General features: G+C 58.9%; 40 protein-coding genes and 2 pseudogenes (2 of these 42 cut by a window edge). 37 read left to right on the top strand and 5 right to left on the bottom strand.

Annotated elements, in window-relative coordinates:
• The 14 genes and pseudogenes from SJQ66_RS09370 to SJQ66_RS09305 form a co-directional block, all read left to right on the top strand.
• On the top strand, positions 1–748 hold the final stretch of the coding sequence (locus SJQ66_RS09370; RefSeq protein ID WP_407691487.1) for an ABC transporter substrate-binding protein. It extends 812 nt beyond the left edge of the window; 748 of the gene's 1,560 nt are visible here — the last part of the coding sequence; its start codon lies beyond the left edge, outside the window; it ends in the stop codon at positions 746–748.
• Between the two features lie 91 nt (positions 749–839).
• Positions 840–1,871 (top strand): ABC transporter permease, encoded by a 1,032-nt coding sequence (locus SJQ66_RS09365; protein WP_024903935.1) that lies wholly within the window; start codon positions 840–842, stop codon positions 1,869–1,871.
• A 293-nt stretch (positions 1,872–2,164) separates the two neighbouring features.
• Positions 2,165–3,004 (top strand): ABC transporter permease, encoded by an 840-nt coding sequence (locus SJQ66_RS09360; protein ID WP_253464514.1) that lies wholly within the window; start codon positions 2,165–2,167, stop codon positions 3,002–3,004.
• Positions 3,005–3,077: 73 nt separating this feature from the next.
• Positions 3,078–4,814, top strand: a complete 1,737-nt coding sequence (locus SJQ66_RS09355) for an ABC transporter ATP-binding protein (RefSeq protein ID WP_253464481.1) — start codon at positions 3,078–3,080, stop codon at positions 4,812–4,814.
• A 35-nt stretch (positions 4,815–4,849) separates the two neighbouring features.
• Positions 4,850–5,862 (top strand): annotated as a pseudogene (locus SJQ66_RS09350) (aldo/keto reductase).
• The gene (locus SJQ66_RS09345; RefSeq protein ID WP_320533976.1) at positions 5,859–7,064 is read left to right on the top strand and encodes an ABC transporter substrate-binding protein; all 1,206 of its coding nucleotides are present in this window, start codon (positions 5,859–5,861) and stop codon (positions 7,062–7,064) included. The pseudogene SJQ66_RS09350 and the gene SJQ66_RS09345 overlap by 4 nt, the downstream one beginning before the upstream one ends.
• A gap of 129 nt (positions 7,065–7,193) precedes the next feature.
• A complete protein-coding gene (locus SJQ66_RS09340) occupies positions 7,194–8,525 on the top strand; it encodes an acyl-CoA dehydrogenase family protein (RefSeq protein ID WP_024903939.1) in 1,332 nt (443 codons plus the stop codon).
• On the top strand, positions 8,526–9,836 hold the full coding sequence (locus SJQ66_RS09335) for an NtaA/DmoA family FMN-dependent monooxygenase (RefSeq protein WP_024903940.1): 1,311 nt from the start codon (positions 8,526–8,528) through the stop codon (positions 9,834–9,836).
• A gap of 295 nt (positions 9,837–10,131) precedes the next feature.
• A complete protein-coding gene (locus SJQ66_RS09330) occupies positions 10,132–11,127 on the top strand; it encodes an ABC transporter substrate-binding protein (RefSeq protein ID WP_024903941.1) in 996 nt (331 codons plus the stop codon).
• Between the two features lies 1 nt (position 11,128).
• Positions 11,129–12,037: an ABC transporter ATP-binding protein gene (locus tag SJQ66_RS09325; protein ID WP_253464485.1), complete on the top strand. Its 909-nt coding sequence runs from the start codon at positions 11,129–11,131 to the stop codon at positions 12,035–12,037.
• Positions 12,024–12,962 (top strand): ABC transporter permease, encoded by a 939-nt coding sequence (locus SJQ66_RS09320; protein ID WP_253464487.1) that lies wholly within the window; start codon positions 12,024–12,026, stop codon positions 12,960–12,962. Before SJQ66_RS09325 ends, SJQ66_RS09320 begins: the two co-directional genes overlap by 14 nt.
• A 161-nt stretch (positions 12,963–13,123) precedes the next feature.
• On the top strand, positions 13,124–14,500 hold the full coding sequence (locus SJQ66_RS09315) for an LLM class flavin-dependent oxidoreductase (protein WP_024903944.1): 1,377 nt from the start codon (positions 13,124–13,126) through the stop codon (positions 14,498–14,500).
• A 74-nt stretch (positions 14,501–14,574) separates the two neighbouring features.
• Positions 14,575–15,474, top strand: coding sequence for a hypothetical protein (locus tag SJQ66_RS09310; protein ID WP_024903945.1), 900 nt, complete (start codon positions 14,575–14,577; stop codon positions 15,472–15,474).
• A 57-nt stretch (positions 15,475–15,531) separates the two neighbouring features.
• Positions 15,532–16,743: an acyl-CoA dehydrogenase family protein gene (locus SJQ66_RS09305; protein ID WP_024903946.1), complete on the top strand. Its 1,212-nt coding sequence runs from the start codon at positions 15,532–15,534 to the stop codon at positions 16,741–16,743.
• Between the two features lie 73 nt (positions 16,744–16,816).
• Here the strand turns inward: SJQ66_RS09305 and SJQ66_RS09300 are convergent, their stop codons facing one another.
• Entirely contained in the window at positions 16,817–18,418 is a 1,602-nt protein-coding gene (locus tag SJQ66_RS09300; RefSeq protein ID WP_052738269.1) for an ABC transporter substrate-binding protein, read from the bottom strand.
• Positions 18,419–18,834: 416 nt separating this feature from the next.
• Between SJQ66_RS09300 and SJQ66_RS09295 the strand changes: the two genes are divergently transcribed.
• From SJQ66_RS09295 to SJQ66_RS09280, 4 genes are all read left to right on the top strand, one after another.
• A complete protein-coding gene (locus SJQ66_RS09295) occupies positions 18,835–19,182 on the top strand; it encodes a DUF3088 domain-containing protein (RefSeq protein WP_024903948.1) in 348 nt (115 codons plus the stop codon).
• A 213-nt stretch (positions 19,183–19,395) separates the two neighbouring features.
• Positions 19,396–20,466, top strand: coding sequence for an LLM class flavin-dependent oxidoreductase (locus SJQ66_RS09290; RefSeq protein ID WP_320533975.1), 1,071 nt, complete (start codon positions 19,396–19,398; stop codon positions 20,464–20,466).
• A gap of 128 nt (positions 20,467–20,594) precedes the next feature.
• A complete protein-coding gene (locus SJQ66_RS09285; protein ID WP_320533974.1) occupies positions 20,595–21,413 on the top strand; it encodes a phosphate/phosphite/phosphonate ABC transporter substrate-binding protein in 819 nt (272 codons plus the stop codon).
• A 159-nt stretch (positions 21,414–21,572) separates the two neighbouring features.
• Positions 21,573–22,595, top strand: coding sequence for a fatty acid desaturase (locus tag SJQ66_RS09280; RefSeq protein WP_320533973.1), 1,023 nt, complete (start codon positions 21,573–21,575; stop codon positions 22,593–22,595).
• Positions 22,596–22,650: 55 nt separating this feature from the next.
• On the opposite strand, the gene SJQ66_RS09275 is transcribed toward SJQ66_RS09280, so the two are convergent.
• Positions 22,651–23,361 (bottom strand): extensin-like domain-containing protein, encoded by a 711-nt coding sequence (locus tag SJQ66_RS09275; RefSeq protein ID WP_320533972.1) that lies wholly within the window; start codon positions 23,359–23,361, stop codon positions 22,651–22,653.
• 117 nt (positions 23,362–23,478) lie between these two features.
• Positions 23,479–24,108, bottom strand: coding sequence for an FMN-binding negative transcriptional regulator (locus SJQ66_RS09270; protein WP_046152826.1), 630 nt, complete (start codon positions 24,106–24,108; stop codon positions 23,479–23,481).
• A 129-nt stretch (positions 24,109–24,237) separates the two neighbouring features.
• On the opposite strand from SJQ66_RS09270, the pseudogene SJQ66_RS09265 reads away from it, so the two are divergent.
• The 7 genes and pseudogenes from SJQ66_RS09265 (at position 24,238) to SJQ66_RS09235 (ending at position 34,138) form a co-directional block, all read left to right on the top strand.
• Positions 24,238–25,580: pseudogene (locus SJQ66_RS09265) on the top strand (aminotransferase-like domain-containing protein).
• 223 nt (positions 25,581–25,803) lie between these two features.
• Complete coding sequence (gene kdpF, locus SJQ66_RS09260; protein ID WP_024903956.1) at positions 25,804–25,899, top strand: K(+)-transporting ATPase subunit F; 96 nt, start codon at positions 25,804–25,806, stop codon at positions 25,897–25,899.
• Positions 25,896–27,704, top strand: coding sequence for a potassium-transporting ATPase subunit KdpA (gene kdpA, locus SJQ66_RS09255; RefSeq protein WP_024903957.1), 1,809 nt, complete (start codon positions 25,896–25,898; stop codon positions 27,702–27,704). Before kdpF ends, kdpA begins: the two co-directional genes overlap by 4 nt.
• A gap of 102 nt (positions 27,705–27,806) precedes the next feature.
• Positions 27,807–29,879 (top strand): potassium-transporting ATPase subunit KdpB, encoded by a 2,073-nt coding sequence (kdpB, locus tag SJQ66_RS09250; protein WP_320534183.1) that lies wholly within the window; start codon positions 27,807–27,809, stop codon positions 29,877–29,879.
• 77 nt (positions 29,880–29,956) lie between these two features.
• Positions 29,957–30,604 (top strand): potassium-transporting ATPase subunit KdpC, encoded by a 648-nt coding sequence (gene kdpC, locus SJQ66_RS09245; RefSeq protein WP_024903959.1) that lies wholly within the window; start codon positions 29,957–29,959, stop codon positions 30,602–30,604.
• Positions 30,601–33,435: a DUF4118 domain-containing protein gene (locus SJQ66_RS09240; RefSeq protein ID WP_024903960.1), complete on the top strand. Its 2,835-nt coding sequence runs from the start codon at positions 30,601–30,603 to the stop codon at positions 33,433–33,435. The genes kdpC and SJQ66_RS09240 overlap by 4 nt, the downstream gene beginning before the upstream one ends.
• Positions 33,428–34,138 (top strand): response regulator, encoded by a 711-nt coding sequence (locus SJQ66_RS09235; RefSeq protein WP_024903961.1) that lies wholly within the window; start codon positions 33,428–33,430, stop codon positions 34,136–34,138. Before SJQ66_RS09240 ends, SJQ66_RS09235 begins: the two co-directional genes overlap by 8 nt.
• Positions 34,139–34,194: 56 nt before the next feature.
• Here SJQ66_RS09235 and SJQ66_RS09230 read toward each other — a convergent pair whose 3' ends face one another.
• Positions 34,195–34,755 carry a DJ-1/PfpI/YhbO family deglycase/protease gene (locus SJQ66_RS09230; protein ID WP_024903962.1) on the bottom strand — a complete coding sequence of 187 codons (561 nt, stop codon included), beginning with the start codon at positions 34,753–34,755 and terminating at the stop codon, positions 34,195–34,197.
• Positions 34,756–35,299: 544 nt separating this feature from the next.
• Between SJQ66_RS09230 and SJQ66_RS09225 the strand changes: the two genes are divergently transcribed.
• A complete protein-coding gene (locus tag SJQ66_RS09225) occupies positions 35,300–36,709 on the top strand; it encodes an MFS transporter (protein ID WP_024903963.1) in 1,410 nt (469 codons plus the stop codon).
• A gap of 289 nt (positions 36,710–36,998) precedes the next feature.
• Entirely contained in the window at positions 36,999–37,196 is a 198-nt protein-coding gene (locus SJQ66_RS09220; protein WP_024903964.1) for a hypothetical protein, read from the top strand.
• Between the two features lie 135 nt (positions 37,197–37,331).
• Here SJQ66_RS09220 and SJQ66_RS09215 read toward each other — a convergent pair whose 3' ends face one another.
• Positions 37,332–38,273: a cation diffusion facilitator family transporter gene (locus SJQ66_RS09215; RefSeq protein WP_320533971.1), complete on the bottom strand. Its 942-nt coding sequence runs from the start codon at positions 38,271–38,273 to the stop codon at positions 37,332–37,334.
• Positions 38,274–38,511: 238 nt separating this feature from the next.
• Between SJQ66_RS09215 and SJQ66_RS09210 the strand changes: the two genes are divergently transcribed.
• The 10 genes from SJQ66_RS09210 to SJQ66_RS09165 form a co-directional block, all read left to right on the top strand.
• Positions 38,512–39,228 (top strand): 4'-phosphopantetheinyl transferase family protein, encoded by a 717-nt coding sequence (locus SJQ66_RS09210; RefSeq protein ID WP_024903966.1) that lies wholly within the window; start codon positions 38,512–38,514, stop codon positions 39,226–39,228.
• Positions 39,229–39,556: 328 nt separating this feature from the next.
• Positions 39,557–39,793 (top strand): MbtH family protein, encoded by a 237-nt coding sequence (locus SJQ66_RS09205; RefSeq protein ID WP_320533970.1) that lies wholly within the window; start codon positions 39,557–39,559, stop codon positions 39,791–39,793.
• Positions 39,790–40,599 (top strand): thioesterase II family protein, encoded by an 810-nt coding sequence (locus SJQ66_RS09200; protein WP_024903968.1) that lies wholly within the window; start codon positions 39,790–39,792, stop codon positions 40,597–40,599. The genes SJQ66_RS09205 and SJQ66_RS09200 overlap by 4 nt, the downstream gene beginning before the upstream one ends.
• A 121-nt stretch (positions 40,600–40,720) precedes the next feature.
• On the top strand, positions 40,721–41,749 hold the full coding sequence (locus SJQ66_RS09195; RefSeq protein ID WP_051504497.1) for a TauD/TfdA family dioxygenase: 1,029 nt from the start codon (positions 40,721–40,723) through the stop codon (positions 41,747–41,749).
• A 55-nt stretch (positions 41,750–41,804) separates the two neighbouring features.
• On the top strand, positions 41,805–43,391 hold the full coding sequence (locus SJQ66_RS09190) for a cupin domain-containing protein (protein ID WP_046152779.1): 1,587 nt from the start codon (positions 41,805–41,807) through the stop codon (positions 43,389–43,391).
• A gap of 5 nt (positions 43,392–43,396) precedes the next feature.
• The gene (locus tag SJQ66_RS09185; protein ID WP_081764978.1) at positions 43,397–44,389 is read left to right on the top strand and encodes a YqcI/YcgG family protein; all 993 of its coding nucleotides are present in this window, start codon (positions 43,397–43,399) and stop codon (positions 44,387–44,389) included.
• A 51-nt stretch (positions 44,390–44,440) separates the two neighbouring features.
• Entirely contained in the window at positions 44,441–46,219 is a 1,779-nt protein-coding gene (locus tag SJQ66_RS09180) for a cyclic peptide export ABC transporter (RefSeq protein ID WP_320533969.1), read from the top strand.
• A gap of 32 nt (positions 46,220–46,251) precedes the next feature.
• Positions 46,252–47,103, top strand: a complete 852-nt coding sequence (locus SJQ66_RS09175; protein ID WP_024903973.1) for an ATP-binding cassette domain-containing protein — start codon at positions 46,252–46,254, stop codon at positions 47,101–47,103.
• 198 nt (positions 47,104–47,301) lie between these two features.
• On the top strand, positions 47,302–51,507 hold the full coding sequence (locus tag SJQ66_RS09170; RefSeq protein ID WP_320533968.1) for an AMP-binding protein: 4,206 nt from the start codon (positions 47,302–47,304) through the stop codon (positions 51,505–51,507).
• A gap of 36 nt (positions 51,508–51,543) precedes the next feature.
• Positions 51,544–57,671, top strand: the beginning of a protein-coding gene (locus SJQ66_RS09165; protein WP_320533967.1) for a non-ribosomal peptide synthetase. The gene runs 12,910 nt beyond the window's last position; only the first 6,128 of its 19,038 coding nucleotides appear in the window; its start codon is at positions 51,544–51,546; its stop codon lies off the right edge, out of view.

Genomic DNA, 57,671 nt, shown 5'->3' with positions numbered 1-57,671 from the left:
GTTGGAATTCAGCTTGGATAACCGCTATTTGAAGCGGCTGGCTGTTCGCCAGGCAATCGCGTCCGCGTTGGACAGGGCGCTCATCGCTAAAGTGGTCTACTACGGTTACGCCACACCGGACGCAAGCCCGTTGGCCCCCCGCAACCGTTACTACGACCCGTCGCCGTCACCCTATCCTTTCGATATCAATAAAGCAAATGCGTTATTGGACAAGGAAGGATTTCCGAGGGGGCCGGATGGTGTGCGCTTCCGGCTTATCGTTGATGCATTGCCCATTGGCGATCAACCTGGGCGTACCGCCGCCTATGTTCGATCCGCGTTGGCGCGCATTGGCATCGCCTTGACAATCCGTAACGAGGATCTGCCGGCCTACTTGAAGCGCATTTATACCAGCCACGATTTTGATATGGCGGTGAATGGCATGAGTAATTTGTTCGACCCCGTAGCGGGCGTTGCACGTCTTTATGTCACGTCGAATTATCGTCAGGGCGTGCCTTTTACGAACGGTTCCCACTACAGTAGCCCGGAGGTGGATAAACTGTTCGCGGATGCCGCCGTGGAAACCGACGAGACGAAACGTCGAGCGCTGTTCAAGTCGATACAACAGGCAATCGAGCACGACCTGCCTGACGTCAATCTGATTGCCCCCGATTATGCAACGGTCTATGCAAAAACCGTTCACGACGTCAATCGCGGGGCCGACGGCTTGAACGAAGGTTTTGCCAACGCCTGGCTGCAAAAGCCGTGATATCCATATCGCAATCCATTGGTAGCCGTTCGCAGGAAAGCGATCTACAGTAATCCGCTGGAATTCCCGAATGTGATTGACAGGAACGACCATGGCTTCAACGATTCCAGCGGTACCAGGCGAGAGATCCCGCGGGTCAGGATATCGTCGCTGGCAGCGTGGGCTTGCTCGTATAGTCGCGCGTGCTTTACCGACGACCCTTGGTGTTGTCGTCTTAAACTTTGTCCTAATGCAGTTGATCCCGGGCGACGCAGCCGATGTGCTGGCGGGAGAGTCGGGCTCCGCGACCGCCGAAACAATGGTGCAGATACGCCATCACTTCGGCCTTGATCGGACGTTGTTCGAACAGTTCATTGCCTATCTGAATAATCTCGCGCACTTCAGCCTGGGCGTATCCCCTCGGTTTAATACTCCAGTGATGTCGCTGATACTTTCGCGGTTGCCGGATACCCTGTTTTTGATGCTCTTTGCGTTGGGTTTTGCTTTGATTGCGGGCATTGCGTTGGGAGCCACGATGGCGGCATGGCAAGGCCGGTGGCTTGACCGGATGCTATCGGTGTTTGCGTTGCTGCTTTATTCAACGCCGGGTTTCTGGGTAGCGTTGGTGTCCATCGTCGTGTTCTCTGTTCATCTTGGCTGGTTGCCCAGTGAAGGTGCAACGACGCTGGGACAGACGCTGAACGGGTTTGAAGATTTTTGGGACAGGCTACGTCATGTGTTGTTGCCTGCTGCAACGCTCGGCAGCTTCTATGTCGCGATTTATGCACGTCTGACACGTGCGGCGATGCTGGAAGTCCAGCGTCAGGACTATATTCGCACGGCACAGGCAAAGGGTCTGCATCCCTGGGTCGTTACGGTGCGCCACGTCTTGCGCAACGCTCTGATTCCAATCACCACGGTCGCAGGCATGCATATTGGCGGGCTGCTTGGTGGCGCGGTGGTCACGGAGACGGTATTCAGTTGGCCGGGTCTGGGCCGTCTGGCCCTGGATGCCGTGCAGGGGCGTGACTATTCCGTCCTGCTCGGTGTGATGCTGTTGTCGTCATTGCTTGTTGTCGTGGCCAATGTTCTGACCGATTTGCTGCAGGTATGGCTCGATCCCCGAGTGGAGAACCGCCGATGACCCAAAAAACGGACGATGCACAACGCTATGCCCCCGTCGGACAAACGCGGTATGACGCGGGGCAGGATGTCCGACAGTCGGCGTACGGATCGGCACCTCGTTCGTGTGACGACGTTCCAACCCTCGGCCATGGACACGCCTCGGCGCGATGGGGAACGCAACTTCGATCCTCGGTATTTGGCGCGTTCCTCAGCGGAACCGCCTATCCGGACGCAAGCGCTTCGGACAACCACGGTGTCGAGGGCGGTGCCAGCGCGTACCAAAGGGTCCCGAAACGGGCGTCGCATCGACTTCTGGCGGATTCGGCGTGGGGCCGATTGGCACGGAATCCACTGGCTGTCGTGGGTGCGGTCATCCTGCTGGCGATGGTCGTGATGGCGTTTAGCGCGAATGTCTGGTTTCCGGGCGATCCACTGGACATGGTGGCTGCGCCGTTAATCCCGCCTTTTACAGATGCGCATTACTGGCTCGGCACGGATTCCCTCGGCCGTGATGTTGCGGCAGGCATCGTGCATGGCAGCCAGGCGTCGTTGTGGATTGGTGCAACCGCCGCAGTGATCGGCGTTTGCATCGGTACGTTGATTGGTGCGGCGGCGGGATACTTTGGCGGATGGGTTGATGACGTATTGGTGCGGATCACCGAGATATTCCAGACTACGCCGGCCTTCCTCTTCGTTATCGTGATCGTCACGATCACATCGCCGTCGATGCAGACGATATCGCTCGCGATTGGCGTGACGTCCTGGCCGACCGTCGCGCGGTTGGTGCGCGCCGAGTTCCGTTCTTTGGCACATAGCGAATTTGTCGCGGCGGCGAAAGGACTTGGTTTCACGCCGGTGCGAATCATTTTTCGAGAGATCCTGCCGAATGCATTGCCACCGATTATCGTTACCGCGTCGGTGATGGTAGCGAGCGCCATTTTGATGGAGTCCGCGCTGTCATTTTTGGGGCAAGGCGATCCAAACCGTGTCAGTTGGGGAACAATGATCGGCACCGGACGTGAGATGCTACGCACCGCGCCTTCGTTGACGATTTTGCCCGGCACTGCGTTGGTCTTGGCCATCCTTGCCTTGAACCTCCTTGGTGATGGTTTGAATGAAGCCTTCAATCCGCGCCTGCGCGAGCGGCGATAAGAATGGCGGCGGCGTGATGTCGTCATGGTTCGAATAACTGCTGGCAATACGCATCGGTCGAGGGCACACTGCCATGAGCAATATCTTGGAATTGCGCGCGTTGAATGTCGATTATGGTCGGCGCGACGCGCGGAACGATGTCGGGCATCGCGTCGTGTCGGATTTCGATCTCGCCGTTGCGCCGGGAGAAACCGTGGCATTGGTAGGTGAATCCGGTTGCGGCAAATCCACCACGGCATTGGCCATCATGGGATTGTTGGCCAATAATGCGACCGTATCCGGGAAAATTCTGCTAGACGGCAAAGACTTGTTGTCGTTGTCGCCGGCCGCGCGGCGCGATGTCAGTGGGCGAGATGTTTCGATGATTTTTCAAGAGCCGATGACGTCTCTGAATCCGGTAATGACCGTGGGTGACCAGATTGCGGAAGTGCTGCATCGCCACCGGCGCTTGTCGTCGCGTGCCGCGCGTGCGCATACAATCAGCCTGCTGGGACGAGTGAAAATACCGAATCCAGAGCAACGAGTCGATGATTTCCCTCATCGGCTTTCTGGCGGGCAGCGCCAGCGCGTAATGATCGCGATGGCTATCGCCTGCCAACCCAAGGTGTTGATTGCCGATGAGCCGACAACTGCGCTCGATGTCACGATTCAGGCCGAGATACTGGCGTTGCTTGCCGAACTGGCCCGCAACATGCAAATGGCGCTGTTGCTTATCACGCATGATCTTGGGGTTGTCGCGCAATATGCGGATCGGGTTGCCGTGATGTACGGCGGCCGTAAGCTTGAAGAGGGGCGTGTGGATACCCTCTTCGGCAAGGACACCGAGGCAATGCATCCTTATACGCGTGGACTAAGGGGTGCGTCTTTGACATTTGATCATGCTGTGCATTATCGGCAGGAGCGCCTTGCCGAGATTCGGGTGGAATCCACTCTTAGCGGCAAAGCACCGACGTTCCGCTTTACCTTGCATAAAAGAGATCTTCGAACGCCTGACAACAGCGCGGCAATGGCGCGCGCCGTATCCCCATCGGATAAAAAGGTCCGCGCACCGATGTTGCGGCTAACGGATCTTCACACGCATTACGGACAACGCGGGCAACTGGTGAAAGCCGTCAATGGTGTGTCGTTTGATATCGCGCCTGGGGAGACCGTCGGATTAGTGGGCGAGTCCGGCTGTGGCAAGTCGACATTAAGCCGCACCGTGATGAAGCTGATCGCACCGACCGCAGGCGACATTGAACTCGATGGACAACGCATCACCCATCTGGGTGAGCGTGCCATGCGGCCGCTGCGCCGCAAGGTACAGATGATTTTCCAAGATCCGTTTGCGTCGCTGAATCCGCGTCATGATGTGCAAGGCATTCTCGATGCCGCGTTGAAAGCGCACCATATCCGCGACCGTGACGAACGCCATGCGCGAATCGTCGATGTCATGCGCCGAGTCGATTTGCCGTTGGATGCGTTGCGCCGCTATCCCTATGAGTTCTCTGGTGGGCAGCGTCAACGTATCGGCATTGCGCGTGCGCTCGTACTCCAACCGGCGTTGGTCATTTGCGATGAGCCGGTTTCCGCCCTTGACGTCTCCGTGCGGGCGCAGGTTTTGAACCTGTTGGTCGAATTGAAGCAGGAGCTGGGCTTGTCCTATCTCTTTATTTCTCATGATCTGGCGGTGGTGCGTTATATCGCCGACCGGGTCTTGGTAATGCATGGTGGCCAGATCGTCGAGGAAGGGGACCATCAGTCGTTGTGGGATAACCCGCGGCATCCTTATACGCAGTCGCTGATCGCGGCGGTGCCGCGTGCCGCCTGATCAGATTATCTGTTACACGTTTCCAGGAGTTGCGCATGTCATATCGAAATCTCGGGCGTTCGGGAGTCAAGGTATCCCCGTTATCATTAGGCACGATGATGTTTGGCGGTCAAACCGACGAGGCCACGGCGCGCCGTATTGTCGACAAGGCGTTTGAACAGAAGGTCAATTTCATCGATACAGCGGACGGGTATAACGGGGGGGCATCCGAAGAAGTAGTAGGTCGCTTGATCGCCGATCAACGAAATAAGTGGGTGCTTGCAACCAAGTATGTCAACGCGCGAGGCGATGGTCCAAATGATCAAGGTGCGTCTCGAAAATATACGATTCAGGCAGTGGAGGCGAGCCTCCGTCGATTGAAGACTGACTATATCGATTTGCTGTATCTGCACCGCGAGGATCACACCACGCCTGTCGCCGAGACCCTTCGCGCGATCGACGATCTGATTCGCGCTGGCAAAATCCGCTACTACGGTTTGTCCAACCATCGCGCCTGGAAGATTGCCGAATTCAGCCGGACCGCGGATGCGTTGAATATCGATCGCCCCGTTGCAAGCCAACCGTTATACAACCTGGCGAATCGCCAGGCCGAGCAGGAACAGCTCGAAGCGGCGGCGTATTACGGGCTTGGTGTGGTCTCGTATAGTCCGCTGGCTCGTGGCGTGTTGACGGCCAAGTACACGCCGGGGAAAAGCCGGGCGCGGATACGCGTGCCGGAAGGCAGGATCGTCGGCTGCACCAGACGGAGTGGCGTCCTGAAAACCTGACATTGGCGCAGGCAGTCAAGGCGCATGCGGAAGCCCGGGGGCTGACACCCGGACAATTTGCGCTGGCGTGGGTGCTTAATAACGCCTTGGTGACATCGGCGATCACTGGTCCGCGGACCGAAGCCCAGTGGGATGACTATCAACCCGCGCTGGCGTATCGTTTCACCGCGGAGGACGAAGCCTTTGTAGATGGTCTTGTCACGCCCGGGCACCCATCCACGCCGGGTTACAACGACCCTGGCCACCCGTTTTTTGGCAGACATCCACGACACGAGAAATGACTGCTTCCATCTCGGAAATTATTCGCGAGCAGCCGGATGCGTCGGCGCTCGACGATAGGTCGGCCGCGCGGTCCGGTAACGTGTTCGTGTCGCCTGCATCGCCCACCGCGCCTGTCGATCGTCTTTGGTACACGCGCTGTCCGGCCCCGACCCCGTTTGGCGTGGTAATCCAGCAAGGCGGATTGGCGCAGGCGTTCGCCGCCGACGGTATCCATTGGGAAGCACTGCAGGACGCCTCGGATCCCGTCGTTCGACGCTCGCATTACACGCATTCGCAGCCGCATTCGTTTCGACAGGGTGGCAATATCCCAGCGTTGTGGGCACGTGCCAATGGTGCACTGACACGCGTAATTGGTTTGTCCTGGGTAGATGAATTTCAAGGCATCATCGCCTTGCCTTCGAGCATGATCCGTCACGTGTCGGATCTTCGTGGACGTCGACTTGGGCTGCCGCATAACCCACGCACCGATATTGTCGATTTCCATCGCGCTACCGCGCTGCGGGGTTATGACAGCTTGCTTGATGTCGCGGGGCTGACTTTGCGCGATGTCGCTTTGGTACCGTTGGCACACACGCCCACCAGTCTGGCGGAGGCGCGTGCGACTGCCGACAATGGGCTTGCGATGAGGATGGCGACCGAGCGACCCCACGAGTTTGCGCGTGAAGTCGCAGCCCTGCTTAGCGGTGAAGTAGAGGCGGTCTTTGTCAAGGGCGCACCTGGATTGGAAGCGGTGAATATCGCGGGAGCGCGGATCATCGTCGAGATCGAGCAACACTCGGATCGACTTCGCCACGCGAATAATGGGACACCGCGTCCACTCACGGTGGATACGGCCCTGTTGACACGCCGGCCGGATCTGGTGGCGAAAGCATTGGGTGCGGCGGTAAGCGCTGGCGAGTGGGCATTGGCGCATCCGGACCAGGCGCGTGCGTATATCGCCCGTGAGGTTCGCGCGGCCGAGCATTGGGTGGCCCCGGCGTATCCGCGCGGCAGTCACACCCAATTGACGATTGGTCTGGACCCGCAGCATATCGCTGCCTTGGATAATTTCAAGGCGTTTCTCGTCAAGCACGGGTTCTTATCGCAAGACTTCGAATTGTCCGCGTGGATTGATGCGTCCGTTTTCGATCGCCTTACGCATGAGCGAGTGGTGCCTGGCGTTGATCAGCCTATTGGAAAGTCCTCGCCGACGCCTGCTTAGGGTCTTGACGGTGGACTCGCCGCCATTCGGCGTCATATTCAAATCAGATTTGGTTGTTTGTCTGCCCTTTGCATTGGCGCGATAGTCGCTGCATCGCAAACGGTAAGGTTCAAGCAGGGAGCAAGCGTAATGCCAGCAGTCGACACAGGGTGGGGCAATGGTCCAAGTGCGCGTTATGAAACATTGATTGCGCCTTTTCGGCCGATTTTCGATGATATTCGGCAACGATCCGTCGAGCGTGAACGAACGCACACATTACTGCATGACGAAATACAAGCATTGCGCCACGCGGGCTTTACGCGCTTTCGGTTGCCAAAGGCGTACGGCGGTTTTGATGCAACATTGCCGGAATTTTTCGCCGCCGCGGTCGAACTGGGACGGGCCGATCCGAACGTGATCAATGCATTACGCTCGCATTTTGGCTTTACAGAAGAAGTGTTGGATAGCGCTGATGGCACATGGCGCGACACGTGGCTCGATCGCCTTGGGGCGGGCGAGCTTTCCGGGAGCGGTTTTTCCGAGACAGGAGAAAATCCGCTTGGTACGCTGTCGACGCAATTGCGTCGACGAGGCGATAAATGGGTCTTGAACGGCGAAAAGTACTACACCAGTGGTTCCTTGTATGCGGACTGGATCAATCTTAGCGCCTCTGATGAAACGGGTACGATACGAGGCGTGCTGGTACCAACCCGTGCACCCGGCGTGGAAATTCTGGATGACTGGGAGGGCTTTGGCCAGCAGTTGACGGCGAGCGGAACCGCGCTGTTTCACGATGTCGCAATCGACGATGCCTTGGTAAAGCCGCATGCCGAGCGGTTCCGCTTTGCCGGAGCATGGTTCCAACTGATTCATATCGCGACACTAGCCGGTATCGGTCAGGCGGCGGCGACCGACCTGTCGTCGGCAGTGGCCGCAAGAAAGCGTGTGTACGCGGGGCGTACCAACTTCAATCGCCCGAGCGAAGACCCGCAAATTCTTCAAATCGTCGGTCGTATTCGAAGTGCCAGCTACGTGTCCACAAGCGCCGTGTTGAAGGCAGCGGAAGCGCTGCAACGTGTTGTCGACCTGCGCGCTACCGCGATTGCCGAAACAGAGATATCGTCTGGCGATGCACCATTGACCGATCCGGCACGTCTTGCATGGGAGGCCGCACGCACGCAGGCAAACGTCGTGGCGGACGTTGAGGTCAGTCAGACAGTAACGGTTGTGACCGATCTGATTCTATCGTCGACCACACATCTGTTCGATGCCTTGGGGGCGTCGGCAACAAAGCGTAGTACGGGACTCGATCGTCATTGGCGTAATGCACGCACCATCGCGTCTCATAATCCGCGTGTCTATCACGATCGGATCGTTGGTGACTACGCTGTCAACGGCGCGCCACCGCCGATCAAGGGCGGGATTGGCGTGGTGGCATCTGGGCAGTCGCTGGCGTCGCGTTCCGACAAGGAGTTCGCCTGAATGAGCACGCGTCAGTTGCATTTAAATTTTGGCATAAACAGTACGGGCTATTTCCCGAATTCCTGGCGTCATCGAGAGGGAAATCCTGGCGATTTCATCGACATCGCGTATTACCTTCGCCTTGCACGCACCGCCCACCGGGCCCGCTTCGATGCCCTGTTCCTTTCCGATCACCCGGCACTAATGCTCGACTCGAAGGATAGACCACTGCATTCGCTCGACCCGCTCATTCTGTTGACGGCGCTGGCGGCGCATGTGCCGGATATTGGTCTTGTGGCAACCGCTTCGTCCACCTACAACGCACCCTATAATCTTGCCCGTCGGGCGATGACGTTGGATCTCGTCTCGGGTGGCCGGCTGGGTTTGAACATCGTGTCGTCGTTCAAGCAAGAAGTGGCGGCAAATTTCGGTGCGGCGCCGCTGCCGGTACGGGCCGTGCGCTATGCACGTGCGGACGCGTTTCTCGACGTGTTGAAGCAGTTATGGGGTAGTTGGAATTTGCCTGCAGGATTCACGTCGACCGAATCGGCGTTATGGCCGGCCGACAGCGCGCGGCCCATCCACTACCGTGATGCGCATTTTTCGGTGGATGGGCCGCTCAATGTACCGTGCAGCGCGCAAGGGCAACCCGTTATCGCGCAGGCAGGCGCATCGAAGGGCGGCATTGCACTGGCCGCGAAGCATGCAGAACTTGTGTATTGCGCACTGTTGTCAAAGCAGGCCGCCGCTCATTTTTCGGAGGCGATACGTGGTGCGGCGGTGGCGCATGGGCGACGCGCCACCGATGTGCGGATTACACCCGGTGTCGTGCCCATCATCGCACCGACGCGAGAGGCCGCTTTGCGGCGTCACGAACGCCTGACGGATACCGGTTCGGAGGCGGGTCTGCTGCACCGTTTCGCACGCGATGCCGGACTTGATCCTGATACACTTGATCCCGATGCGGTGTTGTCACCGACATTATTTGCAACGGCGGAGAACCAACGCCAGCCACAGGGCTTCACGCAAAGTGTGATTGACTTGCTGACGTATGAAAAGTTGACCGCCCGGCAGGCAATCAGACGCTATGAACAAGGGCATCGCCTGGTTCTTGGTAGTCCGGATGAGGTGGCCGATCAATTGATCGACTGGTGGGATAGCGGTGTGGTGGACGGCTATACGGTTCAGGTGCCCGCGCTACCGGACGACCTTGATCTTTTTGCCGACAAGGTCATTCCCATCCTGCAGAAACGTGGTGTGTTTCGCACGGATTACCAGGAAGCAACATTGCGCGAGCGCTTTGGTCTTCCTACTCCATTGCCACCCTACTGACGTTGGCATTTCACAACGGTCTTGGAGGCGTTGCCCATGGGAAACGCTGATCGATATATGAAAAAGAGATAAACGAAGCACTCGACGTTCGTTGACGTCGCTTGACGCCGATCAGAAGATATCGTCGCGTCATGTATCTGCTCGGGAGCAGCGACTCACGTCGTGTCGTCGTTCCACGATACATCGTACCGCGCTTCAATCGATCAGCTATTCCCTAATGAGATTTCCTTTGTTCCGTCATTCCGCGCACCACTTCGTACATGCTTCCTTTATCCGCGGCATCGCTTCTTGCCGTATGGCCTGCCTTTCCGTCGCTGCGGCGCTGAGCATGGGTGTGGTATCGCAGACCGCGCACGCAGAGGGGACAATTCGCATTGCGCAACAGTTCGGCATTGTCTATTTGTTGCTGGATGTGGCGCGCGATCAAGGCTTTATTGAAAAAGAGGGCGCCAAGCTGGGATTGCAGATCAAGCCGGAATGGCGCGCCTTGTCCGGAGGCGCCGCGCTGAATGATGCGCTGCTGTCAGGGTCCGTTGATATCGCCGGTGCTGGCGTTGGTCCTCTGTTGACGGTTTGGGATCGGACAAAGGGTAAGCAGAACGTCAAGGCCGTGGCGTCGCTGGGAAATTTTCCGTATTACTTGATTTCCAACAATCCAAAAGTCAAGACGATCGCCGACTTTACCGAGAAGGACCGGATTGCCGTTCCTGCGGTGACGGTCTCGGTGCAGTCCCGGGTATTGCAATTTGCGGCGGCCAAGCAGTGGGGAGACGCGCAATATAATCGCCTGGATAAATACACGCAGGCATTGCCGCACCCTGATGCAGCCGCGGCCGTTATATCGGGGAAAACGGAAATCGATAGTCACTTTGCCACGCCTCCTTTCCAGGAGCAGGAACTGGCCGGAAACCCCAATGCGCACATTGTCTTGAATTCCTACAACGTGCTGGGTGGCCCTAGTTCGGCGACCGTGCTCTATACCACGGAGAAATTCAAGCAAGAGAATCCTAAGACCTATCACGCCTTTGTTGCGGCTCTGAACGATGCCGCGGAATTGATCCGCCAGCGCCCGGAGGAGGCCGCCGACAGCTATCTGCGCGTCAATCATTCGAAGATCGATCGAGCATTGCTGCTGAAGATCGTCAAGAACCCGGAAGTGACATTCAAACTGACGCCGGAGAATACGCTGCCGCTGGCGCAATTCATGCACCGAGTAGGTGCGATCAAGAACGAGCCCGCATCGTGGCGGGACTACTTCTTCGCTGATCCTTTAATCGCGAGCGGAAGTTGATATGGCGTCTTCAAGCGCACACAGTCATTGGCTAAAGGACACGCATGGCGCCGAGACTCGGCCGGAGCGCAAGAAAGCCTCAACAGCAGCCGAAACGCAAAGGGGAATCGAGACGGGTAGCAGTGTATTGTTGCGGGTATCTGACGTCGATCTGGAATATAAGACATCCGAGCGAATCGTGAAGGCGACGCATCGGGTCTCCTTTGATGTTCACGAGGCCGATCGCTTCGTGTTGCTCGGCCCTTCCGGCTGTGGCAAATCGACCTTGTTGAAGGCTGTTGCAGGCTTCATCGCACCAACAGCCGGCCGTATCACGCTTGACGAAAAAACGATTACGGGTCCAGGCCCTGATCGGATCGTCGTATTCCAGGAATTCGATCAATTGCCGCCGTGGAAGACGGTGATTGAGAATATCGCCTTCCCGCTACGCGCAGCGAAAGGGATCGGACGGCGCGAGGCGCTTGAGCAGGCCGCACATTTTCTTGACAAGGTCGGATTGAGCGCGTTCGCGAATGCATATCCGCATACGTTGTCAGGCGGTATGAAGCAGCGCGTCGCCATTGCGCGCGCATTGGCAATGCAACCGCGCGTATTGTTGATGGACGAACCGTTTGCAGCGCTCGACGCCTTAACCCGCAGGAAGATGCAAGAGGAGTTGTTACGCTTATGGGAGGACGCACCATTCACGCTGCTGTTCGTTACCCACGCGATTGATGAAGCCTTGATCGTCGGCAGTCGCATCCTGCTGCTGAGTCCTCATCCAGGGCGCGTACGCGGCGAGCTGAACAGCCATCAATACGATCACCGGAATGCGGCGGGGCGTGCCTTCCAGGACGCCAGCGCGCGTATTCACGGTTTGCTGTTTCCTGAAAACGCGAATTACGAGGGGGCGACGCATGTCGGCGGATGACATTTTGCGCGCGCGGCAGAACACTGGACTGCCACCGCTTCGCGCCGAGTATGAGATAGTAATATCACCCTTCGATGACGGCGAACGGCGCCCGTCCGCAGATGTACCCCTCTCAGGACCATCGGTCAGCGCGATTCTGAGGGCGGTCTCGCGCAAGTTCAATACGACGTGGCTCCGAAAAACGCTGATTGGTCTCGTGTTGCTTGCGCTATGGCAAGTACTTGCGCTGTCGATGAACAATGCGCTTTTGCTGCCGACGGCGACGGATACCTTGCTGGCATTCGTACAAGGCATTGCGTCCGGGGAACTGCTGACCAAGGCGGGAAACTCATTATCGATGTTATTGAAGGGCTATGTGCTGGGCGTATTCAGTGCCTTGGTCTTGACCTCGCTGGCGGTATCCACGCGGATAGGGCGCGACCTGCTCAGTCTGCTTACGGCCATGTTCAATCCGCTGCCATCCATTGCTTTGTTGCCGATTGCATTATTGTGGTTTGGCCTAGGGGAAAACAGCATCCTGTTTGTCCTCGTGCATGCAGTATTGTGGCCGCTTGCACTTAGTACATTTTCCGGCTTTCAGTCAGTGTCTCCGACGCTTCGGATGACGGGTCGAAATTATGGATTACGTGGCATCCGTCTGGTGCTTTTTGTTCTGGTGCCCGCCGCGATGCCGGCGATTCTTTCCGGTTTGCGCGTTGGCTGGGCATTCGCCTGGCGGACGGCCATTGCGGCCGAGCTGGTTTTTGGCACGAGTTCAGGCAGTGGCGGATTGGGATGGTATATCTTCGAAAATCGCAACGAGCTCTACACAGACCGTGTCTTCGCAGGATTGATCGCGGTGGTGGTGATCGGTTTGATAATTGAACATGTGGTATTTGATACCCTGGAACGCCTGACGGTACGCCGTTGGGGCATGCATGGCTGACACTCTGCGCTCATGCGTGCAGCGGAATGTGCCAAGGCATCCCCGGCGTATCTCTGCTGCTGAACATAGCTGAAATGGTTCTTTGACGATGTCGCGCCTCGCTGACCAGAATAGAGGGATAGCGTTTCTTCTATGACGGACTACCTTCACCGGGAGTGTTTATGCGTCGCGACAACGGCCCAGAGCGGCAGCTTCATCTCAATATAAACATTCTGCACTCCGGTTTCGTCCCATCGGCCTGGCGTCTTCCTGACGCTGACCCTTCTGCATTCTTCGATATTTCACATTTCGTGCGTATCGCACGCCTTGCCGAAGCGGCCAAGTTGGATGGCGTTTTCCTCGCGGACAACGCCGCCGTGGTGGAACAGATCGACTTCCGCCCGCTGCTGGCGCTTGAACCGACGATGGTGTTGACGGCCATCGCGGCGGCGACGTCACATATTGGTTTGATTGGTACCGTATCGACCAGTTACAACGAGCCATATAACGTTGCCCGCCGGTTTGCGACGCTCGATCACATTAGCGCTGGCCGGGCCGGATGGAATATCGTTACCACGGCCGATGCGGCGTCGGCACGCAATTTTGGGAAAGCCGAAGTCGCAGCGCACGAACAGCGTTACGCCAGGGCAAGGGAATTCACCGATGTCGTCAAGAAGCTATGGGATTCGTGGGACGATAACGCTTTCATAGGTGATAAGATCGCTGGGGCATTCGTTGATATCGACAAGGTACACTCCATCAGGCATCAAGGCGACTTCTTCGACGTGGCAGGGCCATTGAATGTTCCGCGGTCACCGCAGGGTCATCCCGTTTTAATCCAGGCGGGGGGATCGGTTGATGGTCAAACGCTCGCCGCACGGCATGCCGAAGCGGTGTTTTCCGCATCGCAATCGTTGGAGGAATCGCAGGCATATCGGCGTGCTTTGCACGAGCGCGCCCAAGGCTTTGGTCGTGGTCCGGAAGCGGTGAAAGTGCTTGCAGGACTGACAACGATTATCGGCTCGACGCAAGCCGAGGCCATCGCGCGACGCAATGCGCTTGTCGACCTCATTCCGTGGGAATACAGCCTGAAGCGACTGGCAGGAACGCTTGGGGTGGATGTCGGGCGGCTGAAACTGGATGAGCGTCTGCCTGAAAGCCTGCCTGTTCCCAACGGCGGAAACGGCAACCACACATTCTTCCATGCGACGATCGCACACGCGCGCCGCCATGATCTTACCGTGCGGGAACTGATTTATGGATTGGCGGGCGGGGGTGGGCATCGTGTGGTTGTCGGTACGCCTGAGCAGGTTGCCGACGATATAGAAACATGGTTCCGTGAAAAGGCGGCCGACGGCTTCAATCTGATGCCTGATGCGTTGCCGGACGGTTTCGAGATATTCGTCGAGCAGGTCGTACCCATCCTGCAGCGGCGTGGATTGTTTCGCAAAGAATACGAAGGACGTACCCTGCGAGACCATCTCGGTCTCGCGCGTCCCGAGGATGGTTCGCGCGTCCGGCGTGAATCGGAAGCGGTGGCGGTTCGAAGTGCTGCGTGAAGGCACCGGCGTCAAAGTCGTGCCGGAACGATGCAGCGCGACGGGGTAAGCGAGTGAAAACAGGTGGCATACGGATGGAACTGACCATCGACGACAGCAATATCGGCGTGGCGCCGGGCGGCGGCGAGGGCGCGTCGTTGCGTCATCGTGTCGCGATGCACCCGACGCTAGGCATCAAATGCCGCTTTGACGCGCAGGGACGCGCCTACGCAGAAATAGCGGGTAAACGGATTGGCAGCCTTACCTCTGAAATTTGGGAGATACCCGGTCCATTGCCTGATGCAGGCGGGTCGACGGCGCGTGAGAAGGGTGCCCTCGCGCCACATCCCACCGGGATTTCGCGTATCGCGCAGCGCGCATATCATGGCGCAATGGGCCCCGCGGCGGCGCGGCCCATTCTTTCGTCGCGACCATCGTCGTTGATGAATGATGTCGCAACACAGGCATTGCCTGGCGTACTCGATGACCTCGATGATTCGTCTTTGATCGACGCGGACCGTATTCTAAGAGCGGTGCACGCGGTGAACTTCTTTTCTGCGGGACAGAGTTCGCTGCTATTCTTGCCGGTTCACGATCGGCTGCTGAAGAGCATTCGTTATGATCATGGTAAGCATTTCGCGCAATTGCTGGTTTCGCTTGGCTTGAGCCCCGCGCGCGTTGTTATCGAAATACCCCCGGCGTCCTCGGCGCACAAGACGTTCCTCGCATATTTGCTGCGCAGCTATCGATCGTATGGCTTCAAGGTCGCGGCGTATCTGGAAGATGCCGGAAAAGTGCTGTCGATCGATTCCAGCGCCATGCCGGATTTCGTCGTCGCGCATGCTGCCACCGCATTGCGGGATGGCGTGGTTCGGCCACTCGTTCGCTTTGGCGGAATGACGAGGGTCCGTATCGTCTTCGCCGCCGTCGCGAATGACGACGAAAGGGATCGTCTTACCGCGATGGGTGCAACGTATATCGAAAATCGCCTGTGACACATGCCATTCGGCGCGTGATCGACCGGATTATCAATCAGAAAATGGGATCGAGACATGAATATACGGCTGAACTCCGCTGCGCAACGTGCGACGGTGCTGAGTGCGGTACCCGCATTGGCCAAGGAGATTGGTCGCAACGCGGCAGAGCGTGAGCTTGCACGCATTCTCCCCTATGACGGCTTTGCACTATTCAGAGAGTCGGGCTTGGGGCGCTTGCGGATACCGGCCGAGTACGGTGGCCTAGGCGGGAGTCTTGAGGACTTGTTCGAGATCGTTATGACCCTTGCGGCCGAAGAATCCAACGTCGCGCATGCATTGCGGACGCATTTTGATACAACAGAATGGTTATATGTATCCGCCCCTGCGCCCTTTCTGGAGCGCCAGATCGATCGTATCGTCGGCGGTGCGTTGTTCGGTGGCGGATCGACCGAACGCGGCACGGCGAAACCTGGGCAAGTCACGACGCAGTTGGTGCGGGATGGGACGCATTTTCGTTTGAGTGGCAAGAAGTACTACACCACGGGAACGGCTTTCTCGGACTTTGTCCGCTTCAACGTATTGGACGAGAATGGTACAGCCGCGAGCGTCATTCTGCCTCGGGACCGCGACGGTATCGAAGTCGTCGATGATTGGGATGGTATGGGGCAGCGGATGACGGCCAGCGGTACCACCGTTCTGACGAACGTGATCGTCTATCCGGAAGAAGTGTGGGCGCGTGGATATACCACGCTTGCCGGACGGCACGGGGGAGCGCTGCGGCAGTTGCATCTTGTTGCTACCGCTGCGGGCATCGTGCGCCGAATCGTTTCCGATGCGGAGGACTACGTGTTGCATCATGGGCGCGCCGCCTTGCACAGCGCTGCGGCGTTGGCGCGGGAAGACGCTTTTATCCAGCAAGTCATCGGGGAGCTAGGCGCGCATCGGCACGCGATCGACGCCCTGGTCCGAGAAAATGCCCGTGCGCTGGGTGTGTCGGCCGAGGCCATCAGACACAATGCGCCTGATGCCGAAGCGTTAGTGCTGCAAAGTGCGCTTGCTACGGCCCGTACACAATTGATTGTCAGCAAGCTGGCGCTGCATGCCGGCGAGCGGTTGTTCGAAGCGGGTGGGGCATCGGCCACATCCCGTATCTACAATTTCGACCGCCATTGGCGTAATCTCAGAACGTTGTTCAGTCACAACCCGCTGTCGCATAAAGCGCGTGTATTAGGTGACTATGCGCTGAACGGAACAACCACGCATTTGATCGAAGGGCGAGTTTTCTGAGGTATCAGGTTGTGGTAAGGCAAGATCGGAATTGCGCTATAGGCGCTACCGTTACCGACGAGTGCCCTGGTATTTACGTTGATGTCACGAACACGTCAGCGAGATTGCCATTGAGGCCATCCGCCGTCACGGTGTGATGATGGACGCGTCTGTTGTACACCGTGATCTGTTTTAATGTGATCAGGTCGTAAATGGGCAAGTCGGCACCTACCTTTTGTTGGAATGCCTTGAACAAAGCAATCCGTTTTATCGCGTCAGGTTCGGTTGCCGCCGCCTCGAGCAACCGATCGACCTCGGGATCAGTATAGTGCGTCGCATTGGAGAATGGCACGCCCTTGCGAAAGTTCTTCGACCAGTAGAGGCGCTGCACACCTACGCTGGGGTCGAAGGTATTGCCGAGAAAGTTCGCATCCAGATCGAAGTCCCTATCCGTGTATATGCGTTTTACATAGGTGGCGAAGTCCTGTGAACGAACAGTGGCGTCGATACCGATGCCACGCAACGCCTGACGTAGATAGGCGGCGAGTTGCCTGAAAGATGGGTCGTAGGGGTTGTAGTCGATCGTCAGCGCGAATCGTGTTCCGCCGCGCAGCGGATACCCGCTTTCGTCAAGGAGTTTTGCGGCCTTCTCGCGATCGAAGGGATAGGTAGGGACAGTCGGGTCGTAGTATTGGCTCAGCAAGGGGCTGATGGGAGACGGCGAAGATATGCCGAAGCCAAAGAACACACTGCGCAGGATCGTCTCACGATCTATTGCATGGGCGATGGCGTGGCGCACTCTTACATCTTTGAGGTAGGGATTGTCCAGATTGAATTGAAGTTGCGTCTGTGCTGCGTTATAGCTATAGCCACGTGTTTCGACGGCAAGGCGTGCAAGGCTTTTCAGTCGTGCGACGTCGGGCAAAGGTACGGGATTTTCACCGGCAATATCCAGCTCGCCGGTTTCCAGGGCCGCCGCGCGTGCTGATGGATCACTGATGAAACGCAGGATCAATTCATCCAGATACGGTTTGGGAGCGTCCCAATAATGCGGATTACGCACCAGACGCACGTGGCTGCCGCGAATCCATTCCTTGAACAGATAGGGGCCGGTTCCGATGGGTTTCACATTATTGGGATTCGATAACGGATCGCCATCGCTATAAAGGTGCGACGGGAGGATGGGTGATTCCTGTGCCGCCAGCGCGTAGATAAGATAGGGTGCCGGCTTCGACAGTCGAATGATCGCGGTGTGCAAATCGGGTGTGTCCACTGAGGTGACATTGGCGAATGTCGTGCTACCACGCGGATGATACTGCTTTAGTAACTGTACGGAGCGTCTGACGTCGTTGGCGACGAATGGCTTGCCGTCGTGCCAAGAGACGCCTTCACGCAAGTGAAAGGTGTAAGTCAACCCGTCGTCGCTGATGTTCCAGGCGCGCGCGAGTTGCGGCTGTGGTTTGACATCGAAGTCATAGCTGAGCAAGCCTTCGGTGATTTTTGGCGATGCCTTTTCTTCCGCGCCGGCTGACGTCGCGAAGCTGACCAAGGCGTTCGGCTCTGGATTGACAAGCAGAGCGAGGCGGCCGCCATACACCGGCTTGATGGTGTCGGAGGTGCCGACGGGGGCTGCTAGCGTGCGGGCGGCGGTGCTGCCAAAGGCGATGCCCAAGCAGGAAGCAACAATGCCGTGCAACGCGGTACGACGAGATGGATAGTCGATCGTGCGTGGTGCAAGACTGCTTCCGTTTTTTGCGTGCTGCAAGACGAGATCCCGCCTTGCTGATGTCTTTCCTGAACACATGACTTTGCCTTATTGGGAAATCCGTTGGAAAACGTGCCTTCCTGGCTGACTGAGTAGATCAAAATGGATATGCGGAGTGAAAGCGTAGCAGTCTGTATTTGAAGTGCTAAATATTGATTTTCGATAAGTACAGCGATGGTGTTCTGTTGTATCGCGCTAACGTTTGATTGAAAGAGAGCGTGTCGCATCTATCGGGCTGCAGTGCTTTAACGCGATATCCAAATTCCGAATCATTCGTTGTGTCAAGCCAGACTGCCTGACTACGCTTCGAAGGTGCCGCCATGGCACATCCAACGATGGAGGAATACATGACTAAACGTGACACGCTGTTTTTGCTGGAGGCCGGCTTCAGCGATCCGCAATACCCGGGAGAACGTTTCCTGTGTCCTGACGGCGCTGCGATAGAAGGACTATTGGCGTCCGATCGTGCGCGCGCGGCGCGTCTCGACATTATTCGGGTGCCGTTTCCAAAACCACGCGAAACGGTTGTCGCCGCGCTGGACGCAGAGCATCAAGGTGTCCCCCTCCTCATTCTGGGTGATGAACAGGCCACGCCTGACGATGCCAAGTCATTGCGCGGTCGGAGATATGTGGATGATCCAAACCGAATCCTGTCTCTGCTCGCCGAGCGGCATGGTTTTCCCAAATTACATTGACTTGAAATGTAGGTGACGGAAGGTATTTTCTTGGCGACGCTGAGGTTGTGCGCAATGTGTCACGTCACGGGTACGTGAACTGGCCTGCGATGGCGCCCTGGGTTCGCACGTCTGCATTATGCAAAATAGGCATAAGAGCATGTCAAATGCTTGGTTCGCGCGGGATAGCGTCCGCGGTATGCTGGACGCTCTCTTTTATGGATGGCGTTGCATATGGGCCACGACTCGGAATTTCTGTGGTATATCCCAAATCAGTCGGTGGCCGGCCATCGTGGTGACAAGGTAGTCGCTGACCATAACAGTTTGGCGACACTGACCACACAGGCGAAAGCGCTCGAGGAATACGGCTGGAAAGGTGCACTGCTTGGTGCCGGCTGGGGCCGTCCGGATACTTTTACCGTGGCTACGGCCCTGGCCGCGCGCACGCGGACGTTCGAGCCGTTGATTGCTGTTCGGCCCGGCTATTGGCAGCCGGCCCAATTAGCGACTGCCGTTGCAACGCTCGACAATCTGATCGACGGTCGGGTTCGTCTCAATATCGTGTCGGGGAAAGACGATCTTGCGGCGTATGGCGATCGGGAAGGCGATCACGGGCAGCGTTACGCCCGCACTCGCGAATTCATGCAACTGATCCGGCGCTTGTGGACCGAAGAAAATGTGACCTTCAACGGGGAATACTTCCAGGTTACAGCGTCAACCTTGTCGCCACGGATTCAGCCGCGAGGGGAGCGGCGGCATCCAACGCTGTACTTCGGTGGTGCGTCAAGCGCTGCGGAAGAGGTCGCCGCAACCGAGGCCGATGTACAGTTGTTCTGGGGAGAGCCGCTGGCTGATATCGCAGAGCGCATCGACCGCCTGAAAAAACGTAGCGAGATAGCGGGACGAACGTTGCCACCGTTGAAATTCGGCTTGCGCGTCACCACGCTGATCCGCAATACATCAGAGCAGGCCTGGGCCGACGCCGAAGCCAGGGTGGCGACGATGGCGCGCGGCGACGGCGGACAGTGGCATGATCACAGACACACATTGGCCGTAGGGCAAAAACGTCTGCTGGACTTGCAGTCACGTGGTGATGTATTGGATGATAATCTCTACACCAGCCCTGGCAAATACGGCGGCGGTGGCGCTGGCACGACCTGGTTGGTCGGGTCGGCCGAGGAAGTGGCACGGTCACTGCGCAAGTACGAGGCCCTGGGCATTTCCCATTTCATCCTTTCCGATACCCCCTATCTGCAGGAAATTGAACGACAGGGCAGGCAATTGTTACCCCTGCTCCGCGATTAAAGATGTTTTTTACGCCCCGGGGGAGCAGTGAAACCAGACTGATGACCCCGCGGATGCTCATGCGGGATGGGCGAGAGAACGTATACTGTTGGCATCATCATGGATGCCTTGTCGGTGCGAATGCCTGAATGAATTGGATTGTTGCCTTGCCGATGTACAACGTCACGACGTTACTGGATCAACAGTGGCGGGCACTATTACGTGATGTCATCATGCAATTGCGGGCAATGGGTATCAAGGACGCCATTACAGTGCATGATACCCCGGGGCCTGATATCGCTGCATTATGGCAGCGTCCCGATCTGTTGTTATCACAGACGTGCGGCTATCCACTGATGTTTCAGTTAAAGGAAAAGGTACAGGTTGTTGCGGCACCGGTGTTCGATGTAGAGGGATGTGATGGACCGTCCTATCGAAGTGCGATCGTCGTCTCGGATAACGCTTACGCATCAGGTGCCACGGAACTGGCGGCCTGCCGGGGCTTGCGTGCTGCTTATAATACGATGGACTCGCACAGCGGCATGAATGCGTTTCGCGACCGCGTGGCGCCACTTGCGAAAGATGGCCGATTTTTTGCATCGGTGGTTGAGACAGGGTCGCACATCGCCTCCCTTCAGGCGGTCGCGCAAGGGCATGTCGACATTGCCGCGATCGATTGCGTGACGCTGGCCTACGCGCGTGACGCATTCCTGTTCGTCAGGCAACGAACCCACTGCATTGATCTGACGGTCCCTGCGCCCAGTCTACCGTTTATCGCGTCGCCTTACGTGGACGGTACGCTGCTGGCGCAACTGCGAGTGGCGCTCGCCACAGCGATCACCCTCGACGACGGGCGTGCGCGTGCACTGCGTTTAACGGGCATCGCGCCCATGAATCGTGCGGCGTATCACGCCATTGTTTCCGCGGAATCCAGGGCAATCGCGGCCGGCTACCCATCACTATCTTAGCCGAGGACGTCCGACGGCATTGGCACGTCTAGGTCGGCGGATTTTCGCATTTTCCAGCGGGTATAGCAGCCTGCGTGATATCGATACAAGCATTTTTCGCTTCCCGGTCGAGGTTCATGGGAATTAGGATGGCCAGTGGGAAACGAGGTGGGTGAATTGATGAATAGGAATACAAATCATAAAGAAAGCGGGGAAGCCGAAAACGGCACGCACGCCACCGCTTTCTTTGATGCGGAACATGCGCGTGCGATATGCCGCCTGCAGGAGCGCTTCATTGCCCGATCCGAATGGCCGACGTGGGCAGTATGTGTGAGTGTCTATGGAATGTGGATCGGCACGCTGGTGTTGTTGCATTTGCAGTGGTTGAGTTTGTTGCTAGCCACACCTTTGCTTGTTTTTTCAGCGGCATGGTATATGTCATTGCAACATGAGTTGTTGCATGGCCATCCAACGCGATCCTGGCAATTTAATAAGTTTTTGGGTTATGCGCCATTGGCGGTGTGGTATCCCTATACGCTTTACCGCGACTTGCACATACGGCATCACCGGGATGCAGACTTGACAGTTCCGGGGCTGGACCCTGAGACTAATTATGTGGATGCGGCCAGATGGCAAGGCATGTCGCGGATGGCGCGGCAACTCTGGAAAATTCAGCGTACGTTCATTGGCCGGATGATTGTAGGACCGCCGTTAGCGGTGGCTCGAACTTATGCAGATGCGGCGAATGCGCTAGCGCATGGCGAATGGCACTATCTAAGAATGTGGTGCACGCATGGCCTGTTGTTGTTCGCGATGCTGGCGGGGATGCGGCATTGGGCTGGCGTTCCGGTATGGTACTACCTCATTGCTGTGTCATGGCCGGCATTGTCGCTGTCAATGATTCGGTCATTCTATGAGCACCGCGCGGCGGAGGTTGTTGGGGAGCGTACCGCAATCAATGAGGCGGGATGGCCGATGCGTCTGCTTTACCTGAACAACAACTACCATCTCGTGCATCACGATTTGCCGGGGCTGCCATGGTATCTGCTGGCAGCGGCTTATCGCCTGCGATCCATTGATTACATACAGAAAAACGGCGGTTTCCGGGTCGCGGGCGGATACAGGACATTGCTGAGAAAATTTGCTTTCCGGGAGCCCGACGCGGCGGTACATCCCATCGCCATTCGTGTGTCACGTCGTTGAGCGTCGATATTCAGGGGAGCGCGCCGTCCTTCGCAATGCGCTTTGCCGATCGTGCTCAACGGCAGGTGTGGTAGGGACCCATGTCGAGATGCAAATGCGTGTGATGAAGGGCGTTGTAATCAGGCCCCAGGACGACGTGGAAATAGCGGCAGGCGCCGTCTCGTGCCTGTTTCAAAAGCATTCCTCGCGGCGTGTCGCGATGCCAATCATCAGCGATTGATATGCGTTGTCCGTTGCTGAGGACAAACGCTTCTATGTCGATTGCGTTTGCATGGGCATGCTCACTAAGAGTGCCCTGTGATGCATGATTGATATTGCGGCAGGCGAAGGTACCAACATGATCAATGCGGGTGACGCGAGCGTGCTGTAGCGCAGCCGCAGGCTGCCAGGCGTGTCGCTCCGCCATGGCAAGACTTAGCGCCAGTGGGCAGCTCGCAAGGAAACGCTGGTTGACGGCGGCGTCGGAGAGTCGCGAGACGCGCACCGCGTCATGGACAGCGCAGCCATTTACAGAAGTGGTATCGGCTACCGCCTCAAACGTCATTCCGGATGTTGCAAGGGCGGCCATGCACCGCGCCGGATCATGCGTTGCTTGCCAGAATTTCCATGTCGTCAACGGCCCCGGTGCCGCCGCGACGTTAAGCGGCACGAACGGGTTGAATCGCTCCGACACGGGGATCTGACCTTGCTTGATCATCCACGCCGCGCCAAGCCCGCCAAGCAAGACAGTCAACAATAGCCATGCGACGGCTCGGCCAAGGGTCATGTCGTCTCCGGTGATGTCAGGGCGCCTGCGTAGGCGTGCTCGCGCGCTTTACTAGCATTCCCCATACCCGTGTGCTGTGTTATTGGGGCACTTTAACGGCGCTTGCCAGCGTTAACGTTATTTCTTTGCAGCGAGTGCCGACATCGCGGCGCCCACTTCATGCTGGCCTCGCGCGATCAATGCGTCACTGGCACCTCGAATATCGGCTGCATCCTTGTTCTGCCCCAATTTGCGTTTGCCCACGAGCCGGGTAATTTCGATTTCCACACCAACGATCGCCTTCAACATCGTATTCAAATAGTCCGACGGAGCATCGCCCATTTTCCACGGCACCGCCTCGCCCGCCTCATGCGTTCGGGTCAACCGTGCGACGACGCCACGTACAAACGCCTCGTCGTCTCGAATTCGGATCCGGCCATGCGCATGCACCACTGTGTAATTCCAGGTGGGTACCTGACGATGATGTTCATGCTTGCTAGGGTACCAGGACGGCGATATATACGCGTCGCCGGCGTGAAAGATCACCATGACGTTGTCGTCATTGGTGCATGTTTGCCAGAGGGGATTGGCACGTGCAATGTGGGCGTGCAGCGTGCCGAATGCGCCATCCGCGCTTAATTCGAATGGCAGATGATTGGCATCGAATCCTTGCGCATCCCGTGTCACGAGCGTGCCTAACGGATGTTCGACCATCAACGCGTGCAGCACCTGGGTGTCGGTTTCGAGAAACGCGGATGGAATGTACATGATGGACTCGTTCGTGGCGGGGCAGTGAAGGGACAACCGGAAAGCGGTCCGATGGTGTTTCGTCGATTATCCCAAGGAAATGGTTTATTCTGTAGATCCATTTTTGATACAAATGAATAGACCACTATCATGCCGCGCACGGCGAGTAATGTCGACTTACCATGGTTGCCAGTACTGGATCGCGGTGCCGGAAATCTCGCTCGCCAACTGTCGCAGGTTTTTCGAGATGCCATCCAGCGAGGGGATTTGCGAGTGGGCGAGGCGGTACCTTCGACCCGGCTGCTGGCAGCGGTGCTGCAAACCGCTCGTGGAACAGTGGTGGAGGCCTACGCGCAATTGATCGCGGAGGGCTTTCTTGAGTCGAAAAGCGGTGCGGGCACGCGTGTGGCGATTGCCTTCACCGACATACAACCCGCGCAAGTACGTGATCGCAATGCTTCGGAACAGCAGCGTGTCGACTTGCCGAGAGCCGTATTGCCGCCTCATGCTGCACGCTTTGCGCGAATCGCCGCCGAATTCCGCGCGCTGCCGGCGGTGCCCTTCGCGGGTATCCATACCATTCGGATCGGCCATGCCCGGAGACGCTTGGCGGCGGCTTGGTAATCGCGTGCGTGCAACGGGCCCCGGTGCGCCCGCGGGATATGGAGAGGCACAGGGGGTGTTACCGTTGCGCGAAGCCATTGCGACTATGTCCGCAAGTCACGATCGGTTCAATGTCAGGCGAGCCAGGTTATCGTAACGAGCGGCACGCAGCAGGGCTTGTATCTGACGAGTCAGGTGTTACTCACGCGGGGAGATGCAGTCTGGGTCGAGAATCCCTCCTATCGCGGTGTGACAGCAATGCTGGAAAGCACTGGCTACGGAGAGACAATGATTCGCGTGCCTGTGGACGCAGATGGCATTGACGTCGAAGCAGGCATTCGCATGGCTGTACACGCGCGTGCTGCTTACATTACACCGTCGCACCAATATCCGATGGGGATGCCGTTGAGCATGGCGAGGCGCAACGCCCTGCTGGCCTGGGCTCGTCGAGAAAATGCCTGGATCGTCATCCACCCGAGGCCGACCAGTATGTGCTGGCGGCCTACATGCAGGAGGGGCATCTGGAGCGGCATATCCGAAAAGTCCGCAATGTATATGCCGCCTATCGCAAGGCTTTGCTGACGGCACTGGATGCACTATTGCCGACCGCGTATGCGTGGGTTGCGCCAGGAGATCAGGGCATGCACCTCGTGCTCTGGCTGGCAGCAAACCTGGACGATCGCGCGATTGCCCTCGCCGCTGCTGATGTCGGAGTTGCTGTCCGCGCGGTGTCCCCGACATTCGCGCCCGGAACGGGTCGTCCGGGATTAATTTTGGGATTTGGTGGCTTCACGGTTGCCCAGATGTGGACGGCCGCAGAGCGACTTGCCAGCGTGATTCTTTCTGCAAAACCCGCCCGCGGGCGAATGTTCGCGTGCCTGTTTAATTGAAGCTCGCCTGAGCAACAAAGAATTTATAGTTTCTTTATACCGGTCGTTACTTTCTTTGCAGGTTCTTTATGGCCCTTTAGATAGTCTTCGTCTTGACCCAATCCCCATGAGGAAGGAATCAAATGGACGTTGTCTATCTGGCCGGCATGCTCGGCTTGTGCGCGCTCTGCGCGGTGCTGATCCAAGGGTGTACCCGCTTGCATCGCCCGCCCGGAGGCCGCCCATGAGCGCCTGGAGTGTGTGGACGGCCGGCGCCGCATCGGTGCTGCTTTTTGTGTACCTGGTGTACGCGCTTATCCGGGCGGAGGATCTGGAATGAATGCCAATAATCTGGGCCAGGCAACCGTGCTCATCGTGTTGCTATTGGTGTTGGCCTTCCCAGTAGGACGTTATATCGCGTCCGTCATGGATGGATCGTCATTCGTCGTGCGGCGCATCGGACGACCGGTCGAGCGATTGTTATACAAGCTCGCCGGCGTCGACCCCGGCAGCGAGATGTCGTGGAAGCGGTACGCACTCTGCCTGCTGGTATTCAGCGGTGCCGGCACCTTGCTGTTGTATGCGATCCTGCGATTACAACAATGGCTTCCGCTCAATCCGCAGGGCATGGCCAATATGACGCCGGATGCGGCATTCAATACGGCGATCAGCTTTGTCACCAATACGAACTGGCAGGAATACGGCGGCGAAAGCACGCTGGGCTATTTTGCGCAAATGGTGGGTCTTACCGTGCAGAATTTCCTGTCGGCGGCCACCGGGATTGCCGTTGCAATCGCGCTGATCCGCGGCTTCGCACGCCATACGACAAGCACGATCGGCAATTTCTGGGTAGACCTGACGCGCATCACGTTGTATATCCTTGCGCCGATCGCTATCGTATTCGCGGTCTTTCTCACCGGGCAGGGCGTTATTCAAACGTTTTCGCCCTATCGCGACGTGGCCACCTTACAAACCACGACGTACCAAACGCCTAAGCTCGACGCAGCGGGTAGCCCCGTTAAAAATGCAAAAGGCGAGCCGGTCATGGTTGACGGGACAGCCGACAAGCAAACCTTGGCGTTAGGTCCGGTGGCATCGCAGGAAGCGATCAAAATGCTGGGCACGAACGGCGGCGGTTTTTTCAATGCCAACTCCGCACATCCATTCGAGAACCCCACGCCGCTGAGCAATTTCATGCAGGTGCTCGTGATGCTGTTGATACCTGCGGCGTTGTGCGTGACATTTGGTCGTATGGTAGGTGACAAGCGACAAGGACGCGCTTTGCTCGCCGCTATGACGATTGCATTCGTGTTGGCCGTGGGGGTCGAGCTGACGTCGGAGCAGGCTGGTAATCCTGCCTTTGCTGCGTTGCATGTGGATCAGGCTGCCACGGCAATGCAGTCCGGAGGTAATGCCGAGGGTAAGGAAACGCGCTTCGGCATTGCGCAGACGGGCATATTTACCGTCGCGACCACGGCCGCATCCGCCGGTGCCACCGATGCCACGCATGATTCGTTGACACCCATTGGCGGCCTGGTTCCCATGCTGTTGATGCAATTGGGCGAAATGATCTTCGGGGGAGTAGGGGCGGGCCTTTACAGCATGATCATCTTCGCGGTCCTTGCCGTGTTCGTTGCTGGCCTGATGATCGGGCGCACGCCGGAATATCTCGGAAAGAAGATCGAGTCATATGAAATGAAAATGGTGGCGATCACCGTATTGCTTACCCCGTTTCTGGTACTGGTCGGCACGTCCATCGCGGTCCTGGCCGATGCGGGCGTTGCCGGCATCCTCAATCCAGGACCGCATGGCTTCTCTGAAATTCTCTATGCCTTCACGTCCGCATCGAACAACAATGGCAGCGCATTTGCCGGGCTGACGGTGAACACGCCGTTTTACAACGTATTGCTCGGCATCGCCATGTGGCTGGGGCGCTTTGTCTGGATCATACCGGTGCTCGCAATGGCTGGCGCGCTGGCCGCGAAGAAGCGACTTGCACAAACCGCAGGTACCTTGCCGACGCACGGGCCGTTATTTGTGGTGCTGATATTGGGCACGATCGTGTTGGTTGGTGCGCTGACCTACGTTCCTGCGCTCGCGCTTGGACCCGTAGTTGAGCAGTTGATCATGCTCGCCCCCCACTAAGCGCTTCCCTTTAAAGATAACGTCATGAATTCTCCGTTGAATAAGGCGCCAACGCAGACGCCTTCGGCCTTGTCGCCTACGTCGCGCTCCGCCTCCCGCTCGATGTTTGATCCGGCGTTGTTGAAGCCCGCTTGCATTGACGCGTTCAAGAAACTTTCGCCCCGCACACAACTGCGCAACCCGGTCATGTTTTGCGTCTACGTGGGTAGCGTTTTGACGACTGTCCTGTGGATCGCGGCGTTGGTGGGACGTCCCGCATCATCCGATTCGGCGGGTTTTATCCTCGCCATCGCACTGTGGCTATGGTTCACCGTGCTTTTCGCGAATTTTGCCGAAGCCCTTGCCGAGGGGCGTTCGAAAGCGCAGGCCGCATCGCTTCGAGAAGCTAAGCGCGATGTATTGGCGAAGAAGCTCGTCGATCCAGCACGTCATGACGCGTTCGAGTTGATCAATGCATCTTCTTTGCGCAAGGGTGATCTTGTGGTCATCCAGGCGGGCGATACCATTCCCGCGGATGGCGAAGTAATCGATGGGGTTGCCGCCGTCGACGAATCCGCCATCACTGGCGAGTCGGCGCCGGTGATTCGTGAGTCAGGGGGCGATTTCACCGCCGTTACAGGCGGCACCCGAGTATTGTCGGACTGGATCGTTGCGCGGGTGAGTGTCAATCCAGGCGAAGCGTTTCTGGACCGCATGATCGCGATGGTCGAGGGAGCCAAACGGCAAAAAACACCAAACGAGATCGCGCTGACCATTCTGTTGGTGGCGTTGACCCTGGTCTTGTTATTCGCTACCGCCACGCTGTTGCCATTCTCGATATTCTCGGTTTCCGTCATGAAAGCGGGACATGTCGTGTCGATTACGGCCTTGGTCGCGTTGCTGGTGTGTTTGATTCCAACGACCATCGGAGGCTTGATGTCCGCGATCGGCGTGGCCGGCATGAGTCGCATGCTGCAGGCCAACGTGATTGCCACATCAGGTCGTGCGGTTGAAGCGGCGGGCGATGTCGATGTGTTGTTGCTGGACAAGACGGGAACGATTACGTTGGGCAACCGTCAGGCGTCGGCTTTCGTTCCCGCGCCGAATCGGACGGAAGCCGAACTTGCCGATGGCGCGCAACTTGCGTCGCTGGCGGACGAGACGCCTGAAGGGCGCAGCATTGTCGTATTGGCAAAGCAGCGCTTCAATTTACGCGAGCGTGATATGGCTGCCTTGCAGGCAACCTTTATTCCGTTCAGTGCGCAGACGAGGATGAGCGGTGTGGATCTTCCAGACCGTGCATTGCGAAAGGGCGCGGCAACAGCCATTCGACGGTATGTAGAGGAAAGCGGGGGTGACTTCCCTGCCGCGGTGCAACATGCGGTGGACGACGTATCACGTCGTGGCAGTACCCCGCTTGTTGTGGCGCAACGTCGCCTCGACGGCGACGCGCCTGCTGGAGTCGTCGGCGTTGTCGAACTCAAGGATATCGTGAAAGGGGGGATCAAAGAGCGTTTTGCGGAATTGCGCAAGATGGGCATCAAGACGGTCATGATCACCGGGGACAATCGGTTGACCGCCGGGGCGATTGCCGCCGAAGCGGGAGTCGATGACTTTCTGGCCGAAGCCACGCCGGAAGCCAAGCTGGCCATGATCCGATCGCATCAAGCGGAAGGCCGACTGGTCGCCATGACAGGCGACGGCACAAATGATGCCCCGGCACTTGCCCAGGCCGATGTCGCGGTGGCGATGAATACCGGGACGCAGGCCGCGAAGGAGTCGGGGAATATGGTCGATCTGGACTCGAACCCGACAAAACTGATTGAAATCGTCGAAATCGGCAAGCAGATGTTGATGACGCGCGGCGCGCTGACAACCTTTTCGATTGCCAATGACGTCGCCAAGTATTTTGCCATCATTCCAGCGGCGTTTGCGACTACGTATCCCCAATTGCGGGTCCTCGATGTCATGCATCTCAGTTCGCCATCGTCGGCAATTCTGTCGGCAGTGATCTTCAACGCCCTGATTATCGTGTTTCTGATTCCATTGGCATTACGCGGTGTGCGATATCGCGCACTTGGGGCAGCAGCGCTGCTGCGGCGCAATCTGCTGATCTATGGTCTGGGAGGGCTGCTCTTGCCGTTTCCGTGCATCAAGCTCGTGGACATGCTTTTGACTGCGTGCGGTTGGGCTTGAAACGTACTTGTTATTTATCGGCGGGCGGCTTTCCATCGCGTCACGTCAGTCACTCATGAACTGAGATAGCATTCCAGATGAACAACGTTCTTCGCCCATCGCTCGTTTTGCTTGTTGCTTTCACGGTTGTCACAGGGGTTGTGTATCCCGCCGTGGTGACTGGTATCGCACAAGGCGTGTTCCCGAAAGAGGCCAACGGCAGCCTTGTTTATCATGATGGCAAACCGGTGGGGTCCGCGCTGATCGGGCAGCAATTCGATGCGCCGCGATACTTTTGGGGCCGCCTTTCCGCTACGGTTCCGAATCCCTATAATGCCGCGGCATCGTCCGGATCCAATCTCGGACCGACGAATCCTGCGTTGATCGACGAGGTAAAAGGGCGGATTGCCGCCTTGCGCGATGCCGACCCGACGAACGCGGCACTGATTCCGGTCGACCTCGTCACCTCCTCGGCCAGTGGGTTGGACCCGGAAATCAGCCCTGCCGCGGCCGATTATCAGGCCGATCGCGTTGCCAGGGCACGAGGCGTTCCCGTGGATGCAATTCGTGCGAAAATCAAGCAATATACCGTCGATCGGCAGTGGGGCGTGTTCGGCGAACCCCGGGTCAATGTGCTGCTTTTGAACCTGGCCCTGGACGATGCATTGCCGGGCAGTCACGCTGATCCTAGCAATGCGGCGCCCAATCCGGCCCAGGCGCCATCCATCTCGCAATCCGCATCGTGACAGAAAGGCCTGATCCAGACGAATTGTTGAGTCGCATCCAACGCGACGAAGCCCGACAGCAGCGTGGCAAACTGAAGATTTTTTTTGGGGCTTCGGCCGGCGTTGGAAAGACCTACGCCATGCTTCAGGCGGCGCATCGTCTGGCCGATGAAGGGCTCGACGTCGTGGCCGGTGTCGTCGAGACGCACGGAAGACGCGAGACCATTGCCTTATTGTCCGGATTGGAGGTCTTGCCGGCGGCGTACTTCGAACAGCGGGGTCGGCGCCTCGCGGAATTCGACCTGGATGCTGCCCTCGCGCGACGCCCAGCCCTGATCCTGATCGATGAGTTGGCACATTCCAATGTCGCCGGCGCGCGCCATGCGAAACGTTGGCAGGACGTTCAGGAATTGCTGGATGCGGGAATTGACGTCTACACGACTGTCAATGTCCAGCACCTGGAAACATTGAACGATATCGTTGGCCAGATCACCGGGATACGTGTCTGGGAAACCGTGCCGGACAGGATCTTCGATCTGGCGGACGAAGTGACGCTGGTGGACTTGCCACCCGAGGAGTTGTTGGAGCGCTTGCGCGACGGCAAGGTCTACATGCCGGCGCAGGCCGAGCGAGCCATCGAGAACTTCTTTCGAAAAGGCAATCTCATTGCGTTGCGGGAATTGGCATTGCGCCGGACGGCTGACCGTGTGGACGCGCAAATGCGCGAGTACCGCGCCGACCAATCTATTGAACGGTTATGGCGGGCGCGAGAACGATTGATCGTGTGCGTGGGTCCTGGTCCGGACAGTGCTGCCATGGTACGAACCGCATCGAGACTGGCAAGCAGCCTCAAGGCCGATTGGCTGGCGGTGTACGTCGACACACCGCGCTTGCATCGGCTTGCCGACGTCGAGCGCAAGCCGACTTTCGAGGCGCTGAAGCTGGCAGGTGAGTTGGGTGCCGAAACGGTTGTGCTTGATGGTGCTAATGCGGCTGAATCATTGGCTGCTTACGCATTGATGCGCAATGTCTCAAAAGTGTTGGTGGGTAAATCATCTCGCGGCCGCTTGCGCGCGTTATTGCAACCGCCTTTCGCCGCCTGCCTCGCGCAGGCCGCCCCACAGGTCGAGCTGACGTTGATCGCACCCTCATCCGACGTTCGGCATGCGGATAAGCGCGCGAGGCGACCATTGCTGCGACGTGGCGAGTCGTCAGGAGACCCCCGCTCGCCATTGTCGGCCTACGTGATTGCGACGATCATCGCGGCAGCGATCACGGCCGTCGTGACTTTGTCGCTATCGCAGGCAAACTTGTCCAATCTGGTGATGCTGTATTTGCTCGGCGTTGTCTTTGCGGCAGTAAAGCTAGGTCGGGGGCCGGGCGCCTATTTGTCCTTCCTCAGCGTCTTCCTGTTTGATTTCTTTTGTGTCGATCCGCGCTTTTCTTTTGCAATCGCCGATACACAGTATTTACTGACCTTTGTCGTGATGCTGACGACTTCTTTGACGATCAGTCATTTGACGTCGAGTCTGCGCCGACAGGCGCGTGCCGCGTCCGCGCGAGAGCGCCGCACGGCGGCGATGTATGCGATGGTCAAGGAACTGGGGGCGGCGCTGACGGAAGGCCAGATTATCGAGATTGCGACGCGTCATACCCACGAGGTATTCGGCGCGCGTGTGGCGGTCCTCCTTCCTGATAGTGAAGACCAGGTCCGGCAAAAAATCGATCATCCGGACCCGATGACGGCATTACCGGAGGAATCGCTTGCGATCGATGTCGCGCAATGGGTATACGATCGGCAGCAGCCTGCCGGCGCCGGCACGAATACACTGCCCGCCAGCACGGCCTACTATTTGCCGCTAAAGGCGCCGATGCGCACGCGCGGTGTAATGGCGTTGGTCAGTAACCGGAACACGCAATGGGCTTCTCCCGAACAGAACCGGTTGCTGGAAACGTTTGCCTCTCAGATAGCGCTGGCATTGGAGCGCGTGCACTACGTGGAGATCGCGCAGGACGCCCTGGTATCCATGGAATCGGAGCGACTGCGGAATTCCTTGTTGGCGACCATTTCTCATGATCTTCGCACACCGTTGACGGCGATCCTTGGTTTGGCCGCCACGTTGGCGGCACAGCTTCGCGAATCGACGTCATCCCGCAATGACCAGGGGATCGATCTGGCGAATACGATTCACGGCGAAGCGCAGCACATGGTCAGCCTGGTCAGTAATCTTTTGGATATGGCCAGGTTGCAAGGGGGCGTAAAGCTGGATTTGCAATGGCTGATGTTGGAGGAAGCGGTGGGCGCGGCGCTTGCGTTGTGCCGCAGAATATTGGATGGTCGTCCCGTGACGGTGACCATCGCGCCCGATGTGCCGATGATTCGACTCGATGCGGTGCTGATGGAGCGTGTGTTCGTCAACCTTTTTGAGAATGTCTGCAAGTACGCAACGCCGGGTACGACGATTGGTATCGTCGGGACGGTGGTGCATGATGGTGCGCGCCGCTTCGTCAAGGTGGCGGTGAACGATATCGGTCCGGGTCTCGTGCCTGGCACCGAGGGCAAGATATTTGATAAATTCACGCGAGGCGTCAAGGAGTCGGCAACGCGCGGGGTCGGATTAGGACTGGCAATCTGCCGCGCGATCGTCGAAGCACACGGAGGCCAGATGCAGGCACGCAACCGGATAAGTGCTACGGGCGAACGCATCGGCGCAAGCTTCTCGCTGACATTGCCGGCGGACGTGCAGCCGCCGGCTATCGAGGAAATGGGGGAGGACGACATGCGTGATGAGGAATGCTCCGGACGTTTGATCGCCGCAGATGCGAAACGAGGGGATGGAGAGCATGAGTAAGCTGGCCGTGTCGGTAGTACTGATAGAGGATGAAAAGCAGATTCGGCGTTTCGTTCGGACCGAGTTGGAAAATCGGGGTATCACCGTGTACGAAGCAGTCACCGGCAAGGAAGGGATTGTCGCGGCCCAGACACGCAAGCCGGATCTTTTGATCATCGACCTTGGCTTGCCGGATATGGATGGCCTGGAGGTTATCCGCAAGGTGCGTGCATGGAGCGATATGCCGCTGATCATCTTGTCCGCGCGCAGTCATGAAGCGGAAAAAGTCGCGGGTTTCGAAGCAGGGGCCGATGATTACCTTACAAAGCCTTTTGGGACAGGCGAGCTGATTGCGCGCATTCATGCGTTGTTGTGGCGAACCAATCGCGGCCACGTTATTGGCGAGGGAAGTTCATCGGAGATTCGGTTTGGTGATGTCAAAGTCGATCTGGACGCGCGCACCGTCATGCTTGGCGATGAGCATGTACGTCTTACGCCGGTCGAATTCCGGCTCCTGTCTTGTCTGATCCGCAATGCCGGTCGCGTCATGACACACCGTCAGTTATTGACGGATGTGTGGGGGCCCGCACACCAGCAGGACACGCAGTACCTGCGAGTGTATATGGGCAACCTCCGGCAAAAGCTCGAGCGTGAACCAGCGCAGCCCGCGCACCTGGTCACGGAAACCGGTGTGGGATATCGGCTGATGGGCGTGCAACGATAGTCATGCAGGCATGTCCGGCGATGTGAACTCGCGGGACATGCCATCTCGTTTTTCCATTAGGCGGCGAGTTCCTCAGCAATCGCGCCAGAGAATGCATCCAGGTCATGGGGATTCCGTGACGTAATCAATGTCCAGCCGTTTGCAGGACACCGCATGACGTTTTTATCCACCCAGTCTAGCGCACCCGCATTCAACAGATCGGTCTTGACGCTCTGATAGGACGTCAGTGTCTTCCCCTTCACGACGCCTGCATCGACGAGCACCCATGGGCCATGGCATATCGCGGCAATGGGTTTCGATGCCTTGACGAAGGCCTGTACCAAATGTTGCGCGGCTTCGTTCACGCGAAGCTGGTCCGCATTGACTGTACCGCCTGGCACGACCAGTACGTCGAAATCTTTTGCGGAAACGTTGGCGAGTTTGACGGTGGACTGGACGACGGCGTCCTTTTCCGTATCATGCAGGACCGTCTGCACTGCTCCGCCATCGATCGATGCGTGGATGATCGTGCCGCCGTCCGCGGCCAGCGCTTTCAACGGCTCCAGTAGTTCATCGCGTTCGACGCCAGCGTTTGAGGTGATCAACAGCACTTTTTTACCAGTCAAACGGGTATTCATATGTTTTCTCCAGTCTTGCTTCACGACGAAGGTCGTAACAGGTGCAGCAAGAAGCGGTCCTCGCCAGCAGGAAGGCGATCCCGGTCATGATTCATCTCATGGGGACAGAGGCAAGGGCATGACCGGGAGGCGGCGCTACACGAATGTGCCTGATCCGATCCTGGAAAATACCCTTGAACATCATGGCGGTTATTGCTAAGTCACTGAAAAAAATGATTTTATGGCGTACGACAGGTGTGCGCGGCGTTCGCAGGCTTGCGATACGCTCGTTCTCGTTAAAGAAGAACCAGGGCGAGGAAATGCTGGACGAACTCAGGCCACTCAGTATGACCAGCGATACTGGGGCATGGTTTTGCGCAAAGCCCGTTCAATATCGGCGTGGCGTGCCACCCGCAATTCTCGAAGCATGGCTACGACGCTCTTTTGAGCGATGCCGAGAACCGGGGTTTGACTGTCCCGAAATACGGTGACTGACGTGCAGGATTTGCAAGAGAAACAATTTAAAATAGCCTTGAATCGCCAAAGCGCGGCAGGGAGAGGACGGATGATAAGCAATGAACCGGGTGGTGATGAACGTCCGCCCGTCGATGCCGATGTGGACGACAAGCTATATAGGAAGGTGCTCTGGCGGATTGCACCGATTCTCTTCCTATGCCACGCGATTTCGTTTTTGGATCGGGTGAACATCGGTTTTGCCAAATTGCAGATGCTCGGCGGCCTTCAAATAAGCGATGCCGCGTTCGCATTGGGTGCAAGCGTGTTTTTCGTTGGCTACATCGCACTCGAGATTCCCAGCAATATCGTCATGCATCGCGTGGGGGCAAGGTTATGGATCGCCCGGATCATGTTCAGTTGGGGTGTTGTTTCCGTTGGTACGCTGTTTACCGCCGAGCTCGCGCACGTTTTTGGCATCGGCAACGCGACGATGTTCTATGTCATGCGATTCCTGCTAGGGTGCTGTGAGGCAGGCTTCTATCCCGGAATGTTGCTGTATATCAACTACTGGTTTCCTTCAAATCGACAAACCAAGGTCACCTCCGGTCTGTTGCTTGCCTTGCCCTTGAGCCTTGTGTTTGGCGGTCCACTGTCAGGGTGGCTGATGTATCAAACGCAAGGATGGTTTGGTTACAACGGGTGGCAGTGGATGCTGGCGATCGAGGGAACGCCGCCGATCGTGCTGGCTTTTGTGGTGTATTTCGGACTTTCGGATCATATCTCGAAAGCCAGGTGGCTGACGCCGGAGGAGAAGTCGCGCCTGGAGGCAAATTTGGTCGCCGAGCGCGTGACGAAGATTGTGCACTTTGGTGCCGCGGTGCGTGACTATCGCGTCTGGATGGTTGCCGGCATTGTTTTCAGTTACGCAACCGGCTTCTACGGTCTGTCGTTCTGGTTGCCGTCCATCATTCATGTGGGTGGTGTAACGGATACACGGTCGATCGGCTTGCTGACGGCGATCCCGTTCGTGGCCGCGGCGGCGTCCATGTTGTTCAATACCTGGCATTCGAGCAAGACGGGGGAGCGCCGATGGCATGCCGCCATCCCCGCCTTCACGGGTGCGGCCGGTCTGATGCTCAGCGCGGCGTTCCAGGACAATTTACCGCTGGCGATCTTTTTTCTCAGTGTGGCCGCGGCAGGTATTCTTGGTTTGACGCCGGTGGTGTGGACCTATCCCGGCAGTTTGCTCACCGGTACCGCCGCCGCCGCAGGGATCGCGATGATCAATTCCTTCGGCAGTCTTTCTGGCATTGCCGGTTCGATGATCGTGAACGTCATGCGCGAACTGACCGGCAATCTCAATAACGGCACCTATGCGTTAGGCGCGGTCTTGTGCTGTACCGGTATTCTCGTACTCGCCCTTCCGGCGAGCACGTTCGCCGCCGGGAACCGGGGCGTCACGCGTAACACGCTACTCCGCCGGGTGTATTCAAGTCGATTGTCTCGAAAGGTCCCATGAAAGACCACCGCCAGCCCAGACCGTCACGAACGGTCTTGTCGAATAGCCCAACCGGCGCCGACCAGTCTGGCTCCTACAATGGCAACGGGCTTGCGCAGTCTCAGACTTGATGCATCAACAGTGCTGTCTCCTTTCTATTTGGCACGATGCCAGCCGTCTTTTCAGACGCCATTCAGGCTGCTATTCAAAACGGGCAGAGGGCCCGGCGCATTGTGTTGGACACGTTTTAAGAAAACCTTGCGATCGATTACTATATGATGCAGTCTTCTGACTGCTTATCATATCGATCATGTTTACTTGTATTAATCAATCCTGCGGCGCGGACTGGCGGCTGTCCGATGTCGATATTCATAACGAGGGCCAAGGGCTGCTCTTCCGCTGCCCGATGTGTGGCGCGCGCAATCATGTGAAGCAAGGCCCCGATTCGCCGGATGGCACGCCAAACTATAAACAGATCTCAAAGACGGAGGCGACCAATGGCGTCTAAGTGGTTGCTTGGTGCATGAACTCCCGGCGATTGGCGCAGGTTTGCTCGGGTGTTTGCTTCTTTGACACGCGTCGCGGGATTGAAAGGTCGCGTATGCCGCACTGTTATTTCGATATGGCCATCCGCTGAACCGTGCTATGGCGATCGTGTGGGCATGGCAGCATGCTGATCTGCCGCCGATGCCACGTCAGGTTCGAAGAACACCCAGCGCGCAGCCGGAAAACGCTGTTGTAGTGCTGTTTCAATCAGGTTGATCGCGTCGACCTGCGCACGACCGCTTGGATAATCAATCATCTCGGCTTGCACCGCAACGATGATGTGTTGGCCCCATTGCAATGTAATAAGACTGATGAGGTTGCGGATCTCCGGTCGTGCTGTCAAGAACGCCTGTATTTCACGCCGCGTCTCCGGTGCCGCGGACTCGCCGATGATCATCGACTGCACTTCACGCAGCACGAGTCCGGCAACCAGCATCAATACCAGGCCGACGCCGATGGAAGCCCATGCGTCGTAGACCGGGTTTCCCGTGAGCGTGGACGCGACAATGGCGATAAACGCGATAGCAAGACCTAGCAAGGCTGCGGTGTCCTCCCCCGTCACCACCAGTAATTCCGACTGCCGCGTCTCACGAAACCAGCGCCATATCGATTTCGTCGGATTTCGCCTGCGGATCTGCTTTAACGCCCCGCTTAGCGATATCCCTTCGAGGACTAGGGACACCAGCAACACGGCGATTGCGACATAGGGGTAGGAGAGGGGCTCGTGATGCGCGAGCCGATGTACCCCTTCATAGGCGGAGAATACCCCGCCGATGAAAAACAGCATCAGCGCCACGATCATCGAATAGAAGTAGCTGACTCGGCCGTTGCCAAGCGGGTGAAGCTCGGACGATGGTTCCTTCGCATGGCGCATCCCGACCAACAGCAGTAACTGATTGGCACAGTCCGCCAAGGAATGGATCGCTTCCGCTAGCATTGCACCAGACCCGGTGAACGCGGCTGCCGCGAACTTGCTGAGGGCGATCAGCGCATTCGCGCCAAGCGCCAGGAAGATAGCGGTGGGAGATTCAGTGGCCATGCGTTTCCTGTACAAAAAAAATGCCGCCATCGAGGGGCGGAACCGATGTTGCGACCAGCTACCCAGGTTATCTCAAATACCGGGAATGACGCTTGGTTCTGAGCACAGCGCTTATACGCGAGGTAAAATCGACTTATGCAAATGATTCTCATTTATTTGCGTTACGCCACTCGATGTTTTATCCTTCGTTCATGCCTTCTTTGGGCCGCAACAATGAGGGTAGGTGAAGGAATGCAGGATGATTGAGCATGCCATGCAATTGGATGCCGCCGGGCGGTGGCCAGCGGATGTGACGATATGGTGCGTCGCAATGCCGCCGCCGGACGCCGCATTAGACGACGGCATGCTTACCGCGTCTGAACGCGCGCGGGCGGCGGCCTATCATCAGGCCGTGGATCGTACACGCTTCGTCGTTGCACGGGGCACGTTGCGCGCCTTGCTTGGCAGTCGCCTCGGGATCAAGGCGGGTGACGTCCGACTGCACGTTGGCATGCATGGTCGACTTGCACTATGTGATAGTGAGAACAGGCTCTCTTTCAACGTGTCGCATTCGGGGGGATATGCCCTGATTGCGATGTCGGACGCACGGCAGGTTGGTATTGATGTCGAATGGTGTGATCCGGCGTTGGACTGGCGATCATTGGTCGACCTCGTGTGCACGCAGCAAGAGCGTTCCGTGCTGTGCTCGCCGGCGAAGTCTGCCGCGTGGCAACGCGAGCGCTTCTTTCAATGTTGGACAGCAAAGGAAGCGCTGCTGAAAACCCTTGGCGTAGGTATTACGGGAGGACTGCAAGGATTGACGCTCGATCTTGCCGACGGGCGAGCGTCGCGTCGCGTTGTGCAAGCGACGCATCAACTGGCTGGCGCATGCGATCTGCGCTATTGCTGGTTCTCCGATATCCCGACGTATATGGGCTGCATCGCGTTTACCTCTGAAGCGGACGTATCGGTATAGGACTATTTAAAGTTACACATTCGCCATCGTATGGCGCGACTGATGTGCAAGGTGAAATATCTTTGTCAGATAGATGTGTTTCTGCATTCCGCACCTGCGAGATCGCGTGGCCCGAGGCGACGTTGATGTGTGCAACTTCACTTGACAGCAAAGTTGACCTACCGGTATTGTGCGTTGGTAACGAAAATGATTCTCATTATGCGTCACAGCGATACGGCGCTGCTTGCGCGGCTATGTCGGGTGGAATAAACGTGTCGGCGGTGAACAAAAAGCGTACTTATCTCATAAAGGTGCAGGCAATGGCTCATCGTGTTCAAGGGGGTGTGCAATGAGTTGGGGTGATGACAATACGCGGTTCCAGGTCGTAATAAACGATGAAGAGCAGTACTCCATCTGGCCGGATTACAAGGCGATGCCGGCAGGTTGGCGTGCGGCTGGAAAGGCTGGCGACAAGGCTGAATGTCTCCAGTGGATCGATGAGGTGTGGACTGATATGCGGCCGCTGAGCTTGCGGAAGGCTATGGCCGAGCAAGCGGCGCCTGACTCGACCGTGTCGCGACAATGACGTTGACGTTGGTCTGCTTTGCGCATGCCGGCGGAAACGGTGCACTGTTCCGAAGCTGGGCGGCACGGCTGCCTTCGTGGGTAACGGTTCGAGCGGTAACGCTGCCGGGGCGCGGTGCGATGCGGGCATTCACGCCACTCGAGACGTGGCCGGCGGTGCTCGATCATCTCGATCACACGTTGGCGGACGTTGCTGAATCGGACGCTCCCGTTGCCGTATTTGGTCACAGCATGGGTGCGTTGATCGGCTTCGAGTGGTTACAGCGACTGCGGCAGAGACGTGGGCGTCAGGCAGTCTGGTTTGGTGCATCGGGAACCGTCTGGCCGGCGTTACGGGAGGAAGAGGATGGCTGGCTGGTGGCGTCGGCGTCCGAGATGGTGAGTCGTCTGCGCACGCGCGGCGGAACGCCGCCAGCATTGCTCGATGATCCCGCATTTATCGATATGCTGATGCCTGTGCTGCGTGCGGACTTTCATCTCTGTGGCGTTCATCCCGCCTGGTTTCGGGCACGGTGGCGTGCATCATGCGGCATGCATGAAAGCAGCACGACGGATGGTGAGTATGACGCGACACCTCACGACGCCGCCCGGCTGGCGCCACTCGATTGTCCTTTGACGGTGTTTGTTGGACGTGATGATCCTGCCACCGGCAATGATGAAGCAGTGCGATCCTGGTCGTGCGGCACAACCGGACGATTTGGCATACGGCGTTTTGACGGCGGTCATTTTTTTGTCGAATCCGCGGCGGAAGATGTCATGGTCGCCATCGCGCTGGAGCTGGAAGGATGCGCGGCGCATCCATGCTGATGATTGCGCGGACGCAGCAATGGATAGTGCACGCGTGGAGAACCGCCGCGGTGCGCATGGGAATTTTCATGATCGATGCATGGTGCACCGGACAATCGTGAGGCGTGACAGGGAGAGTGGCATGGACAGGCTGACCGATGATGTGATCCGTGACGTGTTTCACACGGACGGTGTGCGAGTCGTCGAAACCCGGATGCAGGCAAACGGCACGACTATGGCGATCTGGTCACCGGACGTATCGGAACAGGTGCCTCTGGCATGCTGCCTCGACGCGTTGCGTACGCATCTCCCACAGGCACTGCTGCGTGATGGCGCGGTTTTGCTGCGAGGATTTGCACCGTTACAGGTCAGCGGGCTCGATGCATTCGCCAGCGCGTTTGGCGATGCCCTGCAAGACTACACGTTTGGTTCAACGCCTCGCAGCCAGGTTGAGGGGCGGGTTTATTCATCGACCGAATATCCGGCGACGCAATGGATCGACCAGCACAATGAGCAGTCGTACACATTGCAATGGCCGAAGCGCATCTGGTTCTATTGCGATATCCCGGCAACGGAAGGCGGCGCGACCCCAATCGCAGACAGCAGGACTGTTTACACCCGACTGCGTGCGCGTCTGCCGCAGACTGTGCTTGACCGTTTCGAACGAGAAGGCGTGATGTATCTGCGTAATTATGGTAACGGGCTCGACGTGCCGTGGGAGCAGGTATTCGGGACATCCGATCGTGACGTGGTGGCAGCCTACTGCACCGCGAATCGTATCGATTACGAATGGCTTGACGACGGTGAAGCACTACGTACCCGCCAAATCTGCCAGGCGGTCTGGCGGCATCCGGTAACGCACGCGCCCGTCTGGTTCAATCAAGCACATTTGTTTCATTTGACAAACCTGCCTGTGCCGCTCCGGGAAGCGCTGTTGGAGGCGGTCGAGCCGGACAGGTTGCCGCGAAACACCTGCTTTGGCGACGGCACCCCGATCGACGACGCCATTCTTGACGAGATCCGAGCGGTATATCAGGAAACAATGTTGTCGTTTACGTGGCGTGAAGGCGATTTGCTGGTGCTGGACAATCTTCTCGCCTCGCATGGGCGGGCGCCGTTTAGTGGCAAACGCCGTGTCGTAGTCGCTATGAGCGGGGCGTCTGGCGCGTAAAGATTGATCAGTCATTTATTTAGGCGGTAACAATGAATAAATATAGGACAACGAAATGGAAGAGATAGGTAATCTTTCTTCGCACGATAAAGTCAATGTCGATGTGGGCGGTGCCTCCTCGTCTTTGTTTAACTTTGCAACGTACGAGGGGAGCAGCGATGACTATCTTGAATTGATTCGGACGTTTGCCGCCGCACCACCTTTCCGCAGCGCGACGGTGGACGAACTGGTGTTGGCGGACGATTTTCACCGTCGGGCCTTGCGACCCGAGGATTTCGAATTTCTGAAATTCCGCAAGCCGGTAAGGCACGACAATGTCAGTCGCCTGCCTTCGCTTGCTTCCCATCGCACGCTGCTGTCGATCTACGAGTTGGATGTAATGCGCCCACCCCGCGCGGCCGACGCTGCCGCGTGGGAGACCTTTACGGCTTTTTACGACGAACGCAATCGTAGCTTGGGTGCGCGCATCGCACCGTTCCTCGAGTCTTACGCATTCTCTTATCTGCGCTCAGGGCCCGTGAATGGCGCACAGAACAGATCAACCGATTCCGTGTTGCTGGCCACGGAGGCATTGTCGCGGATCGTCGACGAAGAACGTGATTTTTGGGATAAGACCTTCGCTCGCCTGCTTCGGCATGACTACTTGCAGGAGGGATTACGCTTCATCATGATTCAGCGCTGGGCGCTGGCGCAGTCACAGCGTCGGGCATTGTCCCGGGCAGCGGGAAGCGGTTTTTTCGATATGCTTTTGGCAAGCGAGTGGCCCAGGCTGCACGGCTTGACGGCGGATGCCGATCCGTTGTCGATCGGTGCGGTCGCGGAGCGGGTTGCGCAAGCCGTCGACGTTACTGGCAAGCCGCACGCCTACTGGCAGTTCTATCTGCCCACCAGCCTTGCAAAGACCAACCTGCTATACGCTCTTGCCCGTCGCCCGGATCGGGCCTTTGCGTTGACGGGGGCCGCCTTCGCCGCGGAGGCCGAATGGCTTGCGTTCGGTGCGGCATTGCAACGAGCCTGTCCGCATCTCGTGCCAGCGGGCCGCGCCGGGACCGTCGACCAGGCGTTCTTGCAGGCACGGTCTGATCTCGACACCCGTTTCAGCCGCACGCTGCGACGATGTGAAGATCGTTACGGCGATGCGGCCTTTGACCAGATCGTATCGGGCTTTCACGCTCGTGAACATCTGTCCGAGCGCGGTCGCTGGGACCTTGGTGAGCAACTTCGCTGGCTGTCGGCGATCCCGCGTTATGTTGCATTCGCGCACCGCATCAGTGAGCGTATCGAGGTCGAATGTCCTGGGATCGATCGTGAAACGTTCGTCGAGCCGCTGGAGATGTGTTCGACGACGCATGTCCACAATGACCATCGGCTGGTGACGATCGAATCGGGAGATATGCTGTTTTGGGGCAATCTGGGCATGCAGTTGGCAATGCATCCTGGTGACAAGGTGTTGATCCCGGACGGCCGACTGCATGGTTCCACCGTCACGTCCGCGGAATGCACGTATCACCAACCGATCATTCCCGACGATTGGGTGGCGGCACTGGTCGCGGAGCTCGACGCGCCGGACGTGGTATCGCCCGGTGACGGGCGCACACAGCCGCCGGCGTCGCCGCGGTCGACGGCCCGGGCCATCGGGTGAATGGCATGGACACCAATCCGAAGCCATTTGCCAGCCTCCTCGATGATCTGGCAGGGCGCTTGCCGATTGATACGATCGACCCGCAACAATGGACTAGCCGCCTGATCGACGGCGAGCGGATGGGCACCGAGACGGATCCTCCCGCATGGCTCTCGTCGTCCTATCAGACGCTGCGCGACCAGGTGATGGACCCGGCGTATCCCTGTTTCTTCGGCACGATGGCGGAGAAACGCGGCGAGATGTTCTACGGGTTCGTTCGAGGCAAGCGTTATGAGACGATGGTGAAGACGATGCGTACGTTTGCGGCGCTATCCGCGATGCCTCGTTTTCGCAAATTCAATATCGCCATTTTCTTCGAACCCGACGCGCTGCCGTTGCCGCATGAGAGCTACCATGATCTGTTCTGGCGCACATTGCAGCATTTGCATGACGTCGACGAGGATCCGGACGCGCCGTACCAGCCGCCGCCATCCGACGAAGCATGGGAATTCGGCTATGCCGGCTTGCAGATGTTCGTTGTCTGTGCATGTCCGTCGTTCCGTCTGCGACATAGCCGGAACCTGGGACCTGGCATGGTGCTATTGTTCCAGCCACGTGCCGTTTTCGTCGATACCATCACGAACAAGGTCATCGGTCGTGAGGCAAGGCAGCAGGTCCGCAAACGTCTGGAAACATGGGACGACGTTACCGCGCATCCGGACCTGGGTTTCTATGGTGATCCCGGCAATCTCGAGTGGCGGCAGTATTTCCTGCCCGATGCCAATTCGCCGTCTGCGGACCGTTGTCCCTTCCTGTCGCGCATTGAGCAATCCAGGCGCAAAGGAGCGCGTGAGGGCGGTAAACCGAATGCACCGGCTCGCCGCGCCGGCGCTGGCGAGGCGTCGACAGCCGGGGCCGATAACGGACATGGCGCGCCTGCCGCGGTGACTGCGCACACCGCGGGTGATAAGAAAACCGTGAATCATGAAGGCTGGCATCGCAATTTGATGCAAAAATGACGGCGGGTCAAAGCGACGCTGCCGTCGCTGCCCGCCCTAGCAAGGAGCACCATGTCGATTTTGTTGCAACTGGTCCGCCAGTCCCGGGGAATGTTGTTGTTGGCGTTACTGTGTAGCCTGATTGGCGGACTCGGGAATGCTGGCTTGCTTGCGCTGATCAATCAGGCGCTGGCCGCGGACGCGTCGTCGCTCTCGCATCTTGGCATGTCGTTTCTGGTGGTCGGCCTGATCGTGCTGGTAACGCGGACCTTGGCGCAAACCTTGTTCATGCGTCTCGGGCAGCAGGTGAAGGCGTCGCTGCGGATGCGAACGATCCGCCGTATTGGCGAGGCGGCGTTTGCCTCGCTCGAACGCCAGGGCGCGGCAAAATCGCTGGCGGTACTGACGCAGGATCTGGATACGATCGTCAGCTTTTTTATTGGCATGCCCGCGCTTGCCACGCAGGGCGCATTGGTCGTCGGCTGCCTGGCGTATCTCGCCTATCTGTCGTGGGGCATCTTTGCGGTGGCGGTGGTGACGATCGTGCTTGGTACCCTGGGGTATCGGATCGCGCATACGAAAGCCTTGTTTCATCTGCGCGCCTCGCGTAAGCGGGAGGACGATCTTGTAAGGCACTTCCGGTCGTTGTTCGATGGCGCGAAGGAGTTGAAGTTGCATCGTGCACGCCGCCGTGCGTTTATCGACGATACGCTTGCGACCAATGTCGAGGCGGTTAGGGTACAACGCACCCGCGGCTATGTCCTGTATGCGGCCGCGAACAGTTGGGGCAATTGTATCTTGTTCGCGTTTATCGGTCTGACGCTCTTTGTGTTTGGTCAACATCTGGGCGCGAGTGCTCACGTGATGTCCGGTTATGCGATCGTGTTTGTCTATATGATCATGCCGATCGAGGCGGTGCTATCGGCCATGCCGATGATCAGCGCCGCTCGGGTGGCCCTCGAGCGCATCGAGCAGGTCAACGGCGAACTGCTGCCGGAACCTGGTGCAGATACGCATGCAGGCAACGATGGGGCGCCGGAAACGGACCGGACGCACATGCGTCACGTCCCTGTCGGCTCTGCGTCATCGGTCAGCCATAGCGTGTCAGGATCCTTCGGCGAAATCGTGCTGGAAGGCGTTGCGCACCGGTATTTCCGGGAGAAAGAGAACGGGACATTCTCCTTGGGGCCGATAAACGCGACGTTCAAGCCGGGCGAAATCGTGTATCTGATTGGCGGAAATGGCAGCGGCAAGACAACGCTCGCCAAGATGCTCGTTGGACTCTATGCGCCAGAGGACGGACGGATCGTCGTGGATGGGAAGGTGATCGATGAGCAGCATCGTGAAGCGTATCGTCAGTTGTTTTCCGTGGTGTTCAGCGACTTCTTCCTGTTCGACAATCTGCTGGGTCTCGATGCGACAGCGGGCAAGGTGGATGATGAGGTGAGTCGATTGCTTTCCGAACTGCAACTGGATCACAAGGTCAACGTGCGCGACGGGGTGTTTTCGACATTGAATCTTTCACAGGGTCAACGCAAACGGTTGGCGTTGCTGGTGGCGTATCTCGAAGATCGACCATTCTATGTTTTCGATGAGTGGGCGGCCGACCAGGACCCGCTGTTCAAGGACGTGTTCTATCGGCAACTGCTACCGGCGTTGCGGGCACGCGGAAAAGCAGTGTTGGTGATTACGCATGATGATCGGTACTTTCCGCTTGCAGACCGTTACCTGAAACTGGAATACGGGCAGTTGATCGAGCACGGTGACGGCGAGGCACTGGTCTCGGGCGCTGCCGCCACGAATGCGGATACCACGGGGCGCGCATCGGTCGCGGCCGTTGTTGCCGATTGAACTCCCCTCTTTTTTTGCAGGCGAATGCCGAAATGCCATTGTCACAGCATAAGATCGATATCGAGATACCCGCGGCGCAGCTGTCACGTGATGTGGCGTCGTCCGTGACGGCGCCCCTTTTCACGTTGACCGAGGCGACGTTTCGAGTGCGGGATAGGACGTTACTGCAGCCGTTGACCCTGTCCGTGCCAAAGGGGCGTGTTTGTGGATTGATCGGTCACAACGGATCGGGAAAATCGACGCTGCTGAAACTGCTGGCGCGCCAGTATGCGCCGAGTGCCGGCGAAGTATGTTTCGATGGCCGTGCTCTGTCGCAGTGGTCCAGCCGGGCACTGGCGCGTCGCCTGGCTTATCTGCCGCAGCAGCAGCCATCAGCGAACGGGATGACGGTGCGTGAACTGGTGTCGCTGGGCCGCTATCCCTGGCATGGCGCGCTGGGACGGTTTACGCAGCAGGATCGGGAGAAGGTCGACGAAGCACTGACATTGACCGATCTGCACGACTACGCCAATCGTCAGGTCGATCTGCTGTCGGGCGGCGAACGGCAACGCGCCTGGATCGCCATGCTGGTGGCGCAAGATAGCGACTGCCTGTTGCTGGACGAGCCCATCTCCGCCCTTGATATCGGGCATCAGATCGAGGTACTGGATTTGGTCCGGACGTTGAGTACACGCAATGGCCTGGGCGTAATCGTGGTTTTGCACGACATCAATATGGCGGTGCGCTTCTGTGATGATCTGATTGCCTTGAAAAGTGGTGCGTTGCTCGCGAAAGGCCCGGCCGTCGATCTGGTGGAAGCGGACATGCTGGGCACGATTTACGGCGTCAGGATGGGCACGCTGCCGCATCCGGCGGGCGGCCCACCCATCAGCTTCGCTTACTGACGCGAAATAACCATCCGGTACGCCGGATGCGCAAGAAAGTACTGTATAGGTCTACTAAGCAGGTAGCGGAGATAAGCGTGACATGCAAAGGCATGTTCTCGCACCACGACCTTTTAGTGATTGCGCCATGCGCATGTCACCGATGAGGTGCTTGGCGGGGGCGGCGTGCATGCACGCGAATGCATCGAGGAGACATGGATGACGACGATCGATCTCGACAGCGGATCACAAGCAGAGATGCGACAGGATGGGCAGGATGATGCCCGCGCTACACCACATACGGCGTATGGTAATGTGCCGCCGCTGGCCACCCGCGACGAGCCGCCGGCAACCGACAGCGGGATGACCGGCGCGCAAGAGATCGGCCCGATTCGGGACGCGCTGACGGCGCTGCACGGGCAGGCGGCACGCCATCCGCATCGCGTGGCGTTGCGTTACCTGGCGGACGGTGACCACGAGGGCGTCGTCCATACGCTGACCTATGCGGCGTTGGTACGAGAGGCACGCCAACTCGCGCGGCTCCTCATGCGGCATGCTGAACCGGGGGCACGGGTTGTACTGATGCTCCCGAGCGGCATCCGCTATGCGGTAGCGTTCTTCGCCTGCCAGTATGCGCGCATGATCGCCGTGCCGGCCTATCCGCCGGAGGGGCGGGACATGCGCATGAGCGCGCATGTGCAACGGCTTCGCCGCATCGTCGCGGACTGCGATGCGCGTATTGTGATGCTTCCCGCGCACGCCACGCAAGATGCGACCGAGGGTTCTCGTGACAGCGTTTTCTCGGGTGCGGGGCTGCTGGACGCCACGCCGTTAGGGGACGATCTGGCAATGCTCGCGACGGTCGCACTCGAGGTATTACCGTCTGGCACACTCCACGCCACTTCCTCGGGCCCGAGTGTGAATCCGTCGACCGGCACGCTTGCGACGCATGCCATGCCCGATGCGATCTGCTTTTTGCAATACACCTCCGGTTCGACGGCATCGCCGAAGGGTGTGATGGTCAGCCACGCCAACCTGTTGGCGAACGTGGCCGCCCTCGCGTATGCGTGGCAGTGTACCGAGGCGGATCGGATGTTCTCCTGGCTGCCGCTTTATCACGATATGGGACTGATTGGCGGTTTGCTGTTGCCGATCCTGCATGGATTCCCGGTGACATTGATATCCCCCGCGCATTTTCTCGAACGGCCGTCGCGTTGGCTGCGCGGCATTGCCGCGGAGCGTGCCACGGTCAGTGGTGGCCCGGATTTCGCATTTCGATTGTGTATCGACCGGATGCGACACCGCGCGATCGATGGCGGCGGTGATTCGCGCATCGATGGTCCCGATCTGCGCGGCTGGCGTCTTGCGTTTTGTGGTTCGGAGCCGATCAGACAGTCGACGATGGACGGTTTCGCCACGCATTTCGCGCCGTACGGTTTTGCATCGACATCGCTCTATCCCTGCTACGGCCTGGCCGAGGCAACGTTGATCGTCAGCGGTGGTGTGGCAGGCACCGGCGCATCGCCCGCCTGGTTTAGCGTGCAAGCGTTGCGCGAGACACCTGCGCGTGGGGTGTCGGTAAACGGGAGTGTTGCCCAGGGCGAGGGCGGCAGCGCGGCGAAGACGATCGTCGGTTGCGGCAGCGTCGTCCCGTATCACGAGATGGCCATTGTCGGCGATGACGGGCAGCGTGTGCCGGACGGTGAAGTGGGGGAAATCTGGTGCAGCGGGCCGAGCATCGCGCAAGGCTATTGGCGTAATCCGGCCGCCTCCGATGCGGCCTTTGTCCGCCCGGCATTTGCACCAGATGCGCGCTGGTTGCGTACTGGCGACCTCGGGTTTGTCGATGCCGGTCAGGTGTTCCTATGCGGACGGCGCAAGGACATCTTGATCGTGCGTGGTGAAAATGTGTATCCCCAGGATCTGGAGGCGTTGCTGGCGGACAGGGTACCGGGTCTGAGGCGCGGCCGTATCTCCGTGTTTCCCGTGCCGATGCCGGAGGCGTCCGATGCGGGCCTTGAGGAATCGAGCGAGGGTATCGGCATTGCCGCCGAGGTGCCTAGAGGCAAGGCGCGCCATGCCGCGATCGACACGCTCGTAGGCGACATCGCGGCCGCACTCGGCGAAGCGTACCAATATCGTAGCGATGTCGTACTGCTGCTTGAACCTGGTGATTTGCCTCGCACCTCGAGCGGCAAGTTACAGCGTGGCGCTTGTTATGCCGCCTGGCGCGACGGCACTTTGGTGCCCTACGCGGTCTACGACCGGCGTGGGTCGCCGCCAGCCACGTCATCGTCGTCCGACACGTCTCAGACGTCGACTGGTGCGACGACGGTTGCACGAGCGTCGTCCACCGGAGCACCGCCTCCGCGCGAACGCGAAACTGGATGGTCCGCCACGGCCCGTCTTATTGCCGATGTGTGGCATGACGTCCTGGGACGCGACAATGAGGGAGATGCGCTCGCCGTCGACGCGGCCGTCGCGCGCGACGATCAAGCAACGGTCGAGAATCGGCACGCGCGCGAGGTACCCGCTTTACGACCCGACAGTGATTTCTTTGCAATGGGTGGCCGGTCCTTGCTGGCGACCCGCGTCGCCGCGCGACTGCGTGCCGTGACGGAGCGGCCCGTGCCGGTCGGGATGTTGTTTCGCTACCCTGTACTACGTGATCTTGCTGCGGCGTTGGACCATGCGTGGTCGGTGGAGGACATCGAAACGACAAAGGGAATAGCGAACGAGCATGATGCGAGACAAGCGGTGTCGCCTGAAACGCCGCACGCCGCGGTGGGGCACGGCGCGATGGTGTCATCACACGATGCGACATCCCCGCCTCTGCAGACGGCGCCTCTCTCGTTGCAACAGCAGCGATTGTGGGTGTTATGGCAGATGGATCCGGACAGTTCCGCGTATAACGTCAGCGCCACCGTGACGATCGACGGCGCCGTTTCCACTGCTGGATTACAGGACGCCGTGGAAGCGGTGATACGTCGGCACGATGCCCTGCGTACCCGTTTCGTGACGGACGAGGACGATTGTCCGCTGCAGCAGATCCTGCCGCCGCACGCCGTGGCGCAAGCGTGGGATTGGCGAGAGGTGGTTGGCGTATCGGAGACGCTTGCTGGGACATTGCGCGATGCGGCGCGTGTACCGTTCGATCTGAATGCCGGTCCATTGTTGCGTGTCATCCATCATGTGCTGGGCGCGACGCGGCACGTTGTGCAATTTGTGCTACACCATATCGTCACGGATGGGTGGTCGATCGATTTGATGCTGCGCGAATGGGCGCAGGCGGTGCGTGCGCCTGCAATGTACGCGGCTCTGGCGCCGCTTCCCATCAGCTATCCCGACTATGCCGTGATGCAACGGGCCCAGGTTGGCGGGGCCGGACGCGCCGAGTACGATCGGCAACGCGACTATTGGCGTCGGCGCCTGCAAGCAGTGCCCGCGGTATGGCCGTTGGCGCCGGATATACCCGGCAACGGCGATCACATATCGGCACCGGTGCATTCCCCTTCATGTGACAAGGCAACCTCGGACGGTCTCGCTGGAGACAGCCGCGCCGACGTTGCCACGGATGCCCTATTCGGTGCGGCGCGCCTGACGCTCGCGATGCCATCGGCGCTGACGCGGGCGATAGATGATCTGGCCCGGAAGCAGGCCGTGACCCGTTTTTCCGTTTGCCTCGCGGCGCTCGATGCGTTGTTGTATCGCGATGCCGGTCATCGTGATCTGACCATCGCGGTACCGGTGGCGGGTCGTGACGATCCGCGGTTGGAAACAGCGATCGGCTTCTTCGTCAATACGCTTGTCGTTCGATCGACAGTCGACGGTGCGCAGCCGTTCACGACCTTGCTGCGCAGTGTGCATCACGACAGCCTTCAGGCACAGGCACATGGCGCCGTGCCGTTCGATCGCGTCGTGGCCGATGTGCGTCGTGATGCCCTGGCGTCCCGCAAGGACGCCAGGGCATTGGATAGCGATCGTGCCGATCGCGCGGGTGATGATACCCATCGCGCGAACGGCGCGGCTGGTGTTGCGGCGGCATCTGGCATGAACAACATGTCGCATGGGCGTGCCGCCGACATCGCAATGCCGCCCGATCATCCGCTGGCGAATCCGTTCACGCAGATCAAGTTGGTGCTGCACGATGCGCTGCCGCGCACACTGGTGCTGGGTGAACGCATGGACGGGACGGGGGCGCCGTTGACCGGAAAGGTATCGAACGCCGATGCCAGTGATGCGCGTTTCGCGATTGCGCTGGACCTGGTGCCAACTGATGCCGGGGGCCAGCCGGCCATCGAAGCGGTGTTCGCCTATGCCCCCACGCTCTACAGCGCCGCGCGGATGGCGCGATTCGCAGCAGACTATCAGACGCTATTGACGCGGGTAAGCCGCGCGCCGGAGACGGTGCTGGACGCGCTGTAAGTCGCCGTAGCAACGCTTATTTTTGGAATATCGATCATGCAAAACCCGAACCCGTCGAAACTTTTGTCGCCGTCACACGATGTGAACGGATTGACCGATCGCCCGGGGCACGGCGAAGCGGCGATGGCGGCCTCCATCCTGGGCCGTGTTGCCGCGCATCTGCGCGATCGGCCGGACGCAATCGCCATCGTCGACGGCACCACGCGTCTGGATTGGCGTGCGCTCGGGCGACAGGTTGCGCGAATCACGGCGCGCCTGAGGGATGCAGGCGTGACGCCCGGTGCACGCGTGGCGCTCGCGTTGCCTCGTAGCGCCGACTTTGTCGCATCGGTACTGGCGGTCTGGCGTTTGCGCGCGTGCTACGTGCCGTTTGATCCGGCCATGCCCCCGGTGCGTTTGCAATACCAGGCATCAGACAGTGGCGCGCGCGCATGCATCACGCGCGGCGCACAACGTCCTGACTGGTTGCCGGACAATATGGTGGTCGTGGCGGCGGGCATCGCTGATACCGGGCCTTCAGATCGGTACGCCGCGGGTTCCGGCGTGGCGGACGGTCTCGATGGGACGGTCGATCGCGTGGATGATAGTCATATCTTGGCGCCCTGGCCAGCGTATGTCATTTATACGTCCGGTTCCACCGGGCGGCCGAAGGGTGTGTCGATATCGCACCGGGCGCTGCATGCCTACCTCGACGGCGTGGCCACGCGGCTGCCGGCATCATCGATAGGCAGCGCCGCGTGGATCTCTACACCGGCCGCGGACCTGGGACATACCGTGCTGTTCGGCGCGCTATGGCATGGTTGGACGCTGCATGTCGTGAGCGCCGATCTCGCTGCCGATGCCGATGAGTTCGCCGCGTACATGCGCGCGGCCCGCATTGATTTGATCAAGATCGTTCCCGGTCATTTGAATGGCTTGCTGCAGGCGGCCAACCCCGCGGATGTGCTGCCGAGGCAGTGTGTCGTGCTAGGGGGCGAGCCCTGCGCCTGGCAACTGGTTGCGCGCATCCTCGCTTTGCGTCCAGCTTGTCGCGTCATCAATCATTACGGTCCTACCGAGAGCACCGTTGGGGTGCTGACCCACGAGGTCGATCCGGCATTGGTCACGCATGCCATCGATGACGCGGCGGGACCCGACGCGGGCCTGTCCATGGAATCGATGCAACAGACGCGAGCGGATCGATCGGCGCTATCTACAAAGACCTTTCCCGGCGTGACCGTTCCGCTGGGCCGTCCGTTACCCGGCGTTGTCGCGTGCCTGATCGGCGATGATGGCACGCTGCTCGACGGTGAACAGACGGGCGAGCTTTGCATCGGTGGCGCCAGTGTCGCGGACGGCTATCTGCACCAACCATCGCTTAGCGCGGCCCGTTTCGTGCCAGGTTCGCTGATCCAGGGCGAGGCCGCGAACGAGACCAGCCGCGCTCGTGATGCGATGCAAGCCCAGGCTGATGGCTTGCGCTTGTATCGCACTGGCGACCGCGTTCGTCGATTGGCGGATGGGGCCTTCCTGTTCCTCGGACGTATCGACGACCAGGTCAAGGTTCGCGGTTATCGGGTGGAATTGGAGGAAGTCGCCGCGCAACTGCGCGGATTGCATCATGTCCGGGACGCGGTTGTGATCGCCCGGGCCGATGGCGATGCGCCGCCGCAATTGCATGGGTATCTAGCCGGTCCGGCGGACCTGGACATCGATGCCATGCGCGCGCTGCTCGCGTCGCGCTTGCCCGACTACATGGTCCCATCGACGCTGCAAGTATTGCCCGTGCTTCCGGTGACGCCGAATGGCAAGATCGACCGCGCCGCGCTACCCGATCCCAAGCCACTGCCACGCGCGATGGCCCAGGTACACGGGGCCGTCGCGCGTGAGAACAGTCCGACTGCGGGCGGTCCCTCCGGGCAGACATCGGTCGCGGCGATGCAGAAAGTGGATACGAACCAGAACGATCCCGCGTCGACATTGCTTGCGATCTGGCGACAAGTGTTGCGGCGCGATGATATCGACATGGAGGACAACTTTTTCGAGATAGGCGGCGACTCGATCCTGAGTTTGCAGATCATCGCGAAGTGGCGACGTGTGGGTTGGAAACTGACACCGAAGCAGATGTTCGCGCATCCGACGGTCGCGGGTGCCGCGCAAGTGGCGCAGCGGATCGATACGCCGACGGGGGCCGCGGGGACAGCGACGTCCGCGACGACCACGACAGTGGTGTCCGGAAACAACGTGAACGTTACCCCGCACGCACCGGCGCCGCAGGAAAGCGCGCCAGCCGACGCGACGGTGACGGGACATCGGGTTGGCGCGCCACAGCCAGCGAAGCACGCAACCCCAGCGACGTCCATGCGATATCCGGCTACGCCGATGCAACAGGGGCTGCTGTTCCACGCGATGCGTGACGCGGCACAGGGCGTTTATCTCGGGCAGTTGCGTCTGACGCTGGATGGGGTCGCGGCGGATTTGATGCGAGAGGCCTGGCAATGTGTGCTGGATCGTCATCCGGTCTTGCGTACCGCGTTTGACTGGCCGAGCGACAGTGACGCGTGGCAAGTCGTCGCTTCTGATGTGGCGGTGCCATGGACGGTTCATGACTACCGGGAGCGGACGGATTATGAGGCGCATTACGTGGCGGCTCGCGATGCCGATCTGGCGCGCGGAATCGATACGCGCCATGCGCCGCTATTTCGCGTGGCGCTGTTCCAGCGTCCCGATGGCGCGGCGGATCTGCTGTGGACCCACCATCATGTCTTGACCGATGGGTGGAGCACGGCGCAGTTGATCGCCGAAGTGCTTGAAGCGTATCAAGCAAAGGTTGCCGGCAATTCGCTGGACTACGTGCCTGCTGCCAGCAGTTACGCGGACTATGTCGCTTGGCGTGGCGCGCAGCCTGATGGCCATGCTTTCTGGCAAGCACGCCTGGCGGCTCGCGATGCACCCGCCATGGTTGCTGATATCGCTGCGTTGCCCTTGGGGCGCTCGATCAAGCCAGCCGATGTCAGCGAGGCAAGCGTATGCCACGACATCAACACGGTGCGTCACCAACGGATTATGCACGCCGCGTCTCGTGCCCAAGTGACGTTGTCCACGTTGCTGCAAGCCGCATGGGCGTTGGTGTTGACGCAATATGCCGGCAGGACGCAGGCGGTTTTCGGCGTCACGTTGTCCGGGCGTCCCGAGGCATTGCCGGAAAGTGATCGGACGATCGGACTGTTTATCAACACGCTGCCGGTATGGATCGATGTGGAACGGACACGGCCATTGATACAGTGGTTGCGCGATCTGCAATCCGCGAGCGTGTCCCTGCATGAGGTTGCGCACACGCCGTTGCAGCATCTGCAGCAGTGGGCTGGTGCGCCGACCGCACCACTGTTCGACAGCACGCTGGTGGTGGAAAACTATCCGTTGGACGCCCGGTTGCGAGGCGATGCGGCAAGGGTTCCGGATGGTCCGCGGGTGCGCGCGATTGAAGCGCGCGACCGTACGCATCTGCCACTGACGATCGTGGTCGCTCCCGCGCATCTAATAGGAAACGACGGCGTTACCGATCGTGCCGGCCCCGGCGCGGCGTTGCGCGTTTCCTGGCGTTGGCAACCTCAGACGTGTGATGGGACGGTGATTCGACGTATGGCTGGCGCATTCGATGGGATGTTGGATCAACTCGTGGCATCCGTGATCGAACGCGCGGGCCAGGATGCGTCCTCTCACAAGGTGTGCGTGCGCGACGTCTTGGCAAGCGCGACTGCTACGCAACGTGCATTGTCGCCGGTTGCGGCATCAGGATCGCTGTCGGACTGCCTGCCTTCCACTTCGACGCCCGTCGCCTTCCAGTCGGTGATGTCGCGTATCGCGGCACAGGCCGTGGCAAGGGCTGAGTGTGTCGCGATCACGGCGTTCAGTGCGTCATCCGACGGACCAGGACGCGGCAATGCCCTTGACGTCGCACCGCGTGGCATCGAGGCCATGCAAGACGATCATGGCAAGCAGGCCGCGTCGCGGGAGACAACGGATCTCGATTACGCCGCCTTGATGCACGTATCGGCGCGGATCGCGCGTCGCTGCCTTATGGCGCTTGTGCAGAGCAAGGCAGGGACGGAGCCTCGCATCGGTGTCGCGCTCCCGCGTGATATCCACCTCGTGCCGTCGCTGCTGGGCGTGTTGCGCGCCGGTGCGGTGTATGTGCCGCTCGATCCCGAGAATCCCGATGCACGCCTGGCGTATATCGGCCGTGACGCCGCCCTTGATGCGTTGATTGTCGATCCGGCCTTGGTCGAACGTTTTTCGGCGCTGTTGCCTGACGTTCCACGCATTGTCGTTGATGTGACGTTTAAGAGCCCTGGCGATTCATCCGCTGATGTACAGGCAATCGACGGCGACGATGCGATGTCGATCGACGCGCCGGTACATCCTGCGCAATTGGCCTACGTGATCTACACGTCGGGATCGACGGGTGAGCCGAAGGGTGTGGGGGTAACGCATGGGAATGTGTCGTCGCTGTTCGAAGCGACGTCGGGTGGTTTTGCGTTTGACGAGAATGATGTGTGGACACTGTTCCACTCGTACGCGTTTGATTTTTCGGTATGGGAGATTTTTGGTGCGCTGGTGCATGGGGGGAGACTGGTGGTGGTGCCGCATTGGACGGCGCGTGAGCCGTCGGCCTTGCATGCCTTGCTTCGCGGTCAGGGGGTGACGGTGCTGAACCAGACGCCGTCGGCCTTCGCGCAACTGACGCGGGAAGACCGTGAGAACACGCTGGACAGTCTGCGAGTGGTGATTTTTGGTGGTGAGCGTCTGGATGCGGGGTCGATCGTCGAGTGGGCGCAGCGCGCGAGCGCGCGGGGTGTGCGGCCGTTGCTGGTGAACATGTACGGGATCACGGAGACGACGGTGCATGTGACGTGGCGTGTGCTGGACGACGCGTTGTTGCGCGCGTCGGCGCGCAGTGGTCGCAGTGTGATCGGTGAAGCGTTGCCTGGTTGGGAGGCGCGCCTGTGCGATGCGGAGGGCAACGTCGTGCCGGAGGGTGGGCAGGGAGAGATATTGGTTGGGGGAGCGGGCGTGACGCGCGGCTATATTGGTCGACCGTCGCTGACGGCGCTGCGTTACGTGCCGAATGAAGCGGGCGCGCCGGGATCGCGGGCGTATCGGTCGGGCGATCTGGGACGGGCGCAGCGATTCGAGGCGGGTGAGCCAGGCGGAGGGGCCGATGCGCGCTCGGCGGGGGGTGAGATGGGGTCAAGCGAGTCGGCGGGTCTGTTGCTGTGCTATGTGGGCCGCAACGACGATCAGGTGAAGATTCGGGGTTACCGCATCGAACTGGGGGAGATCCAGGCGGCGCTGCAGGCACATCCGTCGGTGCGCGAAGCGGCGATCATCGTCTCGGAGGGGCGCACATCGGCCGATGGCACCCCGCCAGGTAGTGCAAAGGATGGCGCGGCGACACGCGAGACGCGGTTGCTCGCGTACTGGATTCCGGTTGACGGATGCGATAGTGGTGTCGATGCGGCGGCATTGCGCCAGTCGCTTCGCGAACGTCTACCAGTGCATATGGTGCCCTCGGCATTCGTGAAGCTGGATCGGTTCCCATTGACCACCAACGGCAAACTCGACCGGCGGGCATTGCCACAGCCGGGCGAGGAGCGGGCGAAAGCCCATGTGAACGAAAGAGCGAATCCACATAGCCAGCAAACGCAGTCGACGATGATACAAAGCGATAACATCGATACCTACCGTGCGCCGCGCGATCCCATCGAAGCGGCCATTGCCCATATCTGGCAGACACAATTGCAGGTGTCACGCGTTGGCGTGGATGACGATTTTTTTGCGTTGGGCGGCCATTCGCTGCTGGCGGTCAGGATGCTTACCGCCGTGCGTGAGACGTTCGGCAAGGCACCGCCGTTGCGCAGTGTGTTCGATCGGCCGACCTTGGCGGCATTTACCGTTGTGGTGCGTGCCGCGATGTTCGGGCAGCCGCTTCCTGACGTATCGGAGGACGGCGACAAGCCTGTCAACCATGGTGACGATACGCGCGCATCGTCCATGGTGTCCAACAAAGAAACGATGGAGGATACGACCCCCGCGGCGGCCGATGGCGATGACATCTGGCAGGCAAGCGCCGCCGATCCGTTCGCGCTTGACGATGAAGACGGGAAAGCGATGCCTTTGTCGCC

This window comes from Robbsia andropogonis (genome assembly GCF_034047095.1).
GTDB lineage: Bacteria > Pseudomonadota > Gammaproteobacteria > Burkholderiales > Burkholderiaceae > Robbsia > Robbsia andropogonis.
Note: the sequence above shows the minus strand (reverse complement) of the source record. Positions and strands in the feature narration are given on the sequence as shown.

Excerpts from the sequence above, each read along its gene's own strand:
- SJQ66_RS09365 (WP_024903935.1), top strand. The coding sequence starts at position 840 with ATGGCTTCAACGATTCCAGCGGTACCAGGCGAGAGATCCCGCGGGTCA.
- SJQ66_RS09355 (WP_253464481.1), top strand. The coding sequence starts at position 3,078 with ATGAGCAATATCTTGGAATTGCGCGCGTTGAATGTCGATTATGGTCGG.
- SJQ66_RS09345 (WP_320533976.1), top strand. The coding sequence starts at position 5,859 with ATGACTGCTTCCATCTCGGAAATTATTCGCGAGCAGCCGGATGCGTCG.
- SJQ66_RS09340 (WP_024903939.1), top strand. The coding sequence starts at position 7,194 with ATGCCAGCAGTCGACACAGGGTGGGGCAATGGTCCAAGTGCGCGTTAT.
- SJQ66_RS09335 (WP_024903940.1), top strand. The coding sequence starts at position 8,526 with ATGAGCACGCGTCAGTTGCATTTAAATTTTGGCATAAACAGTACGGGC.
- SJQ66_RS09330 (WP_024903941.1), top strand. The coding sequence starts at position 10,132 with ATGGCCTGCCTTTCCGTCGCTGCGGCGCTGAGCATGGGTGTGGTATCG.
- SJQ66_RS09325 (WP_253464485.1), top strand. The coding sequence starts at position 11,129 with ATGGCGTCTTCAAGCGCACACAGTCATTGGCTAAAGGACACGCATGGC.
- SJQ66_RS09320 (WP_253464487.1), top strand. The coding sequence starts at position 12,024 with ATGTCGGCGGATGACATTTTGCGCGCGCGGCAGAACACTGGACTGCCA.
- SJQ66_RS09315 (WP_024903944.1), top strand. The coding sequence starts at position 13,124 with ATGCGTCGCGACAACGGCCCAGAGCGGCAGCTTCATCTCAATATAAAC.
- SJQ66_RS09310 (WP_024903945.1), top strand. The coding sequence starts at position 14,575 with ATGGAACTGACCATCGACGACAGCAATATCGGCGTGGCGCCGGGCGGC.
- SJQ66_RS09305 (WP_024903946.1), top strand. The coding sequence starts at position 15,532 with ATGAATATACGGCTGAACTCCGCTGCGCAACGTGCGACGGTGCTGAGT.
- SJQ66_RS09295 (WP_024903948.1), top strand. The coding sequence starts at position 18,835 with ATGACTAAACGTGACACGCTGTTTTTGCTGGAGGCCGGCTTCAGCGAT.
- SJQ66_RS09290 (WP_320533975.1), top strand. The coding sequence starts at position 19,396 with ATGGGCCACGACTCGGAATTTCTGTGGTATATCCCAAATCAGTCGGTG.
- SJQ66_RS09285 (WP_320533974.1), top strand. The coding sequence starts at position 20,595 with ATGAATTGGATTGTTGCCTTGCCGATGTACAACGTCACGACGTTACTG.
- SJQ66_RS09280 (WP_320533973.1), top strand. The coding sequence starts at position 21,573 with ATGAATAGGAATACAAATCATAAAGAAAGCGGGGAAGCCGAAAACGGC.
- SJQ66_RS09275 (WP_320533972.1), bottom strand. The coding sequence starts at position 23,361 with ATGACCCTTGGCCGAGCCGTCGCATGGCTATTGTTGACTGTCTTGCTT.
- SJQ66_RS09270 (WP_046152826.1), bottom strand. The coding sequence starts at position 24,108 with ATGTACATTCCATCCGCGTTTCTCGAAACCGACACCCAGGTGCTGCAC.
- kdpF (WP_024903956.1), top strand. The coding sequence starts at position 25,804 with ATGAGCGCCTGGAGTGTGTGGACGGCCGGCGCCGCATCGGTGCTGCTT.
- kdpA (WP_024903957.1), top strand. The coding sequence starts at position 25,896 with ATGAATGCCAATAATCTGGGCCAGGCAACCGTGCTCATCGTGTTGCTA.
- kdpB (WP_320534183.1), top strand. The coding sequence starts at position 27,807 with ATGTTTGATCCGGCGTTGTTGAAGCCCGCTTGCATTGACGCGTTCAAG.
- kdpC (WP_024903959.1), top strand. The coding sequence starts at position 29,957 with ATGAACAACGTTCTTCGCCCATCGCTCGTTTTGCTTGTTGCTTTCACG.
- SJQ66_RS09235 (WP_024903961.1), top strand. The coding sequence starts at position 33,428 with ATGAGTAAGCTGGCCGTGTCGGTAGTACTGATAGAGGATGAAAAGCAG.
- SJQ66_RS09230 (WP_024903962.1), bottom strand. The coding sequence starts at position 34,755 with ATGAATACCCGTTTGACTGGTAAAAAAGTGCTGTTGATCACCTCAAAC.
- SJQ66_RS09225 (WP_024903963.1), top strand. The coding sequence starts at position 35,300 with ATGATAAGCAATGAACCGGGTGGTGATGAACGTCCGCCCGTCGATGCC.
- SJQ66_RS09220 (WP_024903964.1), top strand. The coding sequence starts at position 36,999 with ATGTTTACTTGTATTAATCAATCCTGCGGCGCGGACTGGCGGCTGTCC.
- SJQ66_RS09215 (WP_320533971.1), bottom strand. The coding sequence starts at position 38,273 with ATGGCCACTGAATCTCCCACCGCTATCTTCCTGGCGCTTGGCGCGAAT.
- SJQ66_RS09210 (WP_024903966.1), top strand. The coding sequence starts at position 38,512 with ATGATTGAGCATGCCATGCAATTGGATGCCGCCGGGCGGTGGCCAGCG.
- SJQ66_RS09205 (WP_320533970.1), top strand. The coding sequence starts at position 39,557 with ATGAGTTGGGGTGATGACAATACGCGGTTCCAGGTCGTAATAAACGAT.
- SJQ66_RS09200 (WP_024903968.1), top strand. The coding sequence starts at position 39,790 with ATGACGTTGACGTTGGTCTGCTTTGCGCATGCCGGCGGAAACGGTGCA.
- SJQ66_RS09195 (WP_051504497.1), top strand. The coding sequence starts at position 40,721 with ATGGACAGGCTGACCGATGATGTGATCCGTGACGTGTTTCACACGGAC.
- SJQ66_RS09190 (WP_046152779.1), top strand. The coding sequence starts at position 41,805 with ATGGAAGAGATAGGTAATCTTTCTTCGCACGATAAAGTCAATGTCGAT.
- SJQ66_RS09185 (WP_081764978.1), top strand. The coding sequence starts at position 43,397 with ATGGACACCAATCCGAAGCCATTTGCCAGCCTCCTCGATGATCTGGCA.
- SJQ66_RS09180 (WP_320533969.1), top strand. The coding sequence starts at position 44,441 with ATGTCGATTTTGTTGCAACTGGTCCGCCAGTCCCGGGGAATGTTGTTG.
- SJQ66_RS09175 (WP_024903973.1), top strand. The coding sequence starts at position 46,252 with ATGCCATTGTCACAGCATAAGATCGATATCGAGATACCCGCGGCGCAG.
- SJQ66_RS09170 (WP_320533968.1), top strand. The coding sequence starts at position 47,302 with ATGACGACGATCGATCTCGACAGCGGATCACAAGCAGAGATGCGACAG.